General features: G+C 43.7%; 55 protein-coding genes, 2 tRNA genes, 1 riboswitch and 1 other annotated feature (2 of these 59 only partly in view). Of the genes, 49 read left to right on the top strand and 8 right to left on the bottom strand.

Going from position 1 to position 57,671, the window contains the following annotated elements; all coding sequences use genetic code 11:
* On the top strand, nt 1–1,403 hold the 3' portion of the coding sequence (gene pheT / locus MHI53_RS17350; RefSeq protein WP_340371817.1) for a phenylalanine--tRNA ligase subunit beta. Its footprint begins 1,012 nt before the window's first position; only the last 1,403 of its 2,415 coding nucleotides appear in the window; its start codon lies beyond the left edge, outside the window; its stop codon occupies nt 1,401–1,403.
* Nucleotides 1,404–1,527: 124 nt separating this feature from the next.
* On the opposite strand, the gene rnhC is transcribed toward pheT, so the two are convergent.
* Nucleotides 1,528–2,487 carry a ribonuclease HIII gene (rnhC, locus tag MHI53_RS17345; RefSeq protein WP_061142181.1) on the bottom strand — a complete coding sequence of 320 codons (960 nt, stop codon included), beginning with the start codon at nt 2,485–2,487 and terminating at the stop codon, nt 1,528–1,530.
* A gap of 171 nt (nt 2,488–2,658) precedes the next feature.
* On the opposite strand from rnhC, the gene zapA reads away from it, so the two are divergent.
* From zapA to MHI53_RS17280, 13 genes are all read left to right on the top strand, one after another.
* Complete coding sequence (zapA, locus tag MHI53_RS17340; RefSeq protein WP_057911494.1) at nt 2,659–2,919, top strand: cell division protein ZapA; 261 nt, start codon at nt 2,659–2,661, stop codon at nt 2,917–2,919.
* A gap of 4 nt (nt 2,920–2,923) precedes the next feature.
* Nucleotides 2,924–3,469, top strand: a complete 546-nt coding sequence (locus MHI53_RS17335; protein ID WP_061142180.1) for a CvpA family protein — start codon at nt 2,924–2,926, stop codon at nt 3,467–3,469.
* Between the two features lie 192 nt (nt 3,470–3,661).
* Nucleotides 3,662–5,380, top strand: a complete 1,719-nt coding sequence (polX, locus tag MHI53_RS17330) for a DNA polymerase/3'-5' exonuclease PolX (protein WP_340371816.1) — start codon at nt 3,662–3,664, stop codon at nt 5,378–5,380.
* 36 nt (nt 5,381–5,416) lie between these two features.
* Nucleotides 5,417–7,768, top strand: coding sequence for an endonuclease MutS2 (locus tag MHI53_RS17325; RefSeq protein WP_340371815.1), 2,352 nt, complete (start codon nt 5,417–5,419; stop codon nt 7,766–7,768).
* 62 nt (nt 7,769–7,830) lie between these two features.
* Entirely contained in the window at nt 7,831–8,238 is a 408-nt protein-coding gene (locus MHI53_RS17320; protein ID WP_061142176.1) for a DUF350 domain-containing protein, read from the top strand.
* A gap of 538 nt (nt 8,239–8,776) precedes the next feature.
* Nucleotides 8,777–10,474: a long-chain-fatty-acid--CoA ligase gene (locus tag MHI53_RS17315; RefSeq protein WP_340371814.1), complete on the top strand. Its 1,698-nt coding sequence runs from the start codon at nt 8,777–8,779 to the stop codon at nt 10,472–10,474.
* Between the two features lie 196 nt (nt 10,475–10,670).
* Entirely contained in the window at nt 10,671–11,258 is a 588-nt protein-coding gene (locus tag MHI53_RS17310) for a TetR/AcrR family transcriptional regulator (protein ID WP_061142174.1), read from the top strand.
* A gap of 126 nt (nt 11,259–11,384) precedes the next feature.
* Nucleotides 11,385–12,158, top strand: coding sequence for an enoyl-CoA hydratase (locus MHI53_RS17305; protein ID WP_340371813.1), 774 nt, complete (start codon nt 11,385–11,387; stop codon nt 12,156–12,158).
* 127 nt (nt 12,159–12,285) lie between these two features.
* On the top strand, nt 12,286–13,059 hold the full coding sequence (locus MHI53_RS17300; protein ID WP_061142172.1) for an electron transfer flavoprotein subunit beta/FixA family protein: 774 nt from the start codon (nt 12,286–12,288) through the stop codon (nt 13,057–13,059).
* 72 nt (nt 13,060–13,131) lie between these two features.
* Nucleotides 13,132–14,109, top strand: a complete 978-nt coding sequence (locus MHI53_RS17295) for an electron transfer flavoprotein subunit alpha/FixB family protein (protein ID WP_061142171.1) — start codon at nt 13,132–13,134, stop codon at nt 14,107–14,109.
* Between the two features lie 196 nt (nt 14,110–14,305).
* Nucleotides 14,306–14,620 carry a thioredoxin gene (gene trxA, locus MHI53_RS17290; protein ID WP_057911504.1) on the top strand — a complete coding sequence of 105 codons (315 nt, stop codon included), beginning with the start codon at nt 14,306–14,308 and terminating at the stop codon, nt 14,618–14,620.
* Between the two features lie 102 nt (nt 14,621–14,722).
* A complete protein-coding gene (gene uvrC / locus MHI53_RS17285; protein WP_340371812.1) occupies nt 14,723–16,495 on the top strand; it encodes an excinuclease ABC subunit UvrC in 1,773 nt (590 codons plus the stop codon).
* 61 nt (nt 16,496–16,556) lie between these two features.
* Nucleotides 16,557–16,733: riboswitch (Lysine riboswitch) on the top strand.
* A gap of 85 nt (nt 16,734–16,818) precedes the next feature.
* Nucleotides 16,819–18,051 (top strand): aspartate kinase, encoded by a 1,233-nt coding sequence (locus MHI53_RS17280; protein ID WP_061142169.1) that lies wholly within the window; start codon nt 16,819–16,821, stop codon nt 18,049–18,051.
* Nucleotides 18,052–18,114: 63 nt separating this feature from the next.
* Here MHI53_RS17280 and MHI53_RS17275 read toward each other — a convergent pair whose 3' ends face one another.
* Nucleotides 18,115–18,570 (bottom strand): YslB family protein, encoded by a 456-nt coding sequence (locus MHI53_RS17275; RefSeq protein WP_061142168.1) that lies wholly within the window; start codon nt 18,568–18,570, stop codon nt 18,115–18,117.
* A 384-nt stretch (nt 18,571–18,954) separates the two neighbouring features.
* On the opposite strand from MHI53_RS17275, the gene MHI53_RS17270 reads away from it, so the two are divergent.
* The 13 genes from MHI53_RS17270 to MHI53_RS17210 all read left to right on the top strand — a co-directional run bounded on the left by MHI53_RS17270 (nt 18,955) and on the right by MHI53_RS17210 (nt 28,542).
* The gene (locus tag MHI53_RS17270) at nt 18,955–19,563 is read left to right on the top strand and encodes a succinate dehydrogenase cytochrome b558 subunit (protein ID WP_340371811.1); all 609 of its coding nucleotides are present in this window, start codon (nt 18,955–18,957) and stop codon (nt 19,561–19,563) included.
* Between the two features lie 72 nt (nt 19,564–19,635).
* On the top strand, nt 19,636–21,387 hold the full coding sequence (gene sdhA, locus MHI53_RS17265; protein ID WP_061142166.1) for a succinate dehydrogenase flavoprotein subunit: 1,752 nt from the start codon (nt 19,636–19,638) through the stop codon (nt 21,385–21,387).
* A gap of 17 nt (nt 21,388–21,404) precedes the next feature.
* Nucleotides 21,405–22,178: a succinate dehydrogenase iron-sulfur subunit gene (gene sdhB / locus MHI53_RS17260; RefSeq protein WP_061142165.1), complete on the top strand. Its 774-nt coding sequence runs from the start codon at nt 21,405–21,407 to the stop codon at nt 22,176–22,178.
* A gap of 196 nt (nt 22,179–22,374) precedes the next feature.
* Nucleotides 22,375–22,839, top strand: a complete 465-nt coding sequence (locus tag MHI53_RS17255) for a thioesterase family protein (RefSeq protein WP_061144683.1) — start codon at nt 22,375–22,377, stop codon at nt 22,837–22,839.
* Between the two features lie 121 nt (nt 22,840–22,960).
* Nucleotides 22,961–23,185 (top strand): response regulator transcription factor, encoded by a 225-nt coding sequence (locus MHI53_RS17250; RefSeq protein WP_028392149.1) that lies wholly within the window; start codon nt 22,961–22,963, stop codon nt 23,183–23,185.
* A gap of 221 nt (nt 23,186–23,406) precedes the next feature.
* Nucleotides 23,407–23,850: a MarR family transcriptional regulator gene (locus tag MHI53_RS17245; RefSeq protein WP_061144682.1), complete on the top strand. Its 444-nt coding sequence runs from the start codon at nt 23,407–23,409 to the stop codon at nt 23,848–23,850.
* A gap of 10 nt (nt 23,851–23,860) precedes the next feature.
* The gene (gene racE / locus MHI53_RS17240; RefSeq protein WP_061144681.1) at nt 23,861–24,664 is read left to right on the top strand and encodes a glutamate racemase; all 804 of its coding nucleotides are present in this window, start codon (nt 23,861–23,863) and stop codon (nt 24,662–24,664) included.
* Nucleotides 24,665–24,858: 194 nt separating this feature from the next.
* The gene (locus tag MHI53_RS17235; RefSeq protein ID WP_061143525.1) at nt 24,859–25,932 is read left to right on the top strand and encodes a GerMN domain-containing protein; all 1,074 of its coding nucleotides are present in this window, start codon (nt 24,859–24,861) and stop codon (nt 25,930–25,932) included.
* An 87-nt stretch (nt 25,933–26,019) separates the two neighbouring features.
* Complete coding sequence (locus tag MHI53_RS17230; protein ID WP_340371810.1) at nt 26,020–26,181, top strand: hypothetical protein; 162 nt, start codon at nt 26,020–26,022, stop codon at nt 26,179–26,181.
* A gap of 178 nt (nt 26,182–26,359) precedes the next feature.
* Nucleotides 26,360–26,971: an XTP/dITP diphosphatase gene (locus MHI53_RS17225; RefSeq protein WP_061143523.1), complete on the top strand. Its 612-nt coding sequence runs from the start codon at nt 26,360–26,362 to the stop codon at nt 26,969–26,971.
* A 2-nt stretch (nt 26,972–26,973) separates the two neighbouring features.
* Complete coding sequence (locus MHI53_RS17220; RefSeq protein ID WP_061143522.1) at nt 26,974–27,486, top strand: metallophosphoesterase; 513 nt, start codon at nt 26,974–26,976, stop codon at nt 27,484–27,486.
* Nucleotides 27,487–27,659: 173 nt separating this feature from the next.
* Nucleotides 27,660–27,733 (top strand) — tRNA-Arg (locus tag MHI53_RS17215).
* A 735-nt stretch (nt 27,734–28,468) separates the two neighbouring features.
* A tRNA-Arg gene (locus tag MHI53_RS17210) sits at nt 28,469–28,542 on the top strand.
* A gap of 176 nt (nt 28,543–28,718) precedes the next feature.
* On the opposite strand, the gene MHI53_RS17205 is transcribed toward MHI53_RS17210, so the two are convergent.
* The 5 genes from MHI53_RS17205 to MHI53_RS17185 all read right to left on the bottom strand — a co-directional run bounded on the left by MHI53_RS17205 (nt 28,719) and on the right by MHI53_RS17185 (nt 31,921).
* A complete protein-coding gene (locus MHI53_RS17205; protein WP_061143521.1) occupies nt 28,719–29,237 on the bottom strand; it encodes a hypothetical protein in 519 nt (172 codons plus the stop codon).
* A complete protein-coding gene (locus MHI53_RS17200) occupies nt 29,230–29,856 on the bottom strand; it encodes an ATP-binding cassette domain-containing protein (protein WP_061143520.1) in 627 nt (208 codons plus the stop codon). The genes MHI53_RS17205 and MHI53_RS17200 overlap by 8 nt, the downstream gene beginning before the upstream one ends.
* Nucleotides 29,857–29,866: 10 nt before the next feature.
* The gene (locus MHI53_RS17195) at nt 29,867–30,601 is read right to left on the bottom strand and encodes a hypothetical protein (protein WP_061143519.1); all 735 of its coding nucleotides are present in this window, start codon (nt 30,599–30,601) and stop codon (nt 29,867–29,869) included.
* Between the two features lie 12 nt (nt 30,602–30,613).
* The gene (locus tag MHI53_RS17190) at nt 30,614–31,429 is read right to left on the bottom strand and encodes a hypothetical protein (protein WP_340371809.1); all 816 of its coding nucleotides are present in this window, start codon (nt 31,427–31,429) and stop codon (nt 30,614–30,616) included.
* A gap of 93 nt (nt 31,430–31,522) precedes the next feature.
* Nucleotides 31,523–31,921 (bottom strand): hypothetical protein, encoded by a 399-nt coding sequence (locus MHI53_RS17185; RefSeq protein ID WP_061143517.1) that lies wholly within the window; start codon nt 31,919–31,921, stop codon nt 31,523–31,525.
* Between the two features lie 326 nt (nt 31,922–32,247).
* On the opposite strand from MHI53_RS17185, the gene MHI53_RS17180 reads away from it, so the two are divergent.
* The 20 genes from MHI53_RS17180 to yihA all read left to right on the top strand — a co-directional run bounded on the left by MHI53_RS17180 (nt 32,248) and on the right by yihA (nt 54,991).
* Nucleotides 32,248–32,448 (top strand): hypothetical protein, encoded by a 201-nt coding sequence (locus tag MHI53_RS17180; protein WP_061143516.1) that lies wholly within the window; start codon nt 32,248–32,250, stop codon nt 32,446–32,448.
* A 398-nt stretch (nt 32,449–32,846) separates the two neighbouring features.
* Complete coding sequence (locus tag MHI53_RS17175; protein WP_061143515.1) at nt 32,847–33,602, top strand: DUF2087 domain-containing protein; 756 nt, start codon at nt 32,847–32,849, stop codon at nt 33,600–33,602.
* Nucleotides 33,603–33,619: 17 nt separating this feature from the next.
* On the top strand, nt 33,620–33,982 hold the full coding sequence (locus MHI53_RS17170; RefSeq protein WP_061143531.1) for a GIY-YIG nuclease family protein: 363 nt from the start codon (nt 33,620–33,622) through the stop codon (nt 33,980–33,982).
* Between the two features lie 502 nt (nt 33,983–34,484).
* Nucleotides 34,485–34,658 carry a hypothetical protein gene (locus MHI53_RS17165; RefSeq protein WP_185113125.1) on the top strand — a complete coding sequence of 58 codons (174 nt, stop codon included), beginning with the start codon at nt 34,485–34,487 and terminating at the stop codon, nt 34,656–34,658.
* A 56-nt stretch (nt 34,659–34,714) separates the two neighbouring features.
* On the top strand, nt 34,715–35,086 hold the full coding sequence (locus MHI53_RS17160) for a DUF202 domain-containing protein (RefSeq protein ID WP_061143530.1): 372 nt from the start codon (nt 34,715–34,717) through the stop codon (nt 35,084–35,086).
* A 408-nt stretch (nt 35,087–35,494) separates the two neighbouring features.
* Entirely contained in the window at nt 35,495–35,770 is a 276-nt protein-coding gene (locus tag MHI53_RS17155) for a GNAT family N-acetyltransferase (RefSeq protein WP_061143514.1), read from the top strand.
* A 193-nt stretch (nt 35,771–35,963) separates the two neighbouring features.
* A complete protein-coding gene (locus MHI53_RS17150) occupies nt 35,964–36,452 on the top strand; it encodes a M15 family metallopeptidase (protein ID WP_061143513.1) in 489 nt (162 codons plus the stop codon).
* Nucleotides 36,453–36,744: 292 nt separating this feature from the next.
* Nucleotides 36,745–37,004 (top strand) — a binding site (T-box leader).
* Nucleotides 37,005–37,111: 107 nt separating this feature from the next.
* Nucleotides 37,112–38,827 carry an acetolactate synthase large subunit gene (gene ilvB, locus MHI53_RS17145; protein WP_061143512.1) on the top strand — a complete coding sequence of 572 codons (1,716 nt, stop codon included), beginning with the start codon at nt 37,112–37,114 and terminating at the stop codon, nt 38,825–38,827.
* A 2-nt stretch (nt 38,828–38,829) separates the two neighbouring features.
* Nucleotides 38,830–39,342: an acetolactate synthase small subunit gene (gene ilvN / locus MHI53_RS17140; RefSeq protein ID WP_061143511.1), complete on the top strand. Its 513-nt coding sequence runs from the start codon at nt 38,830–38,832 to the stop codon at nt 39,340–39,342.
* Nucleotides 39,343–39,412: 70 nt separating this feature from the next.
* Nucleotides 39,413–40,441 (top strand): ketol-acid reductoisomerase, encoded by a 1,029-nt coding sequence (gene ilvC / locus MHI53_RS17135; RefSeq protein WP_061143510.1) that lies wholly within the window; start codon nt 39,413–39,415, stop codon nt 40,439–40,441.
* Nucleotides 40,428–41,963 (top strand): 2-isopropylmalate synthase, encoded by a 1,536-nt coding sequence (locus MHI53_RS17130; protein WP_061143509.1) that lies wholly within the window; start codon nt 40,428–40,430, stop codon nt 41,961–41,963. The genes ilvC and MHI53_RS17130 overlap by 14 nt, the downstream gene beginning before the upstream one ends.
* 15 nt (nt 41,964–41,978) lie before the next feature.
* Nucleotides 41,979–43,091 (top strand): 3-isopropylmalate dehydrogenase, encoded by a 1,113-nt coding sequence (gene leuB, locus MHI53_RS17125; RefSeq protein WP_061143508.1) that lies wholly within the window; start codon nt 41,979–41,981, stop codon nt 43,089–43,091.
* A gap of 68 nt (nt 43,092–43,159) precedes the next feature.
* On the top strand, nt 43,160–44,569 hold the full coding sequence (leuC, locus tag MHI53_RS17120) for a 3-isopropylmalate dehydratase large subunit (RefSeq protein ID WP_061143507.1): 1,410 nt from the start codon (nt 43,160–43,162) through the stop codon (nt 44,567–44,569).
* A 23-nt stretch (nt 44,570–44,592) separates the two neighbouring features.
* The gene (gene leuD, locus MHI53_RS17115; RefSeq protein WP_061143506.1) at nt 44,593–45,189 is read left to right on the top strand and encodes a 3-isopropylmalate dehydratase small subunit; all 597 of its coding nucleotides are present in this window, start codon (nt 44,593–44,595) and stop codon (nt 45,187–45,189) included.
* A 175-nt stretch (nt 45,190–45,364) separates the two neighbouring features.
* Nucleotides 45,365–46,396, top strand: coding sequence for a tetratricopeptide repeat protein (locus MHI53_RS17110; RefSeq protein WP_340371808.1), 1,032 nt, complete (start codon nt 45,365–45,367; stop codon nt 46,394–46,396).
* Nucleotides 46,397–46,579: 183 nt separating this feature from the next.
* Entirely contained in the window at nt 46,580–47,872 is a 1,293-nt protein-coding gene (gene tig, locus MHI53_RS17105; protein WP_061143504.1) for a trigger factor, read from the top strand.
* 433 nt (nt 47,873–48,305) lie between these two features.
* The gene (gene clpX, locus MHI53_RS17100; RefSeq protein ID WP_061143503.1) at nt 48,306–49,574 is read left to right on the top strand and encodes an ATP-dependent protease ATP-binding subunit ClpX; all 1,269 of its coding nucleotides are present in this window, start codon (nt 48,306–48,308) and stop codon (nt 49,572–49,574) included.
* Between the two features lie 612 nt (nt 49,575–50,186).
* Nucleotides 50,187–51,857 carry an ATP-dependent protease LonB gene (gene lonB / locus MHI53_RS17095; RefSeq protein WP_061143502.1) on the top strand — a complete coding sequence of 557 codons (1,671 nt, stop codon included), beginning with the start codon at nt 50,187–50,189 and terminating at the stop codon, nt 51,855–51,857.
* 234 nt (nt 51,858–52,091) lie between these two features.
* Nucleotides 52,092–54,413, top strand: a complete 2,322-nt coding sequence (gene lon / locus MHI53_RS17090) for an endopeptidase La (RefSeq protein WP_061143501.1) — start codon at nt 52,092–52,094, stop codon at nt 54,411–54,413.
* Nucleotides 54,410–54,991, top strand: a complete 582-nt coding sequence (gene yihA / locus MHI53_RS17085) for a ribosome biogenesis GTP-binding protein YihA/YsxC (protein ID WP_061143500.1) — start codon at nt 54,410–54,412, stop codon at nt 54,989–54,991. Before lon ends, yihA begins: the two co-directional genes overlap by 4 nt.
* Nucleotides 54,992–55,046: 55 nt before the next feature.
* Here yihA and MHI53_RS17080 read toward each other — a convergent pair whose 3' ends face one another.
* The gene (locus MHI53_RS17080) at nt 55,047–55,529 is read right to left on the bottom strand and encodes a DUF5668 domain-containing protein (RefSeq protein WP_061143499.1); all 483 of its coding nucleotides are present in this window, start codon (nt 55,527–55,529) and stop codon (nt 55,047–55,049) included.
* A gap of 253 nt (nt 55,530–55,782) precedes the next feature.
* Here MHI53_RS17080 and hemA point away from each other — a divergent pair, with 253 nt between their 5' ends.
* Both hemA and MHI53_RS17070 read left to right on the top strand, forming a co-directional pair.
* The gene (hemA, locus tag MHI53_RS17075; protein ID WP_340371807.1) at nt 55,783–57,135 is read left to right on the top strand and encodes a glutamyl-tRNA reductase; all 1,353 of its coding nucleotides are present in this window, start codon (nt 55,783–55,785) and stop codon (nt 57,133–57,135) included.
* 10 nt (nt 57,136–57,145) lie between these two features.
* On the top strand, nt 57,146–57,671 hold the 5' portion of the coding sequence (locus MHI53_RS17070; protein ID WP_061143497.1) for a cytochrome c biogenesis protein. The gene runs 305 nt beyond the window's last position; the window shows 526 of its 831 coding nt (coding positions 1–526); it begins with the start codon at nt 57,146–57,148; the stop codon falls past the right edge of the window.

Below are 57,671 nucleotides of genomic sequence, written 5' to 3'. Positions count from 1 at the left end.
CGAACATCATCCTTGAAAGTGCCTATTTCGCAGGTACGGTCGTTCGTAAAGCTTCAAAAGATCACGGCTTGCGCAGTGAAGCGAGTGCACGTTTTGAAAAAGGCGTCGATCCGGCCCGTGTACGTGAAGCTGGGGAACGTGCGGCACAATTGATTGCCCAATATGCTGGCGGAACAGTCCTGCAAGGAACGGCAGAAGTGGACGAATTGACAATGGAACCTGCAGTCATCAGCATCACCCTTGAAAAAATCAACAAGCTTCTTGGAACAGACATGACCGTAACCGAAGTGGAATCCATCTTCAACCGCCTGCAATTCGGCGTGGAACTTGACAATGAAACGTTCACGATCACTGTACCGACACGCCGTGGGGACATTACGATTGAAGCTGACTTGGTCGAAGAAGCGGCACGTTTATATGGATATGATAACATTCCGACTACACTGCCGATCGGCTGTGCTACCCCTGGCCATTTGACGGACTATCAAATGAAACGGCGGAAGGCACGCCGTACACTTGAAGGAGCAGGCCTTTATCAAGCGGTGACCTATTCACTGACAAGCGAGGAAAAAGCAGCGCAATTCGCATTGGAAGCAAGAGAATCGATTCGATTAGCCATGCCGATAAGCGAAGAAAGAAGCCAGCTGCGTTTAAGCATCGTGCCTCAATTGCTTGAAGTCGTAAAATATAACAATGCCCGCCAACTGGATTCTTTAGCTCTATATGAAATCGGATCAGTATTCTTTAAACGGGATGACCACGAGCTACCAGATGAAAAAGAACATATCGCCGGAGCCATCACAGGCCTATGGGAAGCACATCCATGGCAAGGCGAAAAGAAACCGGTCGACTTCTTTGTAGCCAAAGGCGTGATCGAAGCATTATTCGATACACTTGGGTTAACGGATCAAATCAGTTACCGCCAAGCACAAATCAATGACATGCATCCAGGGCGGACAGCGGAAGTCCTGTTGAATGGTGATGTGATCGGCTTTATCGGCCAAGTGCACCCAACTGTCCAAAAAGACTTGGATATAAAAGAAACATATATTTTCGAACTTTCCTTAAAGGCATTGGCAGAAGCCGAAGTGGCGCCAATTGCCTACGAAACCATTCCGCGCTACCCATCGACAACACGCGATATTGCGCTCGTTGTCGATCAAGCGACAAAAGCCGGAGACATTCAAAACATTATTGAAGAAGCCGGAGGCAAGCTACTCAAGGAAGTAACCATCTTCGACTTATACGAGGGTGAAAGAATGGAGCAAGGCAAGAAATCCATTGCCTACTCACTGAAATACTTCGATCCGGAACGTACACTAACCGACGAAGACATTACAAAAGCGCATGAAAAAGTACTAGAAGCCGTAAAAGAAAAAGCCGGCGCAGAACTAAGAGGATAAAACAAAAAGACAGCTCCCTGAAACGCGGGAAGCTGTCTTTTTATGAACTCCCGAGTAAAGCACCCAAACTGGCGGGTAAACTGCAAAAAAAGCGGCTGTTCCCGGAAGAACGGCCGCTTCGCCTTTATTTATGGTATTTTTGTTGGTATAACCGCTTTGCTTTTTCGGTATTGGCGAAGTGGGTTTTCGTGAATTCGTGCAAGGAGTCCATTCCTTTTTCATGGATCAATCGTGCGGCGGCTTCGTCCACGGCAAATCCGGCTCCTTTCGGGATTTTGAATCCGGCTTTTTCACTTAGCAAATCAAAGCGTTTGACGAAGGCGTATCGTGCCAGGATGGATGCGGCGGCTACGCCAAGGTGGATGCCTTCCGCTTTTGTGCATAAATAAGTGGCGTTTGCCTGAAACCGTTCTTGGCCCTTCAAATAATTAAAAAATACATCAGGTTGGGCGAATTGGTCGATAAGGACAGCTTCCGCTTGCTCCGGCTGAATTTTTTGCATCAGAAGCTTGATCGCTTGGTTATGGAGGAGGGCCTTCATTTTTCCTTGTGACATCCCTTGAGCCTGCAGCGTATTATATTTGGGGTTATCGCAAGTAAGCAGGCTGAATGGCACGACATTCTTGATCTGTTTGGCAATTTCGATGATCTGAGGATCTTTAAGATTTTTCGAATCCTGAACACCAAGCTCCCTCAATAGGGGAAGCTGCTCCTTTTTCGCATAAACGGCTACGACCGTAATCGGGCCGAAATAGTCTCCTGTCCCAACTTCATCGGAACCTATCACGGACATCGTTCCGATATGGGCAGGCGGTGAATACCGGTGGACATTGACCGAAGAGGTGGATGCCGTTTTTTTCTTTGGCGCGGCGGCTGTAGCGGCCTGCTGCCATTTACCGGCTTCCAGTTCGGCATTCTTACCTTGGAAAAGGACCTTTCCGGATTTATAGGCGGTCACCGTGCATAGCGGCGGCTTGGCGGAAAAGATGCTCCCTGGCGGCTGTTTGGTGGCTAAGGATGAAGAATAATGAACTTGCATCGCTTTTATTTGGGCGGGATTGATGAGTAAAACAACATGGGACATAATCGGTAAACTCCTAACTTCATATTATTATTTAGGCAAGCTGCTTCTTAGTTCGTTTTCATTTGACAAATTATTGCAGTTTTTATACAAGAAATGACGTGGTACTCTCTTTCATGACGAAAAACTTCATGATATGATAGAATTAGGATTGTTTAGATTGGGGGCATCATTTTGTCAGACGATAAACGAAATAAAACAACAGTTGATATATACGGACAACCATATACAATCGTCGGAACAGAAAGCGCAAGCCATATGCGCCTGGTCGCTTCGATGGTTGACGAAAAAATGAGAGAAATCAGTATGAAAAACCCATACTTGGATACAAGCAAGCTAGCGGTACTAACGGCCGTAAATACCATCCACGAATATATTAAGTTAAAAGATGAACTAGACCAGCTTCAACTGGAATTAAAGAGAGAGAAGGACTGAGTACATGCTTGATTTAGCAATTCTGGCCATTCTTTTAATCGGTTTATTAATCGGTTTAAAGCGTGGCTTCATTTTACAGACTGTTCATATGACAGGGTTCATAGTGGCCTTTATCGTCGCATATGTGTTTTATGGAGATCTTGCTCCCAATCTGAAATTGTGGATCCCGTTTCCGACGATGAGTGATTCCTCGGCGCTTACTATGTTTTTTGAAACAGTCGGGCTCGAAACGGCGTATTACAATGCGATTGCCTTTGCCATCATTTTCTTTGCGGCCAAGATCCTTTGGCAAATGCTTGGCTCGATGCTCAATTTCATTACCCACCTACCGATATTGAAACAGCTGAATCGCTGGGGTGGCGGGATATTGGGCTTTATCGAAATCTATCTTATCATGTTTATTATATTATATATAGCTGCCATGCTGCCAATGGATTCGATCCAGAAGCCATTAGCGGGATCTTTTCTGGCAGAATCGATCGTGAAACATACACCGTTCCTTTCCGAACAAGTGAAAGAACTTTGGTTCCAAAAACCAGATCAATCATAATGACAGTTACCGAGGGCCTGCCTCCCTTTCTCAAAGTCCTGGATTTTGAATGGGGGAGGCCCCTTTTCTGTAATAGCGTGATCTTGCCTTGAATCATGGCAAGGAGCGGCCTGCTTGTACTTTACCTTCAAGAAAGGTATCTTTAAGAAAGAAAACAACGGATACCCTATTAATTTTTCGGCGGTGAAATAAATGACGATCAACAAAAAAGATATCATTAAACTATTGGAAAAAATTGCAATATACATGGAATTGAAAGGTGAGAATCCCTTCAAGGTTTCGGCTTTCCGCAAGGCGGCAGGAGCGTTGGAAACGGATGACCGGAGTCTTGCGGCCATCGAGGACTTCACGGCTTTAAATGGAATCGGGAAAGGTACGGCATCGGTCATCGAGGAGTATATCAATGAGGGGAAATCGACCGTGCTTGAAGAGCTTCAGGAGCAGGTGCCAAAAGGATTGATACCTCTGCTTCAACTTCAAGGGTTGGGCGGGAAGAAAATTGCCAAACTTCATAAAGAGCTGCATGTCAATGATGTGAATGATCTAAAAACCGCCTGTGAAGAAGGCAGGGTTGCGGCCCTGGCCGGCTTCGGAAAAAAAACGGAGGAAAAGATCCTGACAGCGATTGCCGAAGCAGGTTCGAGGCCTGATCGGCTTCCGCTTGCCTTCATGAGGCCAATTGCAGCTGATATTGAAACGGCTCTAGGCAACATGGAGCCTATCATTCGGTCATCGAGGGCTGGCAGCATCCGCCGCATGAGGGAAACGATCAAGGACCTCGATTTCATCATATCGACAGATCATCCCGAAGAAGTGAAGAATCAGCTTCTTGCTATATCAGGGATCAAGCATGTGATAGCGGCAGGTGATACAAAAGTATCGGTCGTGCTTGATTATGAATATGATATTTCTGTCGATTTCAGGATCGTGAAGGATAAGGAATTCATCACGACGCTGCATCATTTTACAGGTTCGAAGGATCATAATGTGAGGATGCGCCAGCTTGCTAAAGAACGAGGCGAAAAAATCAGCGAATATGGTGTGGAAGTGGCGGAAACTGGAGAGATCTTGACGTTCGAAACAGAAGAACAATTTTATCATCACTTTGATTTGCCATACATCCCACCGGAATTGCGTGAAGACGGAACCGAAGTGGAGCAATATGATGCAAGTGAACCGCTCATTTCCTTAGAGGCCATACAAGGTGATCTCCATATGCATACCACTTGGAGTGATGGGGCTTATACGATAGAAGAAATGATTGAAGCGTGCCGTGCAAAAGGCTATCGATATATGGCCATAACCGATCATTCGCAATATTTGAAAGTGGCGAACGGACTGACCGTAGAACGGGTCCGCGAACAAAAAAAGATCATTCAAGAGTTAAATGAAAAATACGATGATTTTACCGTGCTTTCAGGGATTGAAATGGATATTCTCCCTGATGGGACGCTTGATTATGACGATGACCTGCTTGCGGAGCTGGATTTGGTAATCGCATCGATCCATTCCAGTTTTTCACAGCCGCGAGAAACGATCATGGAGCGCTTGAAAACGGCCCTTAACAATCCACATGTCGATATCATCGCCCATCCAACGGGAAGGATCATCGGGAAACGGACCGGATATGATGTCGATATGGATATGCTGATCGAGCTGGCACGTGATACGAATACTGCCTTGGAGCTGAATGCGAATCCGAACCGCCTGGATTTGGCGCCTCCCCACCTGCGCAAGGCACAGGAAGCGGGCGTTACGATTGTAATCAATACCGATGCACACAGCATCGATATGCTGGAGCATATGCCAGTAGGAGTTTCATCGGCCAAAAAAGGCTGGGTCAAAGAATCTACGGTCCTGAATGCAAAGGATCCGGATGGATTATTAGCGTTTTTGAAGAGAAATGATTAACTATTTTGCCCATAAATAAGGAGGAGCTTTAACTCCATGCATAATAAAGCTTTAAAGACATTGGAATTTCATAAAATCAAAGAACAATTAATCTCTCATGCTTCTTCTTCAATAGGAAAAGAGAAGGCTGAGCAACTGATGCCTTCAACCGACTTTGAAGAGGTGACGAGGTGGCAGGACGAAACGGATGAGTCTGCCAAAATCGTCCGGTTGAAAGGCAACTTGCCATTGGGCGGGATTTTTGATATCCGGCCACATGCCAAAAGGGCCCAGATTGGCGGTATGCTTTCACCGATGGAACTGATGGAGCTCGCCAGTACGATTCGTGCCGGCAGGATCCTGACTCGTTTCTTCGAAGAATTGGCCGAGCAGGAAATAGATGTCCCGCTTTTAGCCGAATATATCGATTCGATTCACCCGTTGATTGATCTGCAGCAGGAAATTACGTTTGCAATCAGTGAACATGGCGAAGTGATGGATTCTGCGAGCGATAAGCTCCGCGCCTTAAGAAACCAGATCCGCACGAACGAAAGTCGTGTCCGTGAGAAGCTGGAAAGCATGATTCGTTCCTCGAACGCGACAAAAATGTTATCGGATGCCATCATCACGATCCGGAATGACCGTTTTGTTATCCCGGTTAAACAGGAATACCGCAGTGTGTATGGCGGGATCATCCATGATCAATCATCATCTGGGCAGACCTTGTTCATTGAGCCGCAAGCAATTGTGCAATTGAATAATGTCCTTCAGGAAACAAGAGTGAATGAAATGCAGGAAATTGAACGGATATTGGTGGAATTATCGGAGAAAGTCGGTGGGTACACGCCTGAATTGCTTCATAATGTCAAGGTGCTGGCACATATCGACTTCCTGGTTGCCAAGGCGAAATATGCCAAAGCGATAAAGGGGTCGAAGCCGAATCTTAATAATGAAGGACGCGTGAAATTATTCAAGGCGAAGCATCCGCTCATTCCAAGTGATGCCGTCGTCGCCAATGACATTTTCCTTGGTGATGATTTCACGACGATCGTCATTACCGGCCCGAATACAGGGGGAAAAACGGTAACCTTGAAAACGATTGGCCTTTGTACGTTAATGGCCCAATCCGGACTGCAAATCCCTGCGCTCGATGGCTCTGAAACGGCTGTGTTTTCCTCCGTTTATGCCGATATTGGCGATGAACAGTCGATTGAACAAAGCCTGAGTACGTTCTCGTCCCATATGGTCAATATCGTTGACATCCTAAAAAAAGTCGATTACGACAGCCTTGTCTTATTCGATGAGCTTGGTGCGGGAACCGACCCTCAGGAGGGAGCCGCTTTAGCGATATCGATTTTGGATGAGGTATATAAGCGCGGAGCACGTGTGATGGCAACGACACATTATCCGGAATTAAAAGCATACGGATATGATCGGGAAGGCGTCATCAATGCAAGCGTTGAATTCGATGTGGAAACGTTAAGCCCCACTTATAAACTCTTGATCGGTGTACCGGGACGAAGTAATGCTTTTGAAATTTCCAAGCGTCTAGGCTTGGATGAAAGCGTGATAAGCAATGCCCGCAGTCATATCGGCGAGGATACGAATAAAGTTGAAAATATGATAGCTTCCCTTGAAGATAGCCGCAAGAAGGCGGAAGAGGAGGAGCTGGAAGCCAAGAACCACCTGGAACAGGCGGAAATCCTTCATAAAGATTTGCAAAAGCAAATGGGTGAATATGAAGAAGAACGCGATGCGCTTGCTGAAAAGGCAGCAAAAGAGGCGGCCGCAATCGTTGAACAGGCAAAAAAAGAAGCCGAAGCGATCATCGCGGATTTACGTAAATTGCGGCTTGAAAAAAATGCCGATGTGAAAGAGCATGAACTGATCGATGCGAAAAAACGACTTGAAGAAGCAACGCCAAAACTGAAGAAAATTTCGAAAGTGGCAAGGCCTTTGGAGAAAAGCCTGAAACCGGGAGATGAAGTAAAGGTTGTAAGCTTCGGCCAAAAGGGTCATCTGATCGAAAAGGTTTCCGGTAATGAGTGGCAAGTTCAGATCGGCATCATGAAAATGAAGGTGAAGGAGTCCGACCTGGAATTCATCAAGGCTACAAAAGTGAAGGAAACCAAGCCCCTCACCACGATAAAAGGGCGGGATTACCACGTTAGCGTGGAACTCGATTTACGTGGGGAACGCTTTGAAAATGCCATCTCGAGAGTTGAAAAGTATGTGGATGATGCGCTATTGGCCGGATATTCTAGTGTCTCGATCATTCATGGTAAAGGGACGGGGGCTCTCCGGTCCGGAGTCCAGGAATACTTGAAAAATCACCGCGCTGTCAAAAGGATCCGGTTCGGCGAAGCTGGAGAAGGCGGAACGGGCATTACGGTGGTGGAATTTAAATAAAGGGTGGTCAGGCCGGCTATCTGCCTAGCCGGTTGGCCAGTTACCATTTTGGGAGTTGGACCATGGAGAATATGTGGGAAAATGAATATGTATATATAGCTGCTCGTTACAGTGTCGTAATTTTGTGCATGATTGTTTTTTTAGCCATTTTTGAACTTGTCACAAAGTACAAGAACTGGGAGGAAATCAAACAGGGAAACCTATCCGTGGCGTTGGCAACAGGCGGCAAAATATTTGGAATCGCCTATGTATTCCAGCAGTCCATCCTCCATCAGAACTCGCTCCTTACCATGATTGGCTGGGGTGTGTACGGATTTGTCCTTTTGCTGATCGGTTATTTCATTTTTGAATTTATGACACCTGGTTTTAAAATAGATGAAGAAATACAAAAAGATAACCGGGCAGTTGGATTCCTATCGATGATCATTTCCATCGCTTTATCTTTAGTCATCGGTGCCGGAATTTCTTGATGTCCATCATGAGAGGGAGAAAACTGTGGAGAAACTTGCAAAAGTCCTGATTGTTTGTTGCGGAATCTTTTTTCTGCTTGGAATCGTTTATATGTTATTCTTCACTTGAAAGAAGCGGCCGTATGCGTCGCTTTTTATTTTGCAGTCCAATAGAATGAGGAATTTCAAGCTTAGCACTTAAATGGCCACAGTTTTGGAGGATTTGTAATTAGACCGTTCCATTTCACTGCAGGCGCTCTCTTATCCAGAGGCGGTCCTTGAGCCACCTTGGCTTTCAGCCTGCGGGTCTCAAGTGGACGCGCAATTCCCGCAGGAGTGTCGCCGCCTTCCGTTTCATTCCACTTTGATTGAAAACGGATGTGGAATCTTGATTGCCCTCAGTTTGGGGTGGTTTCTAAGTTCTGTGGCTTATTGAATGCGCTTTAGATTCTGCCATCGGCCTTTATGCTTATATTTCCTGATTTCAGCAATTGTAAGAAAATCCCGGTTGTATTATAATGAGAATGAGTATTGTGAATATTCAGAAGGAGGGGTGTACATGAGCCATAAGCCATGGCAAACCATTTATCCGGAACAGATACCAGCCGTACTATCGTACGAAGATAAGCCTCTTTATTCATTTTTGAAAGAGTCAGCCGAAGAATTCCCCGGTAAAACATCCATTCATTTCCAGGGAAAGGAATTATCGTACCGCGAAGTTTATGAGTCGGCTTTAAAGTTCGCAGCCTATTTAAAAAGCATCGGCCTTCAAAAAGGAGAACGGGTCGCCGTCATGCTTCCTAACTGCCCTCAAGGTGTCATCAGCTTTTTTGGGATATTGATGGCCGGCGGAGTCGTCGTTCAAACGAATCCAACGTATACGGAACGTGAACTCGAGTATCAAATGAAAGATTCGGGGGCGAAAATGATTTTAGTGATGGATATTTTATTTCCCCGTGTCACGGCAATCGCTTCTAGAACGAATATCGAACATATCATTGTAACCGCTATCAAGGAATATTTACCTTTTCCGAAAAATCTCATTTATCCATTCATCCAAAAAAAGCAATATGGAATCGTCGTCAAAGTGGAGCATGCAGGCAATCATCATTTGTTCACCGAAATCATGAAACGGAAAATCCCCGAGGAAGTGCTCGAGCCGATCGATGTGAATGAAGACCTTGCCCTTTTGCAATATACGGGAGGGACAACGGGCTTTCCGAAAGGGGTCATGCTTACTCATAAGAACTTATTGGCGAATACGAAGATGTGCAATGCGTGGCTTTATAAAAATAGGCGCGGGGAAGAAAGGGTCTTGGCCATTTTACCATTCTTCCACGTGTATGGGATGACGACGGTATTGGTTCTTTCCGTCATGGAAGGGAATACGATGATCATCATGCCGAAGTTCGATATCGAAGTGACGCTGAAAACTATCCAAAAACAGAAACCGACGATGTTTCCCGGTGCGCCAACGATGTATATCGGTCTACTGAACCATCCGGATATCGGCAAGTATGACCTGTCTTCCATCAATGCCTGTATAAGCGGTTCTGCAGCATTGCCCTTGGAGGTTCAAGAGCAATTCGAAAAAATCACGGGCGGAAAGCTCGTTGAGGGCTATGGACTTTCGGAAACTTCTCCGGTGACCCATGCTAATTTCATTTGGGATCAGCCCAGGGTAAAAGGCAGCATTGGATTGCCATGGCCAGATACGGACTCGGTGATCTTGTCCCTGGAAACGGGTGAAGAGCTTCCACCGAATGAAATTGGGGAAATAGCCATAAAAGGGCCTCAAGTGATGCAGGGATACTGGAATCGACCGGAAGAAACGGAAAGCACTTTTAAAAATGGCTGGCTGCTTACAGGCGATTTGGGCTACATGGATGAACAGGGGTTCTTTTATGTGGTCGAGCGGAAAAAAGATACCATCATTGCCGGGGGATTCAATATATACCCACGTGAGGTGGAAGAGGTCCTATATGAGCATGAGGCGATTCAAGAGGTTGTAGTGGCAGGAATACCTGATCCATATCGCGGTGAAACCGTCAAAGCTTATGTTGTCCTGAAAAAAAATGCCAGTGCGACTGAAGCAGAATTGAATGAGTTTGCCAGAAAGAGCCTTGCTTCCTATAAGGTGCCGCGCAGCTATGAATTCAGGGAAGAACTGCCTAAAACGACAATAGGAAAGATCTTGAGAAGAGTCCTGATCGAGGAAGAAAAGAAGAAGCTATCCGACGAAAGAAAAGAAGCGTAAAGCAGCATCGTCTATACGGAGCAGTGGCATGGCTCCGACTTTTGGAGAGAAGCTGGACATCCTCCAGATTGAGGCTGTACAATGGAGATAATGGAGTGGCAGTACTCTTTGAAGTTTTTGCTTGACAGGCAAGGGTCGTCATTTTATGATAGAAATATGAATGATGATTCATTCATTTTCTGAAAGGGGACAGCCAGTGAAACGCAACAGACCAAAGTATAATCAAATTATTGACGCAGCCGTCATCGTCATTGCCCAAAACGGCTATTATCAAGCTCAAGTATCCAAAATCGCCAAGCAGGCAGGCGTAGCGGATGGCACCATATATCTTTATTTCAAAAATAAAGAAGATATTTTAATATCATTATTTCATGAAAAGATGGGCTATTTTGTGGAACAAATCGAAGAAGAGCTCAAAGGAAAATCCACAGCGTCGGAAAAGATGCATGTGCTTATCCAGAAACATTTTCAAATCCTTTCAGAAGACGTGAATTTAGCAATTGTCACCCAGTTGGAATTAAGGCAGTCGAATAAAGAATTGCGCCTAAGAATCAATGATGTGTTGAGAGGGTATTTAAATTTAATCGATCAGATCATCATTGAAGGAAAAGAGAAAGGCGAATTCCTGCCCGATTTAAATAATTTACTTGCAAGGCAGATGATATTCGGAACGATTGACGAAACGGTGACGACATGGGTCATGAATGAGCAAAAGTATTCGCTTTCGGACCTTGCACCAGACGTTCATCGCCTCCTGCTCGGAGGATGCGGCCTTAGAAGTTAACGGTTTGAATGGAGGATGGCTAACCATCCTCTAAAAGAATCGGTTAATGGCTTTCCGTTTCATTAAGGGAAGAGATACATATTGAATGTTCAAAAAAGTTCGACTAACATGACAGGAGGGATGGATATGGAATACCTTAAGCTTTCTATCGAAAATCATGTGGCATCCATAACGATTGAACATGCACCTGCAAACGCACTTTCCTCGGCCATCATCGGGGAGCTGTCAGAGGCCTTCGATCAAATCGGGCAAAACGAAGAGGTGCGAGTTGTCCTACTTCATGGCGAAGGAAGATTTTTCTCGGCGGGAGCTGACATTAAAGAGTTTACTGAAGTGAAAAATGGTGAAGCTTTCATATCCTTGACCAAGAAAGGTCAAGCTGTATTCGAAAAAATCGAATCCTTCCCGAAACCAGTCATTGCCGCCATCCATGGTGCAGCACTTGGCGGAGGGTTGGAACTGGCAATGTCCTGCCACATCCGTTTGGTAACCGAAAGGGCAAAGCTAGGTTTGCCTGAGCTGCAGTTGGGTTTAATCCCTGGTTTTGCCGGCACACAGCGCCTTCCTCGTTATGTCGGCACGGCAAAAGCAGCTGAAATGCTCTTTACAAGCGAACCGATTACAGGCACTCAAGCCGTGGAATGGGGTCTGGCGAATCAAGCCTTCAGTGACGAAGAACTGCTTCCAAAGGCAAATGAGCTGGCTAAAAAAATCGCCAAGAAAAGCCCGGTTGCTTTAAAGGCGGCCATCGAGTTATTGAATTATTCCAAGCATGATTCCTACTATAAAGGTGTGGATAGGGAAGCGGCCCTCTTTGGCAAAGCTTTTGAGACGGCTGATGCAAAAGAAGGAATTCAGGCCTTCATCGAAAAAAGGGAAGCTGTATTCAAAGGGAAATAATAGTTTTGAAGGTACCAAAAAACTATTTTTAAATATTATGCAGGATTTTGGCGGAACCTGAAGAATACTTTAATATATCAAAAAAATTCATAATCTTCAAAACTCAAATCATTCGGGAGGTATTACCGTGAATATTTATGTGCTGCTGAAAAGAACATTCGATACAGAAGAAAAAATTACATTATCCAATGGGAAAATTAATGAGGATGGAGCAGAATTCATCATTAATCCGTATGATGAGTATGCTGTTGAAGAAGCCATCCAAGTGCGTGATGCACAAGGCGGCGAAGTAACGGTCATTTCCGTCGGAAGCGAAGAGGCTGAGAAGCAATTGCGTACAGCTCTTGCAATGGGTGCAGATAAAGCGGTATTGATCAATATCGAAGATGATATAGAAAATGGCGACCAGTTCACGACTGCCAAAATCATAGGCGAATATTTAAAAGACAAAGAGGCGGATTTAATCATTGCAGGGAATGTGGCCATCGATGGCGGTTCAGGTCAAGTCGGTCCACGCGTTGCCGAAATCTTGGAAATCCCTTATATCACAACGATCACTAAATTGGATATTGCAAATGGAAATGTAAGCGTTATCCGTGATGTTGAAGGGGATTCCGAAACGATCGAAGCATCTCTTCCGTTGTTGGTTACGGCTCAGCAAGGGTTAAATGAGCCGCGTTATCCTTCTTTGCCAGGGATCATGAAAGCGAAGAAAAAACCGCTTGAAGAATTGGAATTGGATGATTTGGACCTGGAAGAGGATGATGTTGAAGCGAAAACAAAAACGATCGAAATCTACCTTCCAGCCAAAAAAGAAGCAGGAAAAGTCTTGAGCGGCGAGATCGGTGACCAAGTTAGCGAACTTGTACAATTATTACGCAGCGAAGCTAAAGTAATTTAATAGAAACGATTCCTTTTTAAAACAAACTACACACAACAAATAGATAAAATAGAGCACAGGAGGTTTTTATAAATGGCTAGAAAGTTTCTTGTATTGGGCGAAGTTCGCGACGGTTCACTAAGAAATGTATCATTTGAAGCGATCGGTGCGGCTAAACTTGCTGCAGATGGCGGAGAAATTGTAGGTGTTTTAGTTGGTGACAGTGTTCAAGATTTGGGGAATGAATTGATCCAATTCGGTGCAGACCGGGTTGTCGCCGTCGAAAACGATCAATTGAAGCAATACACTTCAGATGGCTATGCGCAAGCCTTGCTCGCCGTCATCGAGCAGGAAAAGCCCGAAGGCATCTTCTTCGGCCATACGGCACTTGGAAAAGACCTTGCCCCTAAATTGGCTGGAAAGCTTGAATCAGGTTTGATTTCTGACGTAACATCCATTGAAGAAGAAGGCGGAAATATCGTTTTCACCCGTCCGATTTATTCTGGTAAAGCTTTTGAAAAGAAAATTGTTACAGATGGAGTGATATTCGCAACGATCCGTCCGAACAATATTGAGCCATTGGCGAAAGATGAGTCCCGCTCCGGTGATGTAGCTGCATTGAGCGTGGATATCAAGGATTTACGCACCATCATAAAAGATGTTGTCAGAAAGGCAAGTGAAGGCGTCGATCTTTCAGAAGCCAAGGTAATCATCGCTGGCGGCCGCGGAGTGAAAAGCGAAGACGGCTTTGAACCTTTAAAGGAACTGGCACAAGTTCTTGGCGGAGCGGTAGGGGCTTCCCGTGGTGCATGTGACGCGGATTATTGTGACTATTCTTTGCAAATCGGTCAAACGGGTAAGGTCGTTACACCTGACCTCTATATTGCCTGCGGAATCTCTGGAGCGATTCAGCATTTAGCTGGTATGTCCAACTCCAAAGTGATCGTAGCCATCAATAAAGACCCTGAAGCGAACATCTTCAATGTAGCTGACTATGGAATTGTCGGCGATCTTTTCGAAGTCATTCCATTACTGACGGAAGAATTCAAAAAACTTAAAGTGAATGCTTAAAGGGTAAACGGCTTCGAATAAGGGATGGGACATAATATGTCTCGTCCCTTATTTTATTGATATAGGCTGCGAATTCTGGGTGCATATTCCCTCTTCATTTGGACATCCTACCACTGAAGCAAAATATTAGCATCGATTCTAGCAACAATGGTATACTGTCTTTAGTTATTTGAGTAAATTTGAGGAGGAAATATATATGGCTATTGTAAATGCAACTGACCAAACGTTCACAACGGATACTAGCGAAGGTGTCGTTCTTGTAGATTTCTGGGCTCCATGGTGCGGACCTTGTAAAATGATTGCTCCTGTTCTTCAAGAGCTTGATACGGAAATTGGCGATTCAGCGAAAATCGTAAAAGTGGATGTAGATGAAAACCAAGAAACAGCTGGGAAATTCGGTGTAATGAGCATTCCGACACTGATCGTCCTTAAAGACGGTGAAGTGGTGGATAAAGTGGTTGGCTTCCAACCTAAAGAAGCTCTTGCTGAGCTTATTGCAAAACACGCTTAATAAACGGGTCAGCTAAAAAAAGCTTCAGGTCTCCGGACTTGAAGCTTTTTTCGCTATCTTGATATATAATAATTGTAAATGGGAGAACAGGAGGCTGAAAGCATGAACCAGCAAATAAAGAATAAACTTGCGCTTCTTCCCGATCAGCCTGGTTGTTATTTGATGAAAGATCGTCAGGGAACGATCATTTATGTAGGCAAGGCGAAAGTGTTGAAGAACCGTGTCCGTTCCTATTTCACGGGATCCCATGATGGAAAGACATTTCGGCTCGTAAATGAGATTGAGGATTTTGAATACATCGTCACATCTTCCAATATCGAGGCTCTCATTTTAGAGCTGAATCTAATCAAAAAACATGATCCAAAATATAATGTCATGCTTAAGGATGATAAAACATATCCCTTCATCAAGCTGACCGCTGAGCGGCATCCCCGCCTGATCATTACGCGAAAGGTCAAAAAAGACAAAGGGAAATACTTCGGTCCGTACCCTAATGCTTTTGCGGCTAACGAAACGAAAAAACTGCTCGACCGCATCTATCCTCTTCGAAAGTGCAATACGCTGCCGGATCGGGTTTGCCTTTATTATCACCTTGGTCAATGTCTGGCTCCATGCGTATATGATGTGGAGGAACAGGAATATAAAAAAATGGTCGATGATATCAACCGTTTCTTGAATGGCGGGCATACAGAGATTAAGAAAGAACTGACCGAAAAAATGCTGGAGGCATCCGAAGAGCTGGATTTTGAGAGGGCGAAGGAGTTTCGTGACAAAATCGCCCATATCGATATCACGATGGAAAAGCAGAAAATGATGACGACCGATTTCATCGACAGGGATGTATTCGGATTTGCCCATGATAAAGGCTGGATGTGCGTTCAAGTATTCTTTGTAAGACAAGGTAAATTGATCGAAAGGGACGTATCCCTATTTCCCGTCTATGATGAACCGGAACAGGAACTGCTCACATTCCTGGGTCAGTTTTACGAGATTACGAACCATTTTAAACCGAAGGAAATCCTGCTGCCCGAGTCGGTGGATGCTGAACTGGCTGAAGGCCTGCTTGGCGTGAAGACGATTCATCCAAAGCGGGGTTCGAAAAAGGATATGTTGAAATTGGCCAATAAAAATGCCTCCATTGCGCTTCAGGAAAAGTTTTCATTGATTGAGCGTGATGAAGAAAGAACGATCAATGCGGTGGAAAACCTTGGCGTGCAATTGGGGATCTATACCCCGCATCGAATTGAGGCCTTCGATAACTCCAACATCCAAGGAAGCGATCCCGTTTCCGCTTTGGTCGTGTTCATTGATGGCAAACCCGAGAAAAGGGAATACCGCAAATATAAGATCAAAACCGTCCAGGGGCCTGATGATTATGAATCCATGCGCGAAGTCGTCCGAAGAAGGTATTCACGGGTATTGAAAGAGGGTCTTCCGCTTCCGGATTTAATCATCATCGATGGCGGTAAGGGACATGTGGAGGCCGTCCGCGATATTTTGGAAAATGAACTGGGCCTGGATATCCCGCTTTCTGGCCTGATTAAAGATGAGAAGCATAGAACATCTCAATTAATGATCGGCAATCCTCTTGAGCTTGTACCGCTTGATTCCCGGAGTCAGGAATTCTACTTATTGCAAAGAATACAGGATGAAGTGCATCGGTTTGCGATTACGTTTCACCGCCAGCTGCGAGGCAAAAATGCCGTGCACTCCCAGCTTGATGATATTCCGGGAGTCGGCGAAAAACGAAGAAAGCAATTATTGAGACATTTCGGTTCATTGAAGAAAATTAAAGAGGCCTCGGTCGAGGAAATTATCGGAGCGGGCATGCCAAAAGGGGTAGCTGAGGGAATCGTGAGAAAATTGCAAGAATAATCTTGCCCCCCACAAATCTCTATGCTATGATTAAAAGGAATTTTTAACTAGACAACTTAAAAGTGCTGATAGAGGTGCGGAATTCAAGAGTAAAAACCTGGAGAAGTATGAGTTTCCATGATGGGTTTTGAAAGGGGAGGACGCCGAAGGAAGACAAGTCTCATAGCTTGTTTTTCTGGTCTGACATTTAATAAATGGCGGATTGTCAGGGTGTATGCCCTGGAGAGCTATCTCACTGTGCTTACAAGATTGGATATGTGATCACAGCAATGAGATATTTCTCATTGCTTTTTTTATTGCCTAAAAAGAGAGGGTGCATGAGGATGGCATTAATCGTACAAAAATTCGGCGGGACATCCGTCGGCAGCGTTGAAAAACTTAAAAATGTTGCCAATCGGGTAATAGAGGAAGCGGAGAAGGGCAATGAGGTAGTCGTCGTTGTTTCCGCAATGGGTAAAACGACCGATCAATTGGTTTCCATGGCCCATGATATATCCAGCACCCCAAGCAAAAGGGAAATGGATATGCTATTGACGACGGGGGAACAGGTTACGATTTCCCTGCTGACGATGGCCTTGCTTGAGAAGGGGCATGAAGCGATCTCGTATACTGGCTGGCAGGCAGGGATGCAGACGGAATCCGTACATGGGAATGCCCGGATATTGGATATTGATGCTTCGAGAATCCAAGCTAGACTGCAAGAAAGGCAGATCGTCGTCGTGGCCGGTTTTCAGGGAAACGATGTTAATGGGGAAATCACTACATTGGGGCGTGGCGGTTCCGATACGACCGCAGTTGCCATCGCTGCAGCGCTCAATGCGGATAGATGTGATATTTACACGGATGTTACGGGTGTTTTCACAACGGATCCCCGCTACATTAAAGAAGCGCGCAAACTGCAATCCATCTCTTATGATGAGATGCTCGAGCTTGCCAATTTAGGGGCGGGCGTGCTCCATCCAAGGGCTGTCGAATACGCGAAAAATTATCAAATCCCGCTTGAAGTCCGTTCAAGCATGGAGAGGGAATCAGGAACGATCATTGAGGAGGAAGCAACTATGGAAGAAAACTTAATCGTGCGCGGCATCGCATTCGAAGATAGCATCACTAGGGTGACGGTTTATGGCTTGCCCCAATCACTTGGTGCATTATCAACCATTTTCATGACGCTTGCGAAAAACCAGATCAATGTTGACATCATCATTCAAAGCATGACTGCAGAGGATACGACCAACTTATCATTCTCCATTAAAAGTGAAGATAAAAAAGCGGCTTTGATCGTGTTGGAAAATAATAAAGAGCAGTTGGCCTTTGACAGGGTTGAAACGGAGGGCGGATTGGCCAAGGTGTCAATCGTTGGATCGGGTATGGTATCCAATCCGGGAGTGGCTGCCGAGATGTTTGAAGTGATGGCCAATACAGGCATCCAAGTGAAAATGGTCAGCACATCGGAAATTAAAGTTTCGACTGTCGTCAATGAGCTGGAGATGGTGAAGGCGGTCGAATCCCTGCATGAAGCATTTAAACTTGGTCAGCATGCAAATGTGCTAGCCTGATTGTATGGAGTCCAGTAAAAAACAGACTTCCGGTAAAAAGGGTAAGTCTGTTTTATGGGCTCGTTAGATTGGATCTCTGGGATCCCATTGAATGGTGAATGTCACTTTTTTTGCGCGGCGTTTAACTTCTTCCGTTGATTCGCTGAGGAATTTTTTTTGCAGTGTGAACTGCTCGGCAAGGAAGCCGGCTTCAAGCTGGAAGTGACAGTCAGGATGTAAATCCAGGCGGCGGCTGATTATTTCACCCGACAAGGATAACTCCATCTCGTTTTTCGTATACTTGATGATTTCCAAATCTCCCCAACCGGCGCTTTGGAAAAATTCAATAACCTCCTGATCGCCATTCAGTGGGAATTTTCTTGCTAACTGTTTACCTGCCCAATAGAGGATCTGATTCGAGTCTTTTCCGAGTATATCATTCAGTAGTACTTCCCTGATTAATTCATATCCGAAAGCCGGAACTTGGAACTCTTCAGTTTGAATTTCTTCCTCTATCGCTGCAGCAATATTTTTTTTCATAGTTTATCGCCTCTTTCTGTAAATCTATTATAAACGTTTTTCTTTTGCAAATTATATTGTTTTTTTATTTATTTGAAACGCAAATGGAAAAAAATGATAAATTATACCGAAATATTAATAGATTCATACATTATTTCTCATAATATAGCCTTGACAAATAAAAAAACATGCATTTTTAGCCAATAATATCTATTTTAAAAAAGAGATTTGTTGTATCCGTTTTCTTGACGCACATAGAAGTCAGGAGTAAAATGGACATGTCACATAATTGTAAGAAAGTATAGGAGAGCTTTTTGCACTCTATACTTTATTTTCACGCGGAGATAAAAGGTAGCCACCAGATTATCTTTGCATGATTTTTCACAAATTAAGGGGGGGCACTTAGTGGCAAAAAATCGCGAGTTTGGGAATCGTAGACTTCATTCACTTCTTGGAGTTATTCCGATTGGTCTATTCCTAATTTTTCATTTATCGGTAAACTTTATGGCAACAAAAGGGGAAGAGACGTTTAATGGGGCCGTTCATTTAATTGAATATACGCCCGTAAAGCTTTTGGTAGAGTGGGTCGTCATCTATCTACCGATCATTTTCCATGCTGTGTACGGTATTTATATTGCCCTTACAGCAAAAAACAATTTGGGGAGATTTAGTTTCTTCCGTAACTGGATGTTCATGCTGCAACGCCTGACTGGAATCATCACGCTGATTTTCCTTGTTTGGCATATTTGGGAGACTAGAGTTCAAGCAGCCATGGGTGCTGAGGTTGATTTTGACATGATGGCAGAGATTTTCTCTAACCCATTCATGATCGTGTTCTATATTGTAGGTATTATTTCTGCAATTTTCCACTTTGCGAATGGATTATGGTCATTTGCAGTGAGCTGGGGTCTGACAGTTTCACCTAAATCGCAAAAAATCATGACGTACGTAACTTTGATCATTTTCGTTCTGCTTTCTTATATCGGCGTTAGCGCAGTTTTCGCTTTCGTTTAAGAAGTTAGAGTTCATTTATAGTATCCGGATAAAAAACATAGCTTTGCTAATGGAAATAAGGGAGTGACAGAATTGGGTAAAGGTAAAATCATTATCGTAGGTGGAGGTCTAGCCGGCTTAATGGCGACGATCAAAGCAGCAGAGCTTGGACAACAGGTTGATTTATTTTCTTTAGTGCCTGTTAAACGCTCTCACTCAGTTTGTGCCCAAGGCGGAATCAATGGGGCAGTAAATACAAAAGGTGAAGGGGATTCTCCATTCATTCACTTTGATGATACAGTTTATGGCGGGGACTTCTTGGCTAACCAACCCCCGGTTAAAGCGATGTGCGAAGCGGCACCATCGATCATCCATATGTTTGACCGTATGGGCGTTATGTTCAACCGTACTCCGGAAGGTCTTCTTGATTTCCGTCGTTTCGGCGGTACACAACATAGCCGTACAGCATTCGCGGGTGCAACGACTGGTCAACAATTGCTTTACGCATTGGACGAGCAGGTTCGCCGGTATGAAGTGGAAGGACTTGTTACGAAATATGAGGGCTGGGAATTCCTTGGAGCTGTTATCGATGATGAAGAAACAGCACGCGGTATCGTAGCTCAGAACTTGACTACAATGGAAATCAAATCATTCCCTGGCGATGCAGTCATCATGGCAAGCGGAGGCCCTGGAATCATATTCGGTAAATCCACTAACTCGATGATCAATACAGGTTCAGCAGCATCGATCGTCTATCAACAAGGTGTTAATTATGCCAACGGTGAGTTCATTCAAATTCACCCGACAGCAATCCCTGGAGATGACAAACTTCGTCTAATGAGTGAATCTGCTCGTGGTGAAGGTGGACGTATCTGGACATATAAAGACGGAAAACCTTGGTATTTCCTTGAAGAAAAATACCCTGCTTACGGTAACCTGGTACCTCGTGATATCGCGACTCGTGAAATTTTCGACGTATGTATGAACATGAAGCTTGGTATTAATGGAGAAAACATGGTGTATCTGGATCTATCACATAAAGATCCTAAATTACTTGATATTAAACTTGGCGGAATCATTGAAATCTACGAGAAATTCATGGGTGAAGATCCTCGTAAAGTACCAATGAAGATTTTCCCTGCCGTTCACTATTCTATGGGCGGACTTTGGGTTGATTATGACCAAATGACTAACATTAAAGGTTTATTCGCTGCAGGTGAGTGTGATTACTCCCAGCATGGCGGTAACCGTCTTGGTGCGAACTCACTTCTATCTGCCATCTATGGCGGTTCAGTCGCTGGTCCGAATGCCGTTAAATATATCGAAGGTCTTGACAAAACTTCCGAATCCATCCCATCTTCATTGTATGATGGATACGAAAAACAAGAGCAAGAAAAATGGAACAATGTCATGTCTCTTGATGGAAATGAAAATGCGTACGTACTTCACAAAGAGCTTGGTGAGTGGATGACTCAGCATGTTACTGTAGTCCGTTACAATGATAAGCTGAAAGAAACGGATAACAAGATTCTTGAGTTGATGGAGCGTTACAAGAAAATCAACATCAATGATACGGCTAAATGGAGCAACCAAGGAGCTGCTTTCACTAGACAGCTGCAAAATATGATGCAATTGGCACGTGTAATCACAATCGGTGCGTTAAACCGTGATGAAAGCCGTGGAGCGCATTACAAACCTGATTTCCCGGAACGTAATGATGAAGAATTCATGAAAACGACAATGGCAACGTTCAAGGGCTTGGATCAAGCACCTGAATTCCATTATGAAGATATTGATGTATCACTCATCGCACCGCGTAAACGTGACTACACTACGAAACATTAAAGAGGGGGAGCAAAAAAATGGTTGAAACTAAATCTGAGACTAAAACAGTCCGTTTTATCATCACTCGTCAAGATACACCGGATTCAGCTCCTTATGATGAGGAATTTGAATTAGCGTACCGCCCGAATATGAATGTCATTTCCGCCCTAATGGAAATCCGTCGTAACCCGGTAACAGTACAAGGCAAGCATACGACAGCAATCGCATGGGACATGAACTGCCTTGAGGAAGTATGTGGTGCTTGTTCCATGGTCATCAATGGTAAACCAAGACAATCATGTACGGCCCTTATCGACCAATTGGAACAGCCTGTCCGCCTTGCTCCAATGCGTACTTTCCCTGTGGTTCGTGACCTTCAGGTAGATCGCAGCCGCATGTTCGACTCGTTGAAGAAGGTAAAAGCTTGGATCCCGATCGATGGAACGTACAACCTTGGACCAGGACCGCGTATGCCAGAAAAGAAACGTCAATGGGCTTATGAATTATCAAAATGTATGACTTGCGGCGTTTGCTTGGAAGCTTGTCCAAACGTGAACAGCAACTCAAACTTCATGGGACCACAACCGTTATCACAAGTCCGTTTATTCAACGCACATCCAACTGGTGCAATGAACAAAGCGGAACGTTTAAACACAATCATGTCCGATGGAGGACTTGCAAACTGCGGTAACTCGCAAAACTGTGTGCAGTCTTGCCCTAAAGGAATTCCATTGACTACATCGATTGCAGCATTGAACCGTGATACGGCCATTCAGCAATTCCGTAACTTCTTCGGAAGCGACGAAGTTTAATCATTTAAAGGAAAGAGCTTCTATCTTAGGATAGGGGCTCTTTTTTATCCTTTTCCATAAGAAATGAATGGAATTTGTAAAATGAAGGAAGTTGTATGCGAATTAACCAGCTTTCCGAGAGAAAATCCTTTTCATTATCTAATTTTTCTTATAAAATGAGTGAATAGCCATTCATTTTCGAAAGGGAGTGCACAAGTTGGGCAGAATATCATATATCGATAATATAACGGAGTGGATCAGTGATTTTTCTTTTAAACATGAGATTAAGGTCCGCTTTTCGGAAACGGATATGTTCGGGCATTTAAATAACACGATACCTTTTACTTATTTTGAGGAAGCACGGATAGAATATTTTAATAGCTTGGGATTCATGAAGGATTGGACGGCATTCACAAGTGATCAAATTCCGGTAGTCGCCGATCTGCAGTGTGATTATCTGCAGCAGGTGTTTTTCAATGATCGATTGACGATCCATGTGAAAGCCGACCATATCGGGACCTCCTCGGTAGATATTCATTACATGGGCACTAAGCAAGATGGTTCCCTATGTTTAACGGGCAGGGGAACGATCGTCCAAGTCTCCAAGGACACAGGGAAGCCGACGCCTTGGACGGAAGAGATGAGGCAAGGGATGTGGCATGCGGAGGTCGAACATTCCTGAAAAAATTTCATCCCATGAAGTAAAATAGTCACTCCCTTGCACTAGCCGACATACTATATCTTGACTAAATAGACACCCACTCCGGGTTTTATGCTGGTGAAGGCAAGGAGGGTAACATTACTTGAAGGAGAACGAATTCACTCATAAGCCACTACTCACCAAAAGAGAAAAAGAAGTATTTGAGTTACTAGTACAAGACAAAACAACAAAAGAAATCGCAGGTGAATTGTTTATTAGCGAAAAAACAGTTCGAAACCATATCTCGAATGCGATGCAGAAGCTTGGAGTCAAAGGACGTTCGCAGGCAGTCATAGAACTCCTTCGTATGGGAGAACTTAAGCTTTAATGTGTTAGCGTTTAATACGTAAGCCTTATAAATATTTTCTCTCCCGTTCTATTTGGCAGCATATAAGGAAGTCCAAAACAATTCCATTGTTTTGACTTCTTTGGATGCTGCTTATTTTTTTGTTGGGGTGTCGCAGGTTCCGGACAATCAATCTTGAAAATCATTTCACTTTCATCCAAAATGGTAGTATGATAAGTTTCATGAAGTGGGGAGCTGGGTGTATGGATGAAGAGAAGCAGGTTGCTTATGTAGCCGAGATCGAGAAGGAATTGCGCTATGTATCGTCCTGGATTAAGCAAAGGGGACGGGAAATCCTAAATGATTATAAAATAACCATTCCTCAATTCCTGGCTTTGCAATGGCTGTTTGAATCGGGCGACATGACGATCGGAGAATTGTCGACGAAAATGTTTCTTGCCTTCAGCACAACCACGGATCTGATTGACCGGATGGAGAAGCATCAGCTTGTCCAGCGTGTTAAAGATGAAAAGGACCGGCGGGTGGTTCGCATTCACCTTCTTGGTGAAGGGGAACGGATTATCGAAGAAGTGATCAATAAACGGCAGCAGTATTTGAGTGGCGTGTTAGCACAATTCAATGATGCCGACATCGTTTCCCTTCAAGGGATTTTAGCTAAACTACATCAAGAAATGAAAGAAAAATGAGGCGAGTTTTTTGAAACAACCAATAGGAATCATTGATTCAGGGGTAGGCGGCTTGACTGTAGCGAAAGAAGTCATGCGTCAGCTGCCGAATGAAAATATCATTTATTTAGGCGATACAGCAAGATGTCCTTATGGGCCCAGATCCAAAAAAGATGTTCAAGCCTTCACATGGCAAATGACGAGATTTTTGTTGAAGAAGGATATTAAAATGCTGATTATAGCTTGCAACACAGCAACAGCGGCGGTACTTGATGAAATCAGGGCGACACTTTCGATCCCTGTTCTGGGTGTCATCCATCCTGGTGCAAGAGCGGCATTGAAAGTGTCGAACTCCTTACATATTGGCATCATAGGCACGGAAGGTACGGTGAAAAGCAAAGCTTATGATGACGCATTGGCCTCCATCAATACCGATGTGAAAGTGGACAGTTTAGCCTGTCCGAAATTTGTCCCAATCGTAGAAAGTGGGGAGTTCGAAGGGGAAATCGTCAATAGGGTCGTGGCACAAACCTTAAGCCCGTTGAAGAAAACGAAAATTGACACGTTAATTCTTGGCTGTACCCATTATCCACTCTTGGGACCTGTCATCTCATCCTATATGGGAAATGGAGTGCAGGTCATTTCATCGGGGGAAGAGACGGCCCGTGAGGCAAGCGTCATCTTGGATTATTATAGATTGATCAATAGAAGCAAGCTCCGCCCGGCACATCGCTTTTATACAACCGGCTCCAGGGATATGTTTGGATCGATCGCATCGAGCTGGCTTGGCATTCATACAAGCATGGTTGAAACCGTTAAAATCGATCACTTATAAGACTTCCATTTTGGAAGTCTTTTTTTTTTGGTGGAATTCCAAGATAAAGAAAGAAGCAGTGATTAAAGAATAAGATATAGGGGCAGCCCCATGTCCTCAATGCACATGCGGCTGGAGAAAGATGAAAAATAATTGGTCTATTTTCCCCTAGGGCTCGTATAAATAGGAGTACAAACTGTCCTAGGAGTGATTTTATGTCCAATAAATCAAAAGTAACGATGGCTGTTACCATTCTTGCATCTTCCATTTGGCTTTCGGGGTGCGGATTATTCGGCGGTGAAGAGAAGAAGGAAATTGATCCACCCAAGGATGTTTCATTAGTCGACAAGGAATCTTCATTAAAAGAGTCGAAGGGTCAAGAGCAGCCTGCAACAGATGGTGAGGAAGGCGCTGTTGAATCCAAAACGGTAAAAACGGAGTTATATTTAATTGATAAAAGCGGGTATGTGGTTCCGCAGACATTGGAACTGCCTAAATCCGAAGCTGTCGCTAAGCAGGCGCTTGATTATCTTGTCAATAACGGCCCGGTCACGGATAAACTGCCAAATGGGTTCAGGGCGGTCATTCCTGCAGATACGCAAATAAGCGTGAACATTAAAGACGGAGTGGCAGTGGCGGACTTTTCTCCGGAGTTCAAAAACTACCAAAAAGAAGATGAGCTTAAGATCCTTCAAGCCATTACATGGACGCTGACACAATTTGACTCCGTCGATAAAATTAAAATGAGGATTAATGGCGAGGATATTTCCGAAATGCCTGTCAATGGCACACCGATCGATGAGAATATATCCAGATCTTCAGGAATCAATATCGATACAAGTGACGCAGTCGACATTTCGAATACGAAAGCATTAACCGTTTATTATGTCGGCGGTGACGAGGAATATACGTATTATGTACCGGTAACGCGCCGGATCAGTGAAACGGTATCTGATGATGTTACAGCTGCGGTTCAGGAATTGACGAAGAGTCCTTCGGGTTCGAATTTACAAACAGGCTTCATGACTGATGTAGCCTTACTTGATCAGCCTAAAATGGCGGATGGCAAGGTCAGCCTCAATTTCAACGAAAATATCCTGGGCAGCTTCAAAGAGAAAAAAGTTTCAAAAGAAGTTCTCGATGCCTTGGTCCTTTCGTTAACGGAACAAAAAGGCATCGAAAGTGTTGAAGTACAAGTGAAGGGCAGCGCCGATATTTTGAATGAAGAAGGAAAGAAAATATCAGAGCCTGTGGTCCGTCCCGAAAAGGTCAATACTGGTAGTTTTTAAAAAAACGATTTTGTATACGAGAGATGGAGCACATCGAGGCAGCCTACCGCTGCCTCTTATTTTTGGGGGATTTAGGAGGAGGCAGACGTGCCAATAACAGGAGGTATCCGCTTCATCCGTGTTCCAGAAAGCAACCAATCAATCAATGGGGGACGATTACAAGACGAACCATGGAAATATAACGTGGGCAATCATCTGGCGGCTACAAGTGTCGGGATTTTAGAAGAAGCACGAATTGTGTTAGACTAAAATTACCTGGTAGATTCACCAGCTCTTGTTGATATGAATGGGAAGGTCAGTTGAATCACAAGGCACTGGGTAAGAGCGACAATTACATATAACAAGTTACAGCAAATGATTTCCGTACCCCAAAAAGGGCTTATTACATTATTCGAAGATCAAAAAACGAAAAAAGGTGAGATGAAGGATGAAGACAGTAATCATTGCAACGAAGAATAGAGGGAAAGCCAAGGAATTCGAAAGCTTGTTCGCTGCTAAAGGATATGAAGTCAAGACGCTCCTCGATGTACCGGGTGCACCGGACGTGGAGGAAACGGGTACAACGTTTGAAGCCAATGCAATCCTGAAAGCGGAGGCCATTGCCCGGCAGTTGGGCCATTTTGTCATTGCGGATGATTCAGGATTGATCGTAGATGCACTGGATGGCAGGCCGGGTGTATATTCAGCGCGCTATGCCGGTGAAGCGAAAAGTGACGAAGCGAACACGCAAAAAGTCCTCAGCGAACTGGAAGGCGTACCTGAAGCGGAAAGGACCGCGAGATTTTATTGCGCCTTGGCACTAGCCTCACCGAACCAGGAAACGATTACGGTATCAGGAACGATGGAGGGTGTCATAACGGACCAACCTTCTGGAGAGAATGGATTTGGGTATGATCCTATCTTTTTTGTTAAAGAAAAAGGCAAAACAAGTGCAGAATTGACGAAAGAGCAAAAAAACCAAATCAGCCACCGGGCCCATGCCTTGAAGGCTTTGGATGAAAAACTTGATCTATTTCTAAAGAGGGAGGAGGGAATGTGACGATGAAAGTCCTTATCATGAGTGACAGTCATGGACTAACGCAGGAAATTGGCATGATAACCGACCGTCATAAACATGAAGTCGCGGCCATGATTCATTGTGGGGACTCCGAATTGGAACGAAAAGACCCCCTCATGAAGGATTTCCTCGCCGTTCGCGGCAACTGCGACTATGATGCCGCCTACCCGAATGACGTTGTGGAGAACATTGCGGGCAAACGATTCTTCCTTACTCATGGGCATCTTTACAACATCAAGATGACGTTGATGAACGTAGCTTACAAAAGCGAAGAAATGGGAGCTGATATCATTTGCTTTGGCCATTCCCACGCTGCAGGTTCTGAAATGATCGACGGCAAGCTGTTCATCAACCCTGGAAGCATCCGTCAGCCGCGGGGGAGAATTGAGAAGACCTATGCCATTTTGGAACTCGAAAAAGACCAACTTGAAATCACCTATTATGACCTTGAAGGAAAAATAGTTGATGAACTAAGAAATACTTATCAATTCGAATGACTTCATGTATAATGAACAGGAAGCGTTTTTCCCCGCTTCCTGGATTTTTAAAAAAGGAAAAAACTTTTTTAGAAAAAGCGTTGACTTTCTTTTGATATCCTACTATAATAAGAAGTGTCCTAAGGGAACAGTTAAGGTAATACATAAGTTTTACCGCAACTTATATCATAAACGTCTCAGTAGCTCAGCTGGATAGAGCAACGCCCTTCTAAGGCGTCGGTCGGGAGTTCGAATCTCTCCTGGGACACTAACAGAAAAGGTATGCTAACACAGGTTATAACGCTGTGGGAGCATATTTTTTTTCGTTCATGCAATGCAATATCCCTTCCTGCCAAGTCAAGATACTGAATTGTAGCAGCTCAGCGCAATGTGTGCTCCTTGCTTATTAAGAGAAATGCCAGCCTCACCCTCATCTGTCTCCTCCGATATGGGTATTAGGAGATAATAGAACAGTAGGGGAAGTTGCTGATAATCTTAAGGAATATGTATATGTACCTTTCCCCCTGCTTCTGATAGAACTTTTAGTTAAGTCCTTACAATAATTTTTGAGAGGGTGTCTCCGTCTATAAATGTTCGCCTGCGTAAGAAAGTACAAAACCACTCGTTTTCTTTCTCTAAATCATTCTTTAAACGATAAGAAACTGCACAACCGATGCGTGGAGGAAACTGCGAGCTAAAATCATGCCTATTTAGGCTCTTGAAAGACTTAAAGTGCTACGCTTTTCATGCCCCATAGTCTTCTGGAGCTATCGGAATTAGTAACTAGTATTTTATGAAATGTGTATGTGATAAATAAAGCAAACATATTATACATAAGTACTTGAAAACTTTAAAGCTTTAGGGTATTCTGATACATGGTAATAGAACTTTGTTAGGGAATTGTTCTAAACCCTACTATTTATAGTGTAGTCTTACAGTGAAAGTTTTAATTCTTGTAACCCTTTGATATGCCTGTTGTTTGGCTGATAAGGGACAGCATCATGTCTCAGTAGCTCAGCTGGATAGAGCAACGCCCTTCTAAGGCGTCGGTCGGGAGTTCGAATCTCTCCTGGGACACTAACTAGAAAAATCACCCTGGAATGTTGGTTGGTCAACATTCCAGGGTGATTTTTTATTTGTTTAGAAATGTCTTTAGAAAAGTTCCGGGTCGGAAATATTATATGCATTTTTCACCATAAATAATAGTGCAGTTGACGCAAAATAAGCTTAAGCCCTTTCAGGCGTACATGTCGCTATTTCGGAATGATAGCCAATTGAATATTTGTACTATTATTTGTTATCGATACGGAAACATCGTCCGTATCCATACCGAGGAAATCATTTCCTTTTAAATTAGCTTTTAATTCGCTTATATCATAGGATACGTCCAAAGATTGAAAAATCACTTCTAAAACAGCCGTAAATTTCTTTTCAATAGTGGGGAAGTCTTCTTTAGATTCCTCAACGAATAAAAAAAGGTCGGCTAGTTTTTTCTTTTCATCTGTTAAATCATAAGTAAGCTGGATCTTATTATCTTTTGTATTGAAACCTGACTCTGTTTTGATCAGGAGCCTTTGATTATCATTGTTTACTATCTCTTTTTCAAATTCCTCCACTGTTATTGAAAAAGTTGGAGGATTTTCCATGGCAGTTATTTCTTCAGGAGTGGATTCGGTATCACTAGCATCTTCTGGATTTCCAGTAATTCCATATGGAGAGCATGCTGTTAGTAAGAGTATGCCCAAGATAAGACAAGCATATTTTTTATTCAACGAGCTCGCCCCCATTCAATTCATAGACTATGTCACAAAGATAATTTATTTGCCTATCATCATGGCTTGTTAGTAGAATCGTGACTCCGTTCTTCTTGTAATCCAATAACAGCTCTTGGATCTCAATAACGGATTTCTTATCCAATCCATTGAAAGGTTCATCCAAAACTAATATATTCGGGTTCTCCATAATGGCTTGTGCTATCCTTAAACGTTGTTTCATGCCCAAGGAATATTCCTTCACTTTTTTGTCTTTTGCCTGAGCTAGACCCACCTTTTTTAAGGTTTGAACGATATCTTCTTTTGTAATCTTTTTTTGTATATTTGCTAAGATGGACAAATTCTCCATGCCAGTTAAGTAGTTTATGAATGGGGGCTGTTCAATGATGATGCCGGCATTGTCAATATATTTCTTACTGAAAAGGATTCGTTTGCCTTCCACCCAAATCTCGCCATCATTAATTGCCGTAAATCCACAAATCGCTTTTAACAACATCGTTTTGCCTGATCCGTTTGGCCCTACAAAGCCCACACAAATACCTGAATTAATAGATAAGGAAATATTAGTTAGAATGGTGTGATGTTTTATGCTCTTGTTAATATTCTGTACTTTAATCATATTAAGGCCCCTATGCAATTTTATATTTCAAGTTCCGTAGTAAAAAGTGGGAAAGAATCATTAAGCATATTCCGGCAATCATCCCACCAACAAAATAAGCATCTCCACTAATAAATACAATGCTGAACGTCTTTAGTTGCAGATCCATGATGAATAATACGGAAATGAGTATGAACACAGTCAATAATGCCATCGTTTCTTGGAATTTCAAATAGAGGTAAAACAAGATTGATGAAAGTCCTAAGGAAATGAGAATGCTTGCGATGCCAAAAAATAAAAATTGTCTTATGATTGAAGCTGGATACTCAAATTCCAGTGCACCATGAACAAAAACGAACGTAAAAATGGAACTGACGTATATAAATACAAATAACGTTACAGGAAGGATGTATCGACCCCTGATTATTCTTAAAGCCTCTCGTTGCAGGTTGATTCGGGAAAAAACAAATGGATGATAGGCTTTCTTGATCATGAGGAAAGAAATGGAACCCCAAAAAATCGACGCTGCATAAAACGTATATGGACTGATGAAATGGAGAACGCTATTTCCTTCCATATGTTCAATCTGGTTAAAGGCTTTATTAACAAAGATCCGATCAAGGATCGCTTCAGCTGGTAACGATTCATTATAGTCATTCATATAGATGATGATATGTTGATAGCCTTGGATATAGTTAATAAAAGCTAATGAAATGGAAGTGATCATAACGGTTAGTAATAATATTGGATAGTTTTTTATCGCCACTTTTTTAGACCTTTAACTTTCAGGATTTTTAACTGTCTTGTTTACACCCACTACCAGTAATAGTATCGAAATGATAAATAATAGAACCAATGGTAGAAATGCTTCCAATGTGGAATACATGGTGTTGAAAGCGGTAAAGCTTGCGAAAATGTCAAACCAAACACTTTGAGTGTAAACACCTAGTTTTCCGTACAAAAAATAGATGATTAATACCGATACAAGGACTTTATACTCTCGATTTAATAAAAGAACCAATGCACACGCTAACAAACTGAACACGAATGCTAAACATAAATAAATTGTACATACCATGAAAACAAAGAAGAGGTAAGGATGGCTGCTATAAAAATTGTGAGGTAAAATTGAAGCGAATCCTCCTATATCATCAAGACTGCGATAAACAAAGATTGCCCCGATCGAATAATACAATAAATAGGTTGATACAACAGTAAACGTTGATAACAATGTATATTGTATGACATCTCTATAAACAGCCTTCTTTATTAATGGAAACCGATGTCTTCCGAGAACGTATAAACTTCTCTTTTCTGTGAATAATCCAAGCGTAGGTAATATGAATAAAACGGGAATGAAGTTGATGATGTGAAACATCGATGAATCAACAAATACTTCCCAATTTGAAATGGAGGCGATAGCAATTTGTCTGATTTCTTCTTTAGTCCCTGCTAAATCAGGTGCGTTATAATCCATAGTCATGATTTCAAAATAATGACTAGCAAACACCCAGGAAAGGGTCAATCCGCCAAACAACAAAAAAAATGCTAACGCCATATATCTGCTTCTGATTTTAAATTTACTGAGTAACATTGAATTTCCTCCGCTGTTTCTACTAGCTTTAATTATTTAAAGGGTGTTGCCCAAGAATGAAATCCCGGACAACACTTTACATTCCATTAACGTTTAACCGCCACTTGCAGACCAAGAACCTTTTATCGTCACTTTCCCTCCACCGGTATTATTGGTTTTTCTTAGCCCTAATTTGTACTTATACCCTACTTTGCAATTTACAGCTGAAAATGTGGCCCGCTTTCCTCTTTGGACAGTCGTTCCACCTCTGTATACACCATCAGAGTTTTTCATAGTTGCTGTAATCCAAGCAGAACCAGAATCGTTTGATAGATTAACAACACCTCTAGTGTTTGATTTTCTCAACGAATATGGTGCAAATTTTTCAGCTCCAGAATAAGTAACATTATAGCCAGAGAAGCTTCGTACCTCCTGAGCTTGTGTTTCCGTTCCTGCATACCCTAGAATGCCTAATGATAAAAGCCCTGTTAATACTAATTTGCTTTTTCTCAATGCAATTCTCCTTCCAATTAAAGGTTATTTTGGCTGCAACCACCTAAAGTATATATAATATTCTGATAAATTTCAAACAAAAACAAGTAAAAAGTCTGTAGTTTATCCATGAATAATGAAAAAAATAGTGAATAAACGGGACTATATGCTGATTTTTGTATCGGGTAATTTATAAAAAAACAAAAATGTTTTATTTTTTATTGAAACTAAAATCTTCCCATCGAGGGCGGCGGATATTCACAGGCAGGTAAGAAGTATTTTATTTCAAAATATCGCAGGTGGATTGCTTTTTATGTCGAACTTGTTATGGATAAGGAGTTGTTTAAATGAATAAAGATCGTTTGTTCAAGTTCATTCAAACTTCCACTCGGGGTAATTTCTTTTCAGTCGAGATAGCCGAAGATGGAACTAAAGTGGCCCAATTAGCCAAGGAGTTAGAGAACGAAGGTAGAATCAAGCTGAGGGAATGCACACGCAAGGAGCAAGGAATTTATCTGGAGGGAATACTGAAGTTTGTGCCTAGCTAATTCGTTAAGAGCTTTAACGGATTAGCTTTTCCTTTAATGTTTCATATGCTCCAACCTGTAGACAAACTCGAATGATAGTGGAGTTTGTCTACAGGTTTTTTTGGGTTTTGATACTTGACCGTTTCTTGCCACTTTGCGTGAAAAAGAAGATGGAGTTTCCATTTGCCTACATCTACAGACTTGGGAATTGTAATTTATCCGTTCACTCCGCATTGCATGAAGACTAAAGTTGAATCCCGATTGCCTGCTGGTTTGATGTATTGGACATTGACCGTTTCATTGCACTGCAGGCACATAGCTTTCCAGAGGCGATCGCAAGGAAAAAACATTGACATATTTCAAACTAATTAATATTATGTTTAATATATAGTAAACAAAAAGAGGAAGTGTTTGTTATTTTGGAAAACGCTGTAATGTTTTGGAGTGCATCTCAGGATGAACTTAAACAAGGGTATATCGAGGATGAGGAGCAATATACATGTTTGTTGTGCGGTCATGCGATTCAAAAGGGAATCGTATACCCAGAGGAAGGGGTTCTTTATGAAGCGAAGCGTTATATGCGAATTCATATTGAACGTGAGCATGTGTCCGTATTTGAATACTTGATGGATCTTGATAAAAAACTTACGGGTCTCACAGACCATCAAAATCGTTTGCTTCGTCTTTTTTACCAAGGGAAGAACGATGCCGAGGTTCAAAAGGAAATGGGTATTGGCAGTGCTTCGACAATTCGCAACCATCGCTTTGTTCTGAAGGAGAAGGAGCGTCAAGCCAAACTTTTTTTAGCGATGATGGAACTTTTGAAAGAGAGAGATGAACATGCGCCGGCATTCGTTCCACTCCATCAAAAAGCAAGGATGGTCGATGACCGTTATAACGTTACAGAGAATGAAAAGGCGGCGGCTATAAAGAAGTTTTTCCCTAACGGTAGCAAGGATGCCTTGAAGTCTTTCCCGCCTAAGGAAAAACAAAGGCTGCTCATCCTGCAGGAAATCACGAATCGCTTTGAAAATGAGCGGAAATACGAGGAAAAAGAAATCAATCGAATATTAGCAACCGTCTATCATGATCATGTTCTTTTGCGAAGATATTTAATAGAATATGGATTCTTGGATCGGAAGCCTGATGGGAGCCAATATTGGCTGAAGAAATGAATGGGGGCGTAAGGAATATGGATCGTAAAAAAGAATTGAAGCAATTATTTAAAGAAACGAAAGTGGAAGCGGGAATTTATCAAATAAAAAATCAGCATAATCATAAGGTGTTTATCGCGAGCACAAGAAACCTGAAGACATTGAAAGGTAAACAATTTGAATTATCTATGGGAACCAGTACCAATAAAGCGCTGCAAGAAGAGTGGAATCATTATGGAAAAGATGCTTTTGTCTTTGAGGTGCTAGAGGTATTAAAGCCGAAGGAAACAGGGTTTTTTGATACCAAAAGGGAACTGCAAAAACTTGAAGAAGCGTGGCTGGAGAAGGTGCAGCCTTATGGGGAACGAGGCTATAACAAGGAGAAAGCCAACGGACTATAAAGGATTGGAAGAGTTTCTATACCCTTATTTCGTTTAACGGGCCTGACTTGATAAAGGATCCTGGCTATTGGAGGGTTCTTTATCATTGGCTCTTTCGTAAAATTGTTGTTATTAAAACGAAACTAATGAAGGTTGATTGGAGCAGATTGCGAGACTCCTGCGGGAGCGGCGCGACAGGTGAGACCGTTCACTTACGAGGAAGCTCACCGCCCGCCTTCTGCCATGCTGGGCATTGGAGAAGAAATCAACAACACCGCATTGCTTCGCGATTAGCAACAAAGGATGCGGAAACAGCCTTATCATATTACCCTGGTGAAATATATGTATAGATGGAGATGTGCAATAGATCGGTACATCTTCGACTGGGAGCCGGTTATGGTTCTTTTTTTGTATAATTTGAAGGCCTACTTGTTGTTGGTTTTTAAATGGTTTAAGCTAGTGGTGAGGAGTGTATCGTTTTCGTAGAAAACTTTCACTAAATAATTTATTATAGGAGCTGCAAATGAAAAAACTAGGATGGACCATGACGGGGATAGGGACGATCATTGCACTGTGTGCCTTGCTTTATCCTTTGAATGTTATTGATAAAACCCGTTGTATTTATTTATTGCTTGGCGGTGCTGGACTGATGTTCATAGGCTCGATGATCAGGGCTTTTTCTCTCCTTAAAAAATGATGGATGATGTGGAAAAACGGGGAAAGTACATAAAAGGATTGGATGGAGTCAAATGGATGAATCATAATGATGACATGGATAAAAATCAATTGAAATATGCCCAGCAGCACCTCGCTAATGAACGAACCTTTTTAGCTTGGATAAGAACGGTGATCGCGATTGTTGGGGTTGGTTTTCTCACGACGAGCCTGCATTTTACGATTGGTGTTCATCGTGATGCACGGATTGACTTGATCAGTATTGTACTCGGCATGTTCGCGTGTGCTCTTGGTCTTATCATTACAGTGCTGGCAACGTCCGCCTATCTGCAGAAGAGGCGGCAAATACATGATGGGACCTTCCAGTCCTCCAGCGCGAACGTCATACTTATTGCTATATTCATGGTCATTCTGCTATCAATGATCGTTTTATATTTTTCCTTTTTATGAAAGCTTCCCAATCTGCCCTCTCATTATAGGGCAGTTTTTTAGTTCTTTCCATTATTTATAGATTATTACATAATAATGGGAAGATTTCTTCCATTGGAGTTGGATGAACGAAAAACTTCATGTAATCAAGCTGCTAATAATCGGGGATGCTGAGTGATGCATATTCGTTGCGTTGTATGGCTTCGTGCTACCTGGAATTAGCAATCTGCAGCATCGTGTCAGCAGCCCGTTTTTAATAACCTTGGTAGAAAACTTGACATGCTATGTAGGTGCCAGCCATTTTGCAGCAATGGTTTATGGGTTAAGATCAGTGGAATAGGATGAGTGTTGTCTTGAACATGACTCATGATTTGTTTAATTTCGATTTTGTGAGATATGATAAAAGAGATCTAAAAGGAGGTCATCCATATGGTGGATATCCAAAAAGGAGAGAATTCTTTTTTTGTTGAAGAAAATGGCGAAAGGCTAGCAGAAATTACATTCTTTAAATCAGGTGTTCATGAAATGACCGTCGACCATACTGTCGTGTCTGACAAGCTTCGCGGTCAGAAGATAGGAAATGCCCTTCTTGAAAAAGTAGTTGCACTTGCACGTGAGGAAAACCTGAAAATTGTTCCGGTATGTTCCTTCGTTCAACAACAGTTTGAAAAACATCCGGATTACGAGGATGTTTGGGCTAAATGAATGAAAGGGCTGGACCTGGGAGGGCTGGATTTATTCGGAACCTTTCCGGGTCCGGCCCTTTCGCCTTTTTAGGGCATATACAGCGTGTTCCGGTTGGTGAATCATCACTCAAAAGTGTCTTCATCCATACTTTGTCATAAAGCGCCTTTCCGCGAACGGTTTTGCATGCATTAAATATAGGGGAGGTGGCATTATGGCAATTAAACTACAGACCCTTTTGGATAGTGCAGCCGAATGTATGGGAAGCGGAATGAACCCGGTCGTGAAAGAGTCGATGCTGGAGGTGGTGAAATCAGCATATGAAGAAGGGATCATGATTCGAATAACACTCGGCCATCGCAGTTTTGCCGAACAAGCCCGATTGTATGGGCAAGGAAGGACGAATAAATCAAAGCCGATCGTGACCTATGCCAAAGCGGGTCAATCGCTGCATAATTATGGACTGGCCGTTGATTTCGTCATCGTCGGCGATGACGGCAGGAGCGCATTATGGACTGAGGAAGAAAAATGGACAAGAGTAGGGGGCATTGCGAAATCGCTAGGTTTTGTTTGGGGCGGGGATTTTTCCCTGTTCCGCGATATTCCGCACCTTGAAATGTCAGGCGGGCTTTCCGTAAGAGATCTCCAAGGAGGCTGGAGGCCGAGTCTTGTATCTAGAAATGATGGACACATAGGAGGCTGACGGCGAAATATACGGTTTGTCACCTATCTGGTTGAAGGAGACATGTAAACGGGGAAGATTTTTTTAGCATTCATGTTTGAGTGCAATCCCCACCTTCTTGAAAATTAATCATTCAATTGACATTTTTATAGAATGTGGCAGTGATGGGGATGTAAGCGTATACAACAAATCTTTTAATTTGGAATTATCAAAAAATTCTCAAAAACCTGTTGACTACCTTCTGAAATACGCGTAAGATAATCACAAATACAAGACATCACACATAAGCATTCCTTAAAAATATTGAATAATGCGAAAAGCATTGAAGAGGATAAGTAGTCTTTTTACAAGGCATTCACAGAGAGCCGGGTTGCTGAGAACCGGTATTGTCCCGAAAGATGAACTCACCTTGGAGTTTCAGCTTGAACGTCAGACTAGTAGAGCTGAACGGGTGCGTACCAGTACCCGTTACCAAAACAGAGAATGGCTATAGGCTGTTCGAAGTGCGCATGGAATTCCATGCGAAAAAGGGTGGTACCGTGGAGTGGCTCATCAAGCCTTTTCACCCCTTTAACTTGCCAAGGCAAGTACATTTGGGGTGGGAAGGCTTTTTTGTATGCTCAAAAAGCTGAAAATTCAGAATTTTTAAAAGATGAGAAAGCGAAGGAGGTTTTTACGTAATGACACAAAAATCAGTTGTAGCTGATCGGAAAAGTGTAAAGATGCATTATAGTGGTGCCGAGTTCTTGTTGAATGCATTGAAGAAGGAAAATGTCGAAGTGATCTTTGGTTATCCTGGCGGTTCCGTATTGCCGATTTATGACAAGCTTTATAGCTCGGGGCTATTTCATATTTTGACAAGACATGAACAAGGCGCCATCCATGCGGCTGAAGGTTATGCCAGGATTACCGGCAAGCCGGGCGTGGTCATCGTCACCTCAGGCCCAGGTGCAACGAATATTGTTACCGGTTTGGCGGATGCCATGATTGACTCCTTGCCGCTTGTCGTTATTTCCGGCCAGGTCTCAACCAGTGTGATTGGGACAGATGCATTTCAGGAGGCCGATGTTTTGGGGATCACTACCCCGATCACCAAGCATAACTACCAGGTAAGGAAACCGGAAGACCTCCCGCGCATCATAAAAGAAGCCTTTTATATCGCTTCAAGCGGAAGGCCTGGCCCCGTATTGATCGATATACCCAAAGATATGGCGATTGTAGAAGCGCCATCGGTGGAGACGGAGCCGGAGATGGACCTTCCGGGCTATCAGCCGACAACCGTTCCGAATTACCTGCAGATCAGAAAGCTTGTCGAAGCCGTAAGCGGAGCGAAAAGACCGGTCATCCTAGCAGGTGCTGGGGTCCTGCATGCAAAGGCATCCCATTTATTGAAGGAATATGTCGAGCAGCAAGGCATTCCTGTCGTCCACACCTTATTGGGTCTGGGAGGCTTTCCTGCCGATCACCCGCTCTTCATCGGAATGGGCGGTATGCATGGCTGTTTTGCCGCCAATATGGCGTTATCGAAATGTGATTTACTGATTAATATCGGGGCCAGGTTCGATGACCGCTTGACAGGCAATCTTTCCAAGTTCGCCCAGCATGCAGCGGTAGCCCATATCGATATCGATCCAGCTGAAATCGGTAAAAACGTGCCGACGAAGATTCCGGTAGTAGGCAGTGCAAAGGATGCGCTGAAGGAATTGATTGCCCAAAATGGCAGCAAGCCGGAAATTGAAGAATGGACAGTGCAGCTCACAAAGTGGAATGAAGAGTTCCCGTTGCGCTATGACCATGAAGAGGGTGTGCTGAAACCGCAGCGAGTCATCCAGATGCTGCATGAAAAAACAAATGGGGAAGCGATTGTTACGACGGATGTCGGACAGCATCAAATGTGGGCAGCGCAATACTATCGGTTCAACAAACCGAATTCTTGGGTCACCTCGGGGGGGCTGGGAACGATGGGCTTTGGGTTGCCTTCGGCTCTCGGTGCACAGTTGGCCGATCCGAAAGCGACGGTGCTTTCCATTTCGGGGGATGGGGGATTCCAGATGTGCCTTCAGGAGCTTTCGGTCATTGCCGAAAGGAAGCTGCCGATCAAAATCATCATCGTCAACAATGGCGCGCTTGGAATGGTTCGGCAGTGGCAGGAACTCTTTCATGAAAACCGGTTTTCACACAGCATTTTCCAGTCACATCCGGATTTCGTGAAGCTGGCTGATGCATATGGAATTCAGGGGTACAAGGTGACGACGGAGGAAGAAGCGAGCGCGTGCCTGGATTCAGCGTTAGCGACTGATGGTCCGGTGCTGATTGATTTCCGTGTAAAGCAAAATGAAAATGTTTTTCCGATGGTGGCACAAGGAAAAGGGCTTGATGAGATGGAAGGAGTTTAATGATGAAGGGAATTCTTAGCCTCACCGTGAACAACCGGCCAGGTGTCCTGAATCGGATTACGAACCTGTTCACGAAAAGAAATTATAACATTGAAAGCATGGCTGTCGGTCCATCCGAGCAGGAAGGCATTTCAAGAATGACCTTCGTGGTCGATGTTGACGACGCAGCAGTCGTCGAACAAATCACAAAGCAATTGAACAAACAAATCGAAGTGTTGAAAGTGATTGACATCACGAATCAGTCGATTGTGGCAAGGGAGCTTGCACTCATCAAAATATTGGTGACCACACAGAGCCGGGCCGAGATTTATGCATTGATCGAACCGTTTCGGGCGTCCGTAATCGATGTCAGCAAAGATAGCCTGACCGTTCAAATCACTGGGGAATCCGATAAAATCGGTGCCTTCATTGAATTGATCAAGCCATATGGCATCAAGGAATTGGCAAGAACAGGAACAGCTGCCATCCCGCGGGGCATGCAGCTGGCACATGCAAAAAGCGCAACCATCGTATAAAACAAAAAAACAAAAAAACAAAAAACAAAAAAACTACAAAACATGAAAAGAAAAGGGAGATGTAATCATTATGGCAAAAGTATATTATAACGCTGAAGCAAACGAGAATTTTTTCAACAATAAAAAGGTGGCAGTAATCGGATATGGTTCTCAAGGGCACGCACACGCACAAAACCTTCGTGACAGCGGCGTTGAAGTGATCATCGGAATCAGGAAAGGAAAGTCCTTCGATAAAGCGGTGGAAGACGGATTCAATGTTTATACGGTTAAAGAAGCGGCAGAACAAGCAGATGTAATCATGAACCTTTTGCCGGATGAAACCCAGCCTAAAGTATACCAAGACGAAATCAAACCGGTATTGCGTGCAGGTCAAGCATTAATGTTCGCACACGGATTCAACGTCCATTTCAATCAAATCGTTCCGCCCGCAGACGTAGATGTATTATTGGTAGCGCCTAAAGGCCCTGGACATTTAGTTCGCCGTACATATGAACAAGGTGCAGGAGTGCCGGCATTGTTTGCCATCCATCAAAATGTTACGGGCGAAGCAAGGGAATTGGCGCTTGCGTACGCTAGGGCAATCGGCGCATTAAGAGCGGGCGGATTGGAAACGACATTCCAGGAAGAAACGGAAACGGATTTATTCGGTGAGCAGGCTGTCCTTTGCGGCGGACTGACATCGCTTGTGAAAGCTGGCTTCGAAACACTGACAGAAGCGGGATACCAGCCGGAAGTAGCCTACTTCGAGTGTTTACATGAACTGAAATTGATCATCGACCTTATGTATGAAGGCGGGATGGAAAACATGCGCTATTCGATCTCCGACACAGCTCAATGGGGGGATTTCGTTTCCGGGCCACGCGTTGTGACGGAAACGACGAAACAAGCCATGAAAGCGATCTTGAAAGATATCCAAGACGGCGAGTTTGCTAAAGGATGGATCTTGGAAAACCAAGCGAATCGTCCGGTCTTCAATGCCATCAATAACCGCGAAAACCAACATCAAATCGAAGTTGTCGGCCGTGAATTAAGAAAGATGATGCCATTCGTCAAACCTCAACAAAAAGAGAAAGAAGTGGTAGCCGTTGCGAAAAATTAATATATTTGAAACGACGCTTCGAGATGGGGAGCAATCCGCTGGCGTTAACTTGAATTTCACCGAAAAACTTGAAATAGCTTATCAGCTTGAAAGATTGGGTGTCGATATTATCGAAGCCGGTTTTCCGGCAGCATCCAAAGGGGATTTCAACTCCGTCCAGGAAATCGCACGCAAAATTAAAAACAGCTCTGTCACAGGGCTGGCGCGTGCGGTGAAAGGAGATATCGATGCAGCTTGGGATTCATTGAAAATCGGGGCGGAACCAAGGCTGCACACGTTCATCGCCACTTCCCCGATACACCGTGAATATAAGTTGAAAATGACGAAGCAGCAAGTGATTGAGAAGTCGGTCGAGATGGTCAAATACGGTGCGGCCCGTTTTCCAATCGTACAGTGGTCCGCAGAAGACGCGAGTCGAACGGAGCTGGACTACTTGGCGGAAATCGTTGAAGCGGTCATACAAGCTGGTGCCAAGGTGATTAATATACCTGACACGGTAGGTTATGCCGCTCCTATCGAATACGGCAACATTTTCAGATACCTTCGTGAACATGTTCCTTCTATTGATAAGGTTAGTTTATCGGCACACTGCCATGACGACCTGGGGATGGCAACGGCCAATTCATTGGCCGCCATCGAAGGGGGGGCGACACAAGTCGAAGGAACGATCAACGGCATAGGCGAACGTGCCGGTAACGTTGCGCTGGAAGAAGTGGCCATGGCACTGTACATCCGTAAAGACTTCTATCAAGCAAAATCGGACCTCGTATTGAATGAAATCAAACGGACCAGTGATTTGGTCAGCCGCCTGACGGGGATGCAGGTTCCTGCCAATAAAGCGATAATCGGTGCCAATGCATACGCCCATGAGTCGGGCATTCATCAGGATGGCATGTTAAAAGAAAAAACGACATACGAAATCATATCACCTGAACTTGTCGGCGTATCCTCCAATTCACTCGTATTAGGCAAACATTCAGGACGTCATGCCTTCAAAGAGAGATTGCAAGAATTGAATTTTTCCGTGACGGATGAAGAGATGAACTCGTTATTCGTTCAATTCAAGGAATTGGCGGATAATAAAAAGACCATGACGGATGAAGATATCGTGGCACTTGTGCTTGAAGAGAAAGCGGCGGATCTCAGCTTTTATGAATTGACTTCCTTGCAGATTTCTCACGGTACACATCAAACAGCTACAGCGACGGTAACGTTGAAAAAAGGCGATCATGAAGAAATTCAGGAGGCAGCCACAGGCGCAGGAAGTGTCGAGGCCCTCTATAATACTCTCGAGAGATGCTTGGGATGTGAAGTGAACCTGCAAGACTACCGAATCCAATCGGTGGGCGGAGGAATGGATGCCCTTGCTCAGGTTTTTGTCAAAATTGATTATAACGGTGTGGAAACGAGCGGGCGCGGGCTTGATCAGGACGTTCTGGAAGCATCCGCAAAAGCGTATTTGAACGCTGTGAACCGCGTCATCATCATGAGGGAACTGGAAGAAAAGGCAGTATTACAATAGGAAGGGGAGATTTCGATGAAAAGGAATATTGCGGTGCTTCAGGGAGACGGCATCGGTAGGGAAGTGACTAGAGGCGCTGTAGAAATCCTCGAAGCCGTTGCCCAAAGATACGGACACGAATTTGACTTTCAATATGGTGATATTGGCGGCGGTGCCATCGATCTTACAGGTTCACCATTGCCTGATGATACTGTGAAGATTTGCCAAAATAGCGATGCGGTATTATTAGGGGCAGTCGGAGGCCCGAAATGGGATGATCAGCCAGCACACCTAAGGCCGGAACGGGGGTTGCTGAAAATCCGTAAAGATTTGAATCTTTATGCCAATATCCGTCCAATCAGCTATTATTCCAGCTTGTCGGAGTCTTCTCCCCTTAAAAAGGAATTCATTGAAGATGTGGATTTCGTGATCGTCAGGGAATTAACCGGTGGCCTTTATTTTGGAAAACCAAGCGAACGAGTGGAAAGGGACGGGAAGGAAGCGGTCGTCGATACGCTTTTCTATCAGAAAAGCGAAATGAAGCGCATCATTGAACTGGCGTTTGCAATGGCTTCCAATCGCAAGAAAAAAGTCACCTCCGTCGATAAAGCGAATGTTCTTGAATCCAGCAGGATGTGGCGTGAAACGGCCGAGGAAGTCGCCAAAGATTATCCGGATGTGACGCTAGAGCATATGCTTGTGGATAATGCGGCCATGCAGCTGATTAAAAACCCGAAACAATTCGATATTATCGTAACGGAGAATATGTTTGGTGACATTTTAAGTGATGAGGCGTCTGTATTGACCGGTTCGCTTGGTATGCTTCCTTCGGCTTCGATATCTGCGGAAGGACCTAATCTATATGAACCGATTCATGGCTCTGCGCCGGATATTGCTGGCAAAAACTTGGCCAATCCAATCGGGACCATTTTATCGGCGGCTTCCATGCTGCGGTTATCCTTCGGTTTGGAGGATGAGGCACATGCCGTCGAGCAGGCTGTGGAAACGGTGCTTGAATACGGCTTGAGAACAGGCGATATCGCAAATGGGCAACGGGATATTACCACTACTTCAGAGATGATTGCCGAAATTAAAGCCAGCCTTTTAGACCAGGAAGCCATTTCCAATATCATGGGTGCTTATGCATAAACGTCTTCACGGCCTAACATTAGGCCGTGTTTTTTAAAAAAATATAAGATTGATCGAGGTGGATACGGATGGGAAAGTCGATAATAGAGAAAATATGGGACCGGCATATTGTAAATGAAGAGGAAGGTAAACCGGATCTATTGTATATAGACCTTCAATATATACATGAGGTGACCTCGCCGCAAGCATTTGAAGGGTTGAGATTAAAGGGACGCACCGTCAGGAGGCCGGACCGTACCTTTGCGACCATGGATCATAATGTTCCGACCGTCAATCGCTATTTCATCGAGGATGATATTGCCAGGAAACAGCTGGAAGCACTTGACCAAAATTGTAAGGAGTTCGGTATCCGCCTTGCTGACTTGGATAGTCCGGAACAAGGGATCGTTCACGTCATCGGCCCGGAATTGGGGCTGACGCAGCCGGGAATGACGATTGTTTGCGGGGACAGTCATACCTCTACACATGGTGCGTTCGGATCGATAGCATTTGGAATCGGTACAAGTGAGGTCGAGCATGTATTAGCGACGCAAACGCTATGGCAAACAAAACCAAGAACGTTAAAGCTTGAAGTTAATGGCACGCTGGGACACGGTGTGAAGGCGAAAGATGTCATTTTATATGTCATCTCCAAATTCGGTGTCGATTTTGGCACGGGGCATATCATTGAATACTGTGGGGAAGTTTTCCGGGATATGTCAATGGAGGAGCGAATGACCGTCTGCAATATGTCCATCGAAGGCGGGGCAAGAGCAGGGCTGGTTGCTCCTGATGAAACGACTTTTTCTTATTTGAAGGGTCGTAAATATATGCCGAAAGGGGAGGAATTCGAACGATATGTTCAGGATTGGCAGTCACTATCCAGTGATGAAGATGCTGTATATGACCAAGAAATCATCCTCGACGGCAGCCTCATTTCACCAATGGTAAGCTGGGGCACTAACCCGGGAATGGCCAGTGGTGTGGACGGCAAGGTGCCGACCTTTGCCGAGGATACCATCGATCCGAAGGAATTGAATCGTGCACTTGAGTATATGGGCCTTGAGGAAGGCATGGCGATCACCGATATTCCGGTTCAGCATGTTTTCATAGGGTCTTGTACGAATTCCCGCATTGAGGATTTGCGGCAGGCCGCAGAAATGATAGACGGCCACGAGGTTCATCAAGGGGTGAGGGCAATGGTCGTTCCGGGCTCGCAAAGTGTAAAAAGGCAAGCGGAGGATGAAGGGCTCGATGAAATCTTTAAATCTGCAGGTTTTGAGTGGCGTGAGTCAGGCTGCAGCATGTGTCTGAGCATGAATCCGGATGCCGTGCCAGCCGGAGAGCATTGTGCCTCGACCAGTAACCGAAACTTCGAAGGGCGCCAGGGTGCAGGTGCAAGGACACACTTGGTTAGTCCTGCCATGGCTGCTGCGGCTGCCATTCATGGGAAATTTGTCGATATCAGGAATTTTCAGAAGACGGAACAAATTCATTAACACTTTAATCGGAGGTGCAAGTAATGGAACCCATTACGTTATATAAAGGAAGAGCGGCGGTTCTTGACCGTAAAAACGTGGATACCGATCAAATTATCCCTAAGCAGTTTTTGAAACGGATCGAGCGCAGCGGCTTTGGGGAATTTTTATTCTATAACTGGCGTTTTGATGAAAACGGGAAAGAACGTCCTGATTTTGAATTGAATCAACCCCATAATCAAAACACATCCATTTTAATAGCAGGTGAAAACTTCGGCTGCGGTTCCTCGCGCGAGCATGCTCCTTGGTCATTGAAAGACTACGGCTTCGATATCGTCATCGCACCGTCGTATGCAGATATTTTCAAAAGTAATTGCATGAAAAATGGCATGGTTCCGATCGCATTGACGCCGGATGAAGTCAGGCATTTGATGCGGGCTGCATCAGCGCCTGACCATGAGCTGACGATCGATCTTCCGAATCAAACCTTGAAGGACGACCAAGGATTCGAGGCAAGCTTTGACATTCATCCATACTGGAAGGAAATGCTCGTCAAGGGGTGGGATGAAATTTCCATCACGCTTCAATATGACAAAGAGATTTCTGCCTATGAATCACGAACCAAAGCTGTATCCATATAAGCGCAGAAGGATTATCTCCCGTTTTCAATTCCCATTGGGAAAGAAAACGGGATTTTTTATGACTGGAAATACGGAAATCAGCATATATAAGTGAAGATCCGGGGAAATTTTTGTGTTTCCTTCTATTACATGCTAAACTGTTTTTCAAAAAGTGAACGGTGAGGCGGAAAATAGGATGGATAATGAGAACAACCGAAAAAAGGACGGAGAAGCTAGGGTTATCGCCTTTCCAAAACTCGGTGAAAGGCTGATCGCCAAAGGGTTGGATGAGCTAGGTAATCGAAACTTCAAAGCTGCTGCCCAGCTTTTCAGCCAAGCGAGGGAGTATGAACCTGAAGATGATGAGGTGTGCATGGGGCTTGTAGTCTCGCTTGTCGAGCTGGAGTTTTATGAGGAGTCAAAGGAATTGTGCAAAGAGATGCTGAATAAAGGCATCGGTGACTATTTTCAACTGATCAATATCTATTTGATGGTTTTGCTGCAATTAGGCGAGCATCAGGAAATGGTCACGACGATCGAGCTGCTGTTTGACGAGAACCAAATTCCGTTCGACAAAGAGGAACAATTCGAGAAGATGCTGCAGTTCAGTAAACGGGCACTTGAGGATAAAAAAGAGGAAGAAGACAGGAACACTCAGCAGATTGCAGCGGAATTGCAAGAGGATGGGCTTTTTGAAGGCAAGACGGATAATGAAATGTTTTTGGTCATTTCAAAACTAACGCATATCAATATCCGACCGTTTATCCCTCAAATCGAGCAATTTCTGCAATCCGAAGGGCACCCCTTCTTTAAAACGATGCTCCTGAACATTCTGACCGACCAGGAATATAACGAACAAGTGAGACTTAGCAAATTCAATGAATCGAAGTCGGTCCTCCCGACGGAATTGAAGAGCTTGAAGGAAACGGACTTCTATAAGAAGATCACCAGCCTGACGGAAGCAAGAATCAGTCAAGATAACCCAAGCTTGTTCGAGATGGTGCATAGTTTAATCGAACGGCATTCCTTCCTGTTATACCCCTTCGAACCGGAACAGGAGAGCATTCCTTCTTGGGCGGCCGCTTACCATGCCTTGGCGGAGGAATACATGACTGGTGAAGTTTCCGCGAGGGGCATAGCAGGATTTTACCTCGCAGAAGAGGATGCCGTAGCCGATATTCTTTCCTATTTAAAAGAAATTGAGGAAATTTCTTATCCCATTATTTAACCTATTGCTGTTGTAACAGAATCAACCTGTGGTATAATGTAGTGGTTGTAATGTATAATTCGTCTTATTTTGACGAAACCCAAGATTTTTTGGGTATATTTGAGGGATGACTTGTTAACACTTGCAAAGCATATTCATCCAATGCTTATTATTGAAGTATATAGATTTTTTGGAGGGAAACACATGTCTGTAAAATGGGAAAAACAAGAAGGTAATCAAGGCGTACTAACAATCGAAGTTGACGCTGCAAAAGTAAACGAAGGTTTAGACGCAGCTTTCAAAAAAGTAGTGAAACAAGTAAACGTACCTGGCTTCCGTAAAGGTAAAATGCCACGTCAAATGTTCGAAAAAAAATTCGGCGTAGAATCTCTTTACCAAGATGCGCTTGATATCATTCTTCCGGACGCTTACGCAAATGCTGTCGAAGAAGCTGGAATTCAGCCTGTAGATCGTCCAGAAATCGACATCGAGAAAATGGAAAAAGGCGAAAACCTAATTTTCACTGCAACTGTAACAGTTAAGCCAGAAGTTAAATTAGGAGATTACAAAGGTGTTGAAGTTGAAAAGTTCAACACGGAAGTAACGGACGAAGATGTGGATAACGAATTGAAAACTTTACAAGAGCGTCAAGCTGAGCTTGTCGTGAAAGAAGAAGGACAAGTTGCCGAAGGCGATACAGTTGTTCTTGACTTTGAAGGATTCGTTGATGGTGAAGCATTCGAAGGCGGAGCTAGCGAAAACCATTCATTGGAAATCGGTTCTAATTCTTTCATCCCAGGATTCGAAGAGCAACTTGTTGGTCTTGAAACTGGCGCTGAAAAAGATATTGAAGTTACTTTCCCTGAAGAATACCATGCTGCTGAACTTGCAGGAAAACCAGCTGTATTCAAAGTGAAAATTCACGAAATCAAAACAAAACAACTTCCTGAGTTGGATGATGAGTTCGCGAAAGACGTTGACGACGAAGTGGAAACGTTGGCTGAACTGAAAGAAAAAACAAAACATAAATTAGAGCATGACAAAAAACATGAAGAAGAAAACTTCATTCAAAACACTGTAATTGGCAAAGCTGTTGAAGGTGCAGAAATGGACGTTCCTGAAGCTATGATTTCCAACGAAGTGGACCGCATGATGAACGAATTCTCTCAACGCATTCAATCTCAAGGTCTTAATCTAGAACTTTACTACCAATTCTCAGGTCAAGATGAAGAAGCTTTGAAAGCGCAAATGAAAGAAGAAGCTGAAGGACAAGTTCGTACGAGCTTAACTCTTGAAGCAATCGCTGAAGCTGAAAAGCTTGAAGCGACTGATGAAGATGTAGAAGCCGAGCTTGGACAAATGGCTACAATGTACAATATGGAAATTGATGCGATCAAACAAGCTCTTGGAAACTTGGAAGGCATCAAAGGCGATCTTAAAATTAAGAAAGCCATTGACTTCTTGGTAGAAAACAGCAAAACAGTTGACGCTAAATAATTTTTATAAGTAAGCGGATTTTAATATTTTCTTTTAAAAAAACAAGGCGCGAGTAATCGTGCCTTGTTTTATACATATTGAGAATTAGTGGAAATTTCAAATATCGGTTATTTCCTGATTGATTTTTTTTGGATTTCAGTGTAGATTAGTTCTAATACCGCATATACATATTTATACAGCGAATCCTAATTTTAAAAATCAAAAGTTTTGGGCATACTGGTAAAGGGCAAATACATATTGATTGATTATTGTACTTATTTAACAACTCGGACGCGTGAGCATTTTTGTTACTAAACTTCCAAGAACATGATAAAATGCAAAACATACTAGGGATTTGGAATGCTTAACTAGAGGTGTGCCTAGTTTTTTTTCAATTAAGATTGGGTACCGCTATGTACTAGAGTTGGAAGAGTATTTAAAGGGGTGAACGTACATGTTTAAATTTAATGATGAAAAAGGACAGCTGAAATGTTCTTTTTGCGGAAAAACACAAGAACAAGTCCGTAAACTGGTTGCTGGTCCAGGTGTATATATTTGTGACGAGTGTATCGAGCTTTGTACGGAAATCGTCGAGGAAGAACTTGGTACTGATGAAGAAGTGGAATTCAGAGATGTACCTAAACCTATGGAAATCCGGGAAATTCTTGATGAATACGTGATTGGACAAGAACAGGCGAAGAAATCTTTGGCTGTTGCGGTTTACAATCATTATAAGCGTATCAATTCCAATAGCAAAGTCGACGATGTCGAGCTTTCGAAAAGTAACATTGCCCTAATCGGACCGACAGGAAGCGGGAAAACCCTTCTTGCACAAACATTGGCCCGTCTATTGAATGTTCCTTTTGCCATTGCTGATGCGACTTCATTGACGGAAGCTGGATACGTAGGGGAAGATGTGGAAAATATCCTCCTTAAATTGATTCAAGCAGCCGATTATGACGTTGAAAAAGCGGAAAAAGGCATCATATATATTGATGAAATCGATAAAGTTGCGCGTAAATCGGAAAACCCTTCGATTACACGTGACGTATCTGGAGAAGGCGTGCAACAAGCTTTATTGAAAATTCTTGAAGGAACCGTTGCAAGCGTGCCGCCTCAAGGTGGACGTAAACATCCGCATCAAGAATTCATTCAAATCGATACGACCAATATCCTGTTCATTTGTGGCGGTGCATTCGATGGCATCGAACCGATCATCAAACGCCGTCTTGGCCAAAAGGTCATTGGATTTGGCTCTGATGTGAAAAAGGATGATATTGCGGAAAAAGAATTGCTTTCCAAAGTACTTCCTGAAGACTTGCTTCGTTTCGGATTGATCCCGGAATTCATCGGACGACTGCCAGTAATTGCGACTCTTGAGCAATTGGATGAAGCCGCTTTGATTGAAATCCTGACTCAACCGAAAAATGCTCTTGTTAAGCAATATCAAAAATTACTTGAGCTTGATGATGTCGAATTGGAATTCGAACCGGAAGCGTTAAGTGAAATTGCCAAAAAAGCGATTGAGCGTAAAACGGGTGCCCGTGGATTGCGTTCCATCATTGAAGGCATCATTCTAGAAGTGATGTTTGATCTGCCTTCACGTGATGATGTTGCAAAATGTGTGATCACGGGCAACACGATTTCCAAAAATGAATCTCCAAAGCTTGTCCTTAAAGATGGCACGACCATCAAGGGTCAAGAAAAGAAAACATCCGCTTAATGAATGTGAAAAAGTAAGACGCCAGTACAACCTGGCTGTATAGAGAAAGGGTTTCGGAGTGATTTCATTCCGAAACCCTTTTTTTTGCAAATTGCACGCGTGATCTTATCCTCTTGTCCGATGTTTAGGTGGCTAGGTGCGGTAGAAGAACTGTTTAAACAAGTAAAGACCCAAAATGCAGCTCACCATTTTCCCCGACCTCCTCTGGATAAGCGAGTGCCTGAAAAGTAAAGCAACGGTCAATGTCCATGCCCTCCTCCAACCCTGTGATTAGGCAGGATTCGAAATACATTTTCACGTAAAGTGGAATGAAACGGAAGGCGGCGAGACTCCTGCGGGAAATGCGTGTCCACTTGAGACCCGCAGGCTGAAAGCCGAGGTGGCTCAAGGACCGCCCGCGGAAAGGGAGCGCCTGCAGTGCAATGAAACGGTCATTGTACAAACTCACCGAAACTTTAGGCAATGAAAGTCTAACCTCAATCTGAACGGAAAAACGGAATTTCCCCTGCCAAAACCCCAAAAATTTACAACGTTGATTTCTTGGATAATTTCGCCCTTCCCAAGGAGATACTAACAGAAATGACAAACTAGGAGAGTGCAGGAGGGAATAGAATGAATTGGACAGGATTGGCGTTGTTTATTCAGCTGTTTTTTGGGATTATTATTGGATTGTATTTTTTGAACTTATTGAAAGGCCAACGGACCCAAAAGGTTTCGATTGACCGAGATTCACGAAAGGAAATGGACCAATTAAGGAAGATGAGATCCATTTCATTAACGGAACCATTGGCGGAGAAGGTAAGGCCAAGCACATTCACCGAAATCATCGGGCAGGAAGATGGGATTAAATCATTAAAAGCTGCATTATGTGGACCGAATCCCCAGCATGTGATCGTTTACGGCCCTCCGGGGGTTGGGAAAACGGCAGCAGCCAGACTTGTACTTGAAGAGGCTAAGAAAAATGGCAAGTCACCTTTTAAGAATTCAGCCGTTTTCGTGGAATTGGATGCGACTACAGCCAGATTCGACGAGCGGGGGATTGCCGATCCGCTGATTGGTTCGGTTCACGACCCGATCTATCAAGGGGCCGGGGCGATGGGACAGGCTGGCATTCCGCAGCCAAAGCAAGGCGCTGTCAGCAATGCTCATGGCGGGGTATTATTCATAGATGAAATAGGAGAGCTTCATCCCATCCAGATGAATAAACTTTTAAAGGTTTTGGAGGATCGGAAGGTCTTTCTGGAAAGTGCCTATTACCAAGAGGAAAATCAAAATATTCCCACTCATATCCATGATATTTTCAAGAATGGGCTTCCTGCCGACTTTCGCTTGATTGGAGCGACAACGAGGACGCCAAATGAAATTGCACCTGCGATCCGTTCAAGATGCATAGAGGTTTTTTTCCGCGAGCTGGACCGGGAAGAAATAATGAAAGTGGCCAAGAATGCCTCCGATAAAGTGGGGATCACGATAAGTGAAAAAGGATTGCAGTCGATTTCCGATTATGCCCGTAATGGCAGGGAAGCGGTCAATATGATCCAGACTCTTGCCGGGATCTCGATTAATGAAAACAGGAGCTTCATAAGAGAAGAAGATATTGATTGGATGGCACATAGCAGTCAATTGACTCAACGCATGGACCGGAAAATTGAAACGAATTCGAAAATAGGTCTAGTCAACGGTCTTGCAGTATATGGTCCCAACTCAGGGGCATTACTGGAAATCGAAGTTACCGTCATGGCTGCATCGAATGAGAAAGGCTCGATAAATATCACCGGCATCGTGGAGGAAGAGAGCATTGGCGGTGGAAATGGCAAGTCGATCCGCCGCAAGAGCATGGCGAAAGGTTCGATCGAAAACGTGATCACGGTTCTCCGGTCGATGGGGGTGCCTGCCGATCAATTCGATATCCACGTCAACTTCCCAGGCGGAAGTCCCGTCGACGGACCTTCTGCAGGGATTGCAATGGCAACGGGCATATACTCGGCCATTTATAAAATCCCTGTTGACCACACAATAGCAATGACTGGGGAAATCAGCATCCATGGCGGAGTCAAGCCGATTGGCGGAGTCATACCGAAAATCAAGGCCGCGAAGCTAGCCGGGGCAAAGAAAGTGATCATCCCAGCCGATAACATGCAGCCGTTGCTATTGGAAATCAAGGATATCGAAATCATCCCCGTTACACATGTAAAAGAAGTGCTGGATCAAGCACTGAAAAAGGAAATGATATCAGAGCAAATCCTCACGTCCTTGGACCTATCAAAAAAAGAAAGCGTATAAAGGAAGTGCCCCGGCTTAATAGAACCGGGGCATTATAATGAAGTCCATTTGGGAAAAATAATCGCAAGTTCAGACGTGCTTTTTTAATTAATATTGGAGATAATAAGAGCAGTAGAAACGTGTCAAGGTAAACGAATAGACACTTCTATATAAATAGGATAGAATTGTTAAAAGGTCGAGAACATGGGTAAATAGTTTACAACGACGATACTAAAAAGATGGAGGTGTCAGGAAATGACTGATAAAGAAATCATCGTCCCCCTCCTGCCGCTTAGAGGATTGCTTGTATATCCAACGATGGTACTTCATTTAGATGTAGGCCGAGACAAATCGGTGCAAGCCCTTGAGAAAGCAATGGTGGAAGACCATCTTATATTTTTGACGACACAACAAGATGTTTCGTTGGACGAACCAGGGGAAGAAGATTTATTTAAAATGGGAACTTTAACAAAAGTAAAACAGATGCTGAAGCTTCCGAACGGGACAATCCGGGTATTGGTGGAAGGGTTGAACCGGGCAGAGGTCGTTGAATTTTACGATTATGAGACACATTATGGTGCCAAAATAAAAATATATGAAGACAGTGATGAAAAGGATGCGGAACATCAAGCATTGATGCGCACTCTTCTGGATTATTTTGAACAATACATAAAAATGTCCAAGAAAATAACCGGTGAAACATTCACATCCACTTCCGATATTGAAGAGCCAGGGAGATTGGCTGATATCATTGCCTCGCATCTGCCTTTGAAGTTGAAGGAGAAGCAGGAAGTGCTAGAGACCATCGATATGAAAAAGCGATTGAGCCGTGTAATCGAAATCATCAATAATGAAAAAGAGGTTCTTTTTCTCGAGAAAAAGATCGGCCAGCGCGTCAAGCGTTCAATGGAACGGACTCAAAAGGAATATTATCTGCGTGAACAAATGAAAGCCATACAAAAAGAATTGGGCGATAAAGAAGGAAAGACTGGCGAGATTGAAGTCCTTAACGAAAAGATTGAAGAAGCGGATATGCCTGAGCACATAAAGGCAGCGGCCTTAAAGGAATTGGACCGATATGAAAAAGTGCCTTCAAGCTCTGCTGAGAGCTCTGTGATCCGCAACTATATTGAATGGCTCATATCGCTTCCGTGGTCGAATGCGACAAAGGATGATTTGAATATCCATAAAGCTGAAAGAATCCTGAATAGGGATCATCATGGTTTGGAAAAGGTGAAAGAGCGGGTGCTGGAGTATTTGGCCGTCCAGCAATTGACCAATTCCTTGAAGGGACCGATCCTTTGCTTGGTTGGGCCTCCTGGGGTCGGGAAAACCAGTTTGGCTAAATCAATCGCAACATCCATGAATAGGAACTTTGTCCGGATCTCACTAGGTGGAGTTCGTGATGAATCAGAGATCCGCGGCCATCGCCGCACATACGTAGGGGCAATGCCAGGACGGATCATCCAGGGCATGAAAAAAGCGGGAACGATCAATCCCGTCTTTTTGCTGGACGAAGTGGATAAGATGTCCAATGACTTTAGGGGCGATCCATCCGCAGCGATGCTTGAGGTGCTCGATCCCGAGCAAAACCATAATTTCAGTGACCATTATATTGAAGAAACGTATGACCTATCCAAAGTCATGTTCATAGCGACAGCGAACAATTTGGGCTCCATTCCTGGCCCGCTTCGTGATCGTATGGAAATCATTTCGATTGCAGGTTATACTGAAATAGAGAAACTTCATATAGCCAAGGATCACCTTCTGCCTAGACAGTTGGAAAACCATGGGTTAATGAAGACACAATTGCAAATCCGTGAGGAAGCTCTAACCAAAATCATTCGTTATTATACCCGGGAAGCCGGTGTCCGGAGTCTGGAGAGACAGCTTGCTGGCATCTGCAGGAAGACTGCGAAAATCATCGTGTCCGGGGAGAAAAAGCGGGTCGTCATTTCTGATAAGAATGTCGAGGAGTTTCTGGGGAAAACGATGTTCCACTATGGACAGGCAGAAGTCGAGAATCAAGTCGGGGTAGCCAATGGCTTGGCTTACACATCGGTTGGCGGCGATACGCTGCAAATCGAGGTTTCCTTATCACCAGGTAAAGGAAAGCTTATATTGACTGGCAAGCTTGGCGATGTAATGAAAGAGTCTGCACAGGCCGCTTTCAGCTATGTCCGTTCAAAAACCGAGAAACTTCATATTGATGCGAACTTCCATGAAAAATATGATATTCATATTCATGTCCCAGAAGGTGCTGTCCCTAAGGATGGTCCTTCTGCAGGCATCACGATTGCAACAGCGTTAATATCGGCCCTTACCAACAGGCCGATCAGAAAAGAGGTAGGCATGACAGGCGAAATTACATTACGCGGACGGGTTCTGCCAATCGGCGGCCTTAAAGAAAAATCTTTAGCGGCGCACCGGGCAGGACTTACGAAAATCATCATCCCGCAAAATAACGAAAAGGATATTGATGATATCCCGGAGAGTGTCCGTAAAGCATTAACATTTGTTCCAGTTTCACACGTAGATGAAGTCCTTGAGCATGCATTGGTAGGTGTGGACGAATGAAAGTGACAAGTTCAGATATTGTCATCAGTGCCGTAAAGCCTGATCAATATCCCAATACTCCAATCCCGGAGTTTGCCTTGGCTGGCCGCTCCAATGTAGGGAAATCGAGTTTCATCAACAAAATGATCAACCGGAAAAACCTGGCGAGAACATCGTCCAAACCGGGCAAGACGCAGACTTTGAATTTTTACATCATTAATGAAGCACTCCATTTTGTCGATGTTCCAGGCTATGGCTATGCAAAGGTATCCAAAACCGAACGTGATGCGTGGGGAAGAATGATCGAAACGTATTTCACTTCCCGTGATCAGCTCCGTGCTGCGCTTCTGATCGTCGATTTGCGTCATCCGCCGACAAAGGATGATATCGCAATGTATGAATTCCTGAAGCATTATGACCTTCCAAGGATCGTCATCGCCACTAAAGCGGATAAAATTCCGAAAGGCAAATGGCAGAAGCACTTGAAAGTCACCCGCCAAACGTTAAATATGGAAAAAGAAGATGAATTGCTTCTTTTCTCTGGTGAAACGGGCGAAGGGAAAGAACAGGCTTGGGGTGTCCTTAAGAAATATATGTAAATGAAAAGGGTATTCCGCATCCGGAATACCCTTTTTCAATATGAATTCTGCCTGATCACTTTTTACGAACTAAAAAATAGATGCCGATTGCCATCAAGGCAAATGGCCAAAACCTTTCGATATTCGCCGTGCTCGTTTCGACCAGCCCGAAAGAGGTCGTGATCTTATCATAGAATAAGAATAGAATCGAGATGATCAGCAGTATCAACCCATGAAACATTCCATTATTTGTTTTGCGGGCCCGCAGTATAAAACCCAGTGAGATGATTAAAATAAAGATACCTATATTATCCGGCCAAATTTCCAGGTTTTTTACGATGTGAAAATGAGCCCCGAAACCAAGCAAAATCACGCCTGGCAGGATCGACTCATACTCATTGCCGCTATAGGCCTGAATCAAGAAGGCTGCACCCACTATACATAATAGGGTCGGCCAACTATAAAAACCTGGGAAGATTTCGATGTGGGAATGCTCAAGAAAAAAATATAGGCCGAAACCAATTAAAACGATTCCAGGGAAAATGCGTTGCGTTTTCATGTGATCCTCCTATCCAATTCGATTACTTGAAGTTTTTTGCCATTTTTGATATGGTACTTTTGTACACTATGTCGAAATATGTATGTAACTTATAAATCCCGCCTAGACACCTTTTGGAGCAATCCTGGCGTTTTAGCCGTCTTTTCATGGTAGCATATGTTTTCATAAACTGTTCATATTATTTGCGTGAATCAATTTTTGTACATGGTATAATAAATTTACACGAAAAATTTTGGGGGTGCAAAACAAAAGGATGCATATTCTAGCGGTTGGTATTAATTACAAAACTGCCCCTGTTGAAATTCGGGAAAAACTATCGTTTAACGAAGCCGAACTTGCCGAGGCAATGAAAGCTCTTAAAAATAAAAAAAGCATCTTGGAAAATATCATTATTTCAACTTGTAACAGAACGGAAATATATGTGGTCGGTGACCAGCTTCATACAAGCCGGTATTACATTAAGGAATTTCTTTCGGAATGGTTCCATATCGATAAAGAGGAATTTTCTAAATACCTGTTCATCTATGAAGGTGATGGGGCCGTCGAGCATTTATTTTCCGTTACGTGCGGCTTGAATTCCATGATCCTTGGGGAAACGCAGATTTTGGGACAAGTACGCTCCAGCTATATGTTGGGACAGAAAGAAGATACGATTGGGACCGTTTTTAACCATCTCTTCAAGCAAGCCCTTACATTGGCGAAGAAAGCTCATTCAGAAACGGAAATCAACACCAATGCCGTTTCTGTCAGTTATGCTGCCGTCGAACTTGCCAAAAAAATCTTCGGCGGTCTGAACGGCAAAAACGTCTTGATTCTTGGTGCAGGTAAAATGGGAGAGCTGGCCATTCAAAACCTTCACAGCAATGGTGCAGACAGCGTTACGGTCATTAACCGCACTTTTCAGAAAGCGGTCGACTTGGCCGGCAGGTTCAATGGTAAGGCAAAACAGCTTCAGGAGCTGCAGTGCGCTTTAGTGGAAGCGGATATCCTGATTACTTCGACTGGGTCGAAAGATCTTCTCGTAACAAAAGAGATGATGACATTCGTAAATAAGCTTCGCAAGGGCCGTCCTATTTTCATGGTCGATATCGCCGTTCCGCGTGACCTCGACCCAACGCTGGCCGAGCTGGAAAATGTCTTCTTGTATGACATTGACGACCTTGAAGGGATCGTGCAAGCGAATATCGAAGAGCGCAGAAAAGCCGCCCAGAAAATAGAAATGATGATTGAATCCGAAATCGTCGACTTCAATCAGTGGATTAATTTGCTTGGCGTGGTTCCTGTCATCTCTTCCTTGCGGGAAAAATCGCTTTCGATTCAGAAGGAAACGATGGAAAGCATCGAAAGAAAGCTTCCGCATTTAAGCGAGCGTGACAAAAAGGTATTGAACAAGCATACGAAGAGCATCATCAACCAAATGTTAAAAGATCCGATCCTTTATGCAAAAGAGCTGGCGGATGAGCCGAATGCAAAAGAGCAATTGAATAACTTCGTGAAAATCTTCCATTTGGAGGAATTGATAGAAGACCACCTGGTAGCGGAGGATGATGAAAAAGAACGGAACGGCTCCAAGGCATCCCTGCTAAACCCAGTTCCTGTCCAGTAATGAGGTAGATATGGAATTACTAATGACAAGATTGCATGAAGTCACAGTATTGTTGTATGCCATCAGTATGCTTTTATATTTTATGGACTTCCTTAATAATGACCAGAAGGCGAACAAGGTCGCTTTCTGGTTGCTTTCTATTGTTTGGGTACTGCAAACAATTTTTTTGTTTCTGTATGTATGGAAAACGGGAAGGTTCCCGGTTTTGACGATTTTTGAAGGCTTATACTTTTATGCATGGGTCCTCGTATCTTTATCATTAATCATCAATCGCTTGCTAAGAGTCGATTTTACGGTCTTTTTTACGAATGTCTTAGGCTTCATGGTCATGGCCATCCATACCTTTGCACCTGTACAGATAGAATCGCAAGTTCTTGCACAGCGTCTCGTTTCGGAGCTGTTGCTCATACATATCACCTTTGCGATCCTTTCTTACGGGGCATTTACGCTTTCTTTCGTATTTTCCCTCCTCTACTTGATTCAATATGATTTATTGAAACGGAAGAAATGGGGCAAAAGGCTGCTTCGACTCGGCG

Origin of the sequence: Peribacillus sp. FSL E2-0218 (assembly GCF_037992945.1) — a bacterium.
GTDB classification, from domain to species: Bacteria; Bacillota; Bacilli; order Bacillales; family DSM-1321; genus Peribacillus; species Peribacillus simplex_B.
This window is presented reverse-complemented; position numbering and strand designations above follow the sequence as displayed.

Bases quoted from the DNA above. Each gene is read 5' to 3' on its own strand.
- leuC (WP_061143507.1), top strand. From the start codon at position 43,160: ATGGGAAAGTCGATAATAGAGAAAATATGGGACCGGCATATTGTAAAT.
- polX (WP_340371816.1), top strand. From the start codon at position 3,662: ATGACGATCAACAAAAAAGATATCATTAAACTATTGGAAAAAATTGCA.
- lon (WP_061143501.1), top strand. From the start codon at position 52,092: ATGACTGATAAAGAAATCATCGTCCCCCTCCTGCCGCTTAGAGGATTG.
- MHI53_RS17180 (WP_061143516.1), top strand. From the start codon at position 32,248: ATGAATAAAGATCGTTTGTTCAAGTTCATTCAAACTTCCACTCGGGGT.
- MHI53_RS17315 (WP_340371814.1), top strand. From the start codon at position 8,777: ATGAGCCATAAGCCATGGCAAACCATTTATCCGGAACAGATACCAGCC.
- sdhB (WP_061142165.1), top strand. From the start codon at position 21,405: ATGGTTGAAACTAAATCTGAGACTAAAACAGTCCGTTTTATCATCACT.
- uvrC (WP_340371812.1), top strand. From the start codon at position 14,723: ATGAACCAGCAAATAAAGAATAAACTTGCGCTTCTTCCCGATCAGCCT.
- ilvN (WP_061143511.1), top strand. From the start codon at position 38,830: ATGAAGGGAATTCTTAGCCTCACCGTGAACAACCGGCCAGGTGTCCTG.
- MHI53_RS17155 (WP_061143514.1), top strand. From the start codon at position 35,495: ATGGTGGATATCCAAAAAGGAGAGAATTCTTTTTTTGTTGAAGAAAAT.
- MHI53_RS17110 (WP_340371808.1), top strand. From the start codon at position 45,365: ATGGATAATGAGAACAACCGAAAAAAGGACGGAGAAGCTAGGGTTATC.
- MHI53_RS17160 (WP_061143530.1), top strand. From the start codon at position 34,715: ATGAATCATAATGATGACATGGATAAAAATCAATTGAAATATGCCCAG.
- MHI53_RS17325 (WP_340371815.1), top strand. From the start codon at position 5,417: ATGCATAATAAAGCTTTAAAGACATTGGAATTTCATAAAATCAAAGAA.
- hemA (WP_340371807.1), top strand. From the start codon at position 55,783: ATGCATATTCTAGCGGTTGGTATTAATTACAAAACTGCCCCTGTTGAA.
- MHI53_RS17165 (WP_185113125.1), top strand. From the start codon at position 34,485: ATGAAAAAACTAGGATGGACCATGACGGGGATAGGGACGATCATTGCA.
- yihA (WP_061143500.1), top strand. From the start codon at position 54,410: ATGAAAGTGACAAGTTCAGATATTGTCATCAGTGCCGTAAAGCCTGAT.
- MHI53_RS17225 (WP_061143523.1), top strand. From the start codon at position 26,360: ATGAAGACAGTAATCATTGCAACGAAGAATAGAGGGAAAGCCAAGGAA.
- MHI53_RS17320 (WP_061142176.1), top strand. From the start codon at position 7,831: ATGGAGAATATGTGGGAAAATGAATATGTATATATAGCTGCTCGTTAC.
- MHI53_RS17200 (WP_061143520.1), bottom strand. From the start codon at position 29,856: ATGATTAAAGTACAGAATATTAACAAGAGCATAAAACATCACACCATT.
- ilvC (WP_061143510.1), top strand. From the start codon at position 39,413: ATGGCAAAAGTATATTATAACGCTGAAGCAAACGAGAATTTTTTCAAC.
- ilvB (WP_061143512.1), top strand. From the start codon at position 37,112: ATGACACAAAAATCAGTTGTAGCTGATCGGAAAAGTGTAAAGATGCAT.
- MHI53_RS17280 (WP_061142169.1), top strand. From the start codon at position 16,819: ATGGCATTAATCGTACAAAAATTCGGCGGGACATCCGTCGGCAGCGTT.
- MHI53_RS17080 (WP_061143499.1), bottom strand. From the start codon at position 55,529: ATGAAAACGCAACGCATTTTCCCTGGAATCGTTTTAATTGGTTTCGGC.
- clpX (WP_061143503.1), top strand. From the start codon at position 48,306: ATGTTTAAATTTAATGATGAAAAAGGACAGCTGAAATGTTCTTTTTGC.
- MHI53_RS17335 (WP_061142180.1), top strand. From the start codon at position 2,924: ATGCTTGATTTAGCAATTCTGGCCATTCTTTTAATCGGTTTATTAATC.
- MHI53_RS17170 (WP_061143531.1), top strand. From the start codon at position 33,620: ATGGATCGTAAAAAAGAATTGAAGCAATTATTTAAAGAAACGAAAGTG.
- MHI53_RS17275 (WP_061142168.1), bottom strand. From the start codon at position 18,570: ATGAAAAAAAATATTGCTGCAGCGATAGAGGAAGAAATTCAAACTGAA.
- MHI53_RS17150 (WP_061143513.1), top strand. From the start codon at position 35,964: ATGGCAATTAAACTACAGACCCTTTTGGATAGTGCAGCCGAATGTATG.
- rnhC (WP_061142181.1), bottom strand. From the start codon at position 2,487: ATGTCCCATGTTGTTTTACTCATCAATCCCGCCCAAATAAAAGCGATG.
- MHI53_RS17235 (WP_061143525.1), top strand. From the start codon at position 24,859: ATGTCCAATAAATCAAAAGTAACGATGGCTGTTACCATTCTTGCATCT.
- trxA (WP_057911504.1), top strand. From the start codon at position 14,306: ATGGCTATTGTAAATGCAACTGACCAAACGTTCACAACGGATACTAGC.
- MHI53_RS17220 (WP_061143522.1), top strand. From the start codon at position 26,974: ATGAAAGTCCTTATCATGAGTGACAGTCATGGACTAACGCAGGAAATT.
- leuB (WP_061143508.1), top strand. From the start codon at position 41,979: ATGAAAAGGAATATTGCGGTGCTTCAGGGAGACGGCATCGGTAGGGAA.
- MHI53_RS17190 (WP_340371809.1), bottom strand. From the start codon at position 31,429: ATGTTACTCAGTAAATTTAAAATCAGAAGCAGATATATGGCGTTAGCA.
- MHI53_RS17295 (WP_061142171.1), top strand. From the start codon at position 13,132: ATGGCTAGAAAGTTTCTTGTATTGGGCGAAGTTCGCGACGGTTCACTA.
- MHI53_RS17245 (WP_061144682.1), top strand. From the start codon at position 23,407: ATGGATGAAGAGAAGCAGGTTGCTTATGTAGCCGAGATCGAGAAGGAA.
- MHI53_RS17305 (WP_340371813.1), top strand. From the start codon at position 11,385: ATGGAATACCTTAAGCTTTCTATCGAAAATCATGTGGCATCCATAACG.
- lonB (WP_061143502.1), top strand. From the start codon at position 50,187: ATGAATTGGACAGGATTGGCGTTGTTTATTCAGCTGTTTTTTGGGATT.
- tig (WP_061143504.1), top strand. From the start codon at position 46,580: ATGTCTGTAAAATGGGAAAAACAAGAAGGTAATCAAGGCGTACTAACA.
- leuD (WP_061143506.1), top strand. From the start codon at position 44,593: ATGGAACCCATTACGTTATATAAAGGAAGAGCGGCGGTTCTTGACCGT.